This window comes from bacterium, from assembly GCA_035527515.1.
GTDB lineage: Bacteria > B130-G9 > B130-G9 > B130-G9 > B130-G9 > B130-G9.
The window spans coordinates 1-45,343 of sequence record DATLAJ010000071.1; the positions used below are offsets into that span (position 1 = coordinate 1).

The window sequence follows — 45,343 nt, forward strand, 5'->3', positions numbered from 1 at the left end:
AAGCAACGACGTTGGCGCAATGATCATCGACTATGACGGAAACGTGTGGCTCTCTGATAGAATTGGCGCTGGCCTGACCAGGATCTCTGATGGGGGCTGGCCACAGATGCGACTTGCCCTTAACAAGTTGGAGACACCTGAGGCCATTGCCATAGTGGCCAGTGTTTTCAACACACAGCCCGTTGTCGGGGTTGACGTTTACATCGCTTGCCAGATAGGGGCTTCACTTCTATTCTATCCGAACTGGATGCAGGAGCCCTCTCCCATCCAAATCAATCTCTACGCGGGCTTCAATCAATCCGCGACGATCATCGAGATGCCGAAGGCGAGCATCCCGCCCGGGAGCTACACGTTCTGGGGCTGCATGACCGGCCGAGGCACGCAGAAGCTCATCGGCCCCCTCGACCGCAAGTTCGAGACTCTCCGCATAGAGGTCAACGAGGGCAACTAACTCGCGGAAGGTGTCATGTTCGAGGACAATCGCTAGTTTGGGCAAGTTCGAGGCGCTCACAATCGAGATCGCCAACACGGAAACGAGATGAGAGGCCCGAGATGAAATGGCCTAGAATCGTGGTCATCAGGCTTGATCTTGTCCCGCTAGCTACCTGCGCCTCTCAAACAGTAGGTATTTGAAGAAGCCGAGGCCGGTCGAGACGTAGTATCTGAGCGCCTTGAGGCTTTTGATGTGACTCAGAGTCGATAGGATGAACCGAGGCGAGAGCGAGTAGCGAAGGTAGAACCAGCGCTGCAAGCGGACGAGGTCATCTGAGGAGAAGTGCTCGGTGTGCCACGACGGCTGGGTGTGTGTGCAGTCGAACTTCTCCCAGTCCAGCGTCTCAGGCATGTAGCCGCCCGCCTGCATAGTATCGTAGAGCTCAGTGCCCGGGAAGGGGGTAACGACGTTGACCACGATGAAGTCGGGCGCGACGCGTTTTGCAAGTTTTAAGGTCATCTGGACCTCATCGAGCGTCTCGCTTGGGTGGCTTCCGATGATGAAGAACGCCTCCGTGGCGAGGCCGGCCCTCTTGGCGGCGTCGAAAGCCGTGATTATCTGCTCCTCTGTTATGCGTTTTTTTATCAGATTCCTTATCCGGTCGCTGCCGGACTCGATGCCGAACGCCACTTTCTTGCAGCCTGCGGCCTTCATTTTGGCGAGCATGTCCTGATCGACGGCATTAACTCGGGTGTCGCAGTCCCAGCTGATACCGAGTGCCGCGAACCCATCGAGCATTTTCTTGAGGCGCTTCCTGTTGAGTGTGAAGGTGTCGTCGTCGATCGTGTAGTGATCGAAGCCGAACTTTTCGATGCACTGTTTGACCTCGGCGAGAACGTGCTCGGACGAGCGGAATCGAAGCCGGCGGGAGAACGTGATCTTCGAGGCGCAGAACGTGCAGTCCTCGGTGCAGCCGCGGGAGGTGAAGAGGACGGTTGAACGGCAGGCGGAGTCGGCGACTCCGGGCGTTGGGCCGGCTCGGTATAGGTCGAGATTGAGCAGGTGTCTTGCGGGGAAAGGCAGCTTGTCGAGGTCATTGATAAGTGGCCTGCTCTCTTCGGTGACGGTCTCCGAGCCGCTGCGGTATGCAACGCCTCGGACGCCGTGTAGGTTCGGCTTGGCGCCTTCGGAGGCTCGCTGGCAGAGCTCCAGCAGCGTCTCCTCGCCCTCACCGAAGGCCGCCACGTCGAACCCCTCGAACTCCTGAAGCGAGCGCTCTGGCATGGCGCTAATGTGTGGGCCGCCCGCGACTACGAGTGCGTCCGGACAGCAGCTTTTGACCACTTTGGCGAGGCGATTCGCGGCGACAACGGTTGCGGACAGACACGTGAAGCCGACGAGGTCAGGTCCATAATCGGAGACCCTTGCCGCAAACTCCTTGTCGGAGAGATGTTCAACCTCGAAGTCGACTATCCTCGTGTCGATTCCGTTCGCGAGCAGGAATGCAGCAAGCGAGGCGATGTTTATTGGATGTTGCACAGAGCTTTTTTCGAGGCCCCCCATGATTCTAGGCGGCCTGACGATCAGCGTTTTAATGGTTCACTCCAGGCATTTGAGTCTCCGTCGCACAGAGGCATTTGTAGGGGCGGGGCTTGTCTCCGCCCATCTATATATTCGGGCAGACACAAGGCCTGCCCCTACATGTGGCATACCCCGCTGCGCCATCCCCGTTGAAACCAACTTATTAGACGGCCTCCTTGCCCCGCCCGAAAGATAGATGGGTGCGGCAAGCGGCAGCCCTACCTGAATCGGCAACGGCGGTGGCAGGCTAGAAAGCCCGGCCCACGCTCGCGGGCTACATGGTGATGGCATCGACAGCGTCCGCACCGACAATCCTGACCACGACCCTGTTGGGGACGCACACGATGGTCTGGCCCTGGGTATGGATCTTGCCGGTCTTTACGCATAACTTGTTCGGGCAGCACGAGTCTTTGACCCAGACGTATCCATCCAGGCACATCACTGTTGTTATGCCGAGCGGCCCGAGCACCTTTTGGGTGAAGTTCTGACCCAACGAGGCGCGATGGACGACATCGCTGTTGACGGATACTTCAACTTCTGAAATAGATTTGGGCGCCCCCGCTCCCGCCCAGATCATGAACAGCGCAGAGGCGCCCAGCACGACAAAAACTACGATGTCGCCGGCCCTGATGATTTTTGTCTTGTCAGACACCGGCCGCATCGCTTTGATTGAATAAACTCGTGCCGGCATCGTCATAGGTCTGCGAGCGGATTTCTTCCGGTAAGGCCGGCAAGGATTTTTTTGGCAAGATGCGAAACACAGCGCGTCCTAACTCGCCGACTAGCTCGGAGTGTTCGGGTCGATTGCCCCTGCGACGACCTCGTATTTCCCAAGCGGGAGCAACGAGGCTTCAACGGACAGAAGCGGCGCGTGAATTGAGAAACCGTAAGGGATAGTGCAAGTGAACGGACGTGGCTCACTAGACCAGTAATGCGGCCGAATGAGTGGGGCGGCGCCAATGAAACCCGCGTAAGGACCACCGTAGGCGCCCATGTCGTTGATTGAACCGTCTCTGTCGTTCATGCTGCTCTCTGGCAAGCCAGCATCGATGCAGGGCGAGCCTGCCTGTAGGTGAAAGTTGTAGTTCTGGGGGTCTGCAAACAGTGGGTCCGCTGAGATCAGGCCGGTGCCGGGAGAGGGCATAAAAGCCACCGACCCGTCGTCATAGACATACGGGGGGGCTTCCATGGCCCAGGCATCGTCATAGGCTATCTCAAGGCCAACCGGCAGAAGTTGAACAGCCGCCCAGACGGCGTGTTGGGCGTTTGCGAAGATGTTGTTCACAATGATGTGAGGGCCAAAGTCCTGACAGAGAATACAGGTGAGCGGGATAGAGAAGAAAGCGTTGTTAGAGATGTTTAAGGAAGACCCATCCGAGAAAATCCCATTGTAGAAGGGGCCGGCCACAACGGAGTTGCTCATTTCGACATCCGCATCGATCGCCCCGATGCCTAGCAAGTGGCTTCTTAGGAACATACAGCGTCTTACAGTAACATGGTTTGCTTGCTCGCAGTGGAGAGCGTTGAATCTATCCTCGAGGCTCGTTTCGTTGACGATCTGGGCGGTTGCAGAGGACAGGACCGATATCCCGTTTGTGTAATTCTTATGGTAATAATTGTTCGTGAGGGCAGCGTTGGAGCCTTCCTCTACAAGAACGCCTCCTTCGAAGTTGCGCTCGAGCACGTTGCCAGAAATGGTAACGTCCGAGCCTTCCGCGAGGTGTATCCCCGCAAGGCGATTGCACTGAATAGTGCAGCCGAGTACCTGGCCGGAAGAATTCATAAACTGCACGCCGTGGTCGAAGTTTTCGGTTACTGAATTGAAGCTGAACGTAACATCGGTTGAGTCAACGGCCCGAAGGCCCATTTGTGCGTTGCGGCTTGAATCGTTTCCTAACACACTTCCAGTTGATCGGATGAAGAATATGCCGGTGTGATGATTGCTCTGGGCAATGTTGCCTTCTATGTAAGCAACCGTGCCGTCTCTGCAGTTTATTCCCGCATGCACGTTTCCGAAGCAGAAATTGCCCGTGACCTCAATAGTTGATTGGAAGGAGAGAATGCCGTCAAGATCGTTGAAGTAGGCGAGATTCTGGTCAATCTGCGCGTCGCAGCCATCGACCTTAATTCCCGAGGCATAGTTGTCATGCAGCTCGTTGCCTACGGCGACGATCGTCCCACCAGTGCATAAGATGCCGTAGCCACCCCCTGAGATCTCATTTGACCAAAGTGTAACCGAGACGTCCCGCGAGTAGAGCGTTGCCACGGTTGAGCCGGAGATGAGCCTCAGTTGGCCTACGCTGCAGTCCTCGGCGCATACGATTGCAGGCTTCAAACCACCGTCAACAAGCGTGTTATCAGGACCCGCGCCGACAAGCGAGACACCCGGGCTCATCAACACGTTCTCGTTGTATTCGCCGGGGCCAACCAGAACCTCGTCGCCCGGCGACGCCGCGTTCATCGCGGCAGAGATCGTCGGGAACTCCTCGGGGACACGGAGAGTCTCGGCAGAAAGCCGAGCAGGAATGAGCAAGAGTAGTTCGAGCAGAATCAGCGTGGTGACCAAAGCCCGAATACGCAGAGCGTAGAACTTCAAGATGACCTCCCCATTATCCGTAAACTGACTAGCCCAAAGAAACACAACCCCGAGAGCTGTAAGTTCCCGAGTCTGCATTCATGTCGTTCCCCTGGCCAAAGTAAGGTTACTCTCGTATCTTGGATACAAGAAAGTCTCCAATCGCAAGAAAGTCAAGCGCCGTGTTCATGAACGATGCCAAGGCGTGCTTGGGGGCGCAGACGATCGGTGCGCCTCGCTCATTGAACGAGGTGTTCAGAAGCATCGGGACGCCAGTTAGTTTCTCAAATTCCTGAATTAGCCTTCTGTATCGCTTTGCGCGTGAGTTCTTTGGCACGGACTGGACCCTCGCACTGCCGTCAACGTGAACTACCGACGGGACTCTTTGCTTGACCCCATCCTTGAAATGGAAGTTCAGCGTCATGAACGGGCTCGGATAAGGGTTATGGAACCAATCCGGCATTCGCTCCTCGAGAATGGCAGGGGCGAGGGGACGCCACCGCTCGCGGCCCTTGATGTCGTTGACTAGGTCTTTCATATAAGGTTCTATTGGGCTGGCAAGGATGCTCCTTGAGCCAAGCGCTCGCGGCCCGAACTCCATCCGACCCTGGAACCACCCTACGGCCTTGTTCTCGGCCAGGAGCTTCGCCACTGGCTTTTCGATCTGCTTGTAATGCTTGTACGAGATACCCGGCGTCGCATCTAGCACAGTTCTAATCTCGTCGTTGGAATACTCAGGGCCCAGAAACACGTCCTCCATTGCGTCAGGCATCGGTTCGCCTCTCAGATGGGCAATCCAGACCGCAGCACCAAGCGCCGCGCCCATGTCCATCGCAGCCGGCTGAATGAAGATGTCGTCAACGAACTCAGAATCAAGCAGCGCCGAGTTCATCACGCAATTGAGAGAGACGCCGCCGCCGAGGCAGAGATTGCGGCAGCCCGTCTTGGCGTGCAGCAGTTTGGTCATCTCCATCCCGGCCAGCTCCAGCCGCTCCTGAAGCGTCGCTGCTATGTCCTTGTGAATGTCGGCTATTGGCTGGCCGTCATCTCGCGCGAATCTCCAGAGCTTGCGCAAGGCCTTGAAGTCGATGCAGTACGAATATGGATATACGGACAGGTATTCGCCGAGCTCCGGCCGCGGCGTGCCGTATGCAGAGAGCCCCATCGTCTTGCCCGCGTCGAAATAGACGAAGCCACAGACCTGCGAGACCGTTCGATAGAGTGTGCCGAGGGACTGATGCGGATGAAACTGCTTGATCGGGATCAGCTCGCCGTCCCGACCGTAGTAGAGCGAGGTGGGCGATTCGTCGCCAACGCCATCGGTAACGAAGATGTTGGCCCGGTCGAAACCTGAGCAGTAATAGGCACTTGCCGCGTGTGCGAGGTGGTGCTTCACGAATATGACCTCTTTGAAGCGCCGCCTGAGCTCCGAGAAGTAGGCCCTTCGCCTGACGAGAAAGCCGAACGTTGCGCCTGGGATGATGTTCATGCCCGGATCGTTCTTTGACTTCTGCTTGAAGGCGCTCCTAATCGACATCTTCTGAAGCGCCTCGGAGAAGATATTGTAGAGCATTTTCATCATCGTGAGAGCGTTGACATCGAAGCTGATGGCCACGGCATCGATCTGGCTCTCGTCAAGCCCGAAGTACTCGAGGCACCAATCCACTGAGTAGGAGGGCGGTTTGCCCATGAGGCAGAGCCCGAGCGCGTGCTTATCCCCGGAGAGCCGCTCCTCCTCAATCGCGCCGACAATCTTCCCGTCCTTGAGCAGAACGGCCGACGTATCGTGCAGCAGCTCATTTATACCAAGAATGTAGCCCATTTCATTCCTTAACTAGCGGCAAATCGCATAAGCCAGTGTAACGTTGAGGTGAAACAGCAAGATTCTCTTCTCCTTGCGCGCCCGACCTTCGTCAGGCCCTTGGCCGCCGCGACAGTTCATCAAACTTGCCATCAATATAATGCATTATTTGCTTGTGAAGCAAGCTGCTGCGCGCCGCGATGCAGGACAGCCTCGTGTCCGGCCCCGAGCCGAGCAAGCGCCTCGGCTCAAGCGCCTGACCGTAGGCGTCCGTCATGACGATTCCCGCTTCCTTTGCGATGAGGAAAGTCGCAGCGATGTCGTAAGGGAAGAGGCCCAGCACCTGTCGCTGGCCAGCCCGGAACATCTCATCAACCGAGTCGGGGAGCTCCTCCACAATGCGCACGCCGACATCGACATAGGCATCGAGCCTGCCCAGGGCTATGCGAGAGATGCCGAAAGTAGTGCTGTTGAAGAGGAAACACCCGCCGCGGACGGCCGACATGTTCACAAGGTCCCCGATCACCCAGAAAAGCTCCCTTGCCGGACGGCCACACACCTCGAACGCCCAGGCCATCTCCGAAAGCCCCGGAGCCACGGCTGAAAGCGGCGCAAGCGACTCACCCTCCCGCGTTATTGAGACGCCTTGGCCGGCGCTCGCCTCGAACACGGTGTCGGTTTTTATCTCCCAAAGATAGCCGAGCAAGATGTCCCTAAAGCGTGTCTCCTCCTTGCCACGAAACCGCGCCACAGCGATGGAGACGCAGGCAGTTTCAAGTCCAGCCCTGAAGGCGCGCGAGCCGTCGAGCGCATCAACCACGAGAACGTATTGGGGATTGCCTCGCCCCGGTATGAAACCCATCTCCTCAGTATAGGCTGCGAGTGGGACCGGGCTTGTATCAAGCCAGTCCTTGACGACCCTCTCAGCCAAGAGATCGACCTTGAACGACGCGTCTCCGCTGTCCGTCAATCCTGATGTGGACCGCATCTCGCCCTCTGATGCGACTGAGCGAATCGCCGCAAGAATGCTGGCTCCGAGCTCCTTGATCCTCGGCGCAAGCTCAGCTACCTGCAATACTTGGCGACCTCCTCCGCAACCTCCGTTGTCGAGGCGCTGCCACCCATGTCGTAGGTCCTGACTCTGCCCTCGGCGATGACTCTTGCGACGGCGTTCTCGAGAACCTGCGCCTTTTCTAGCTCGGTCAGGTACTCAAGCATCAGCTTTGCACTAAGGATTGCCGCCATGGGGTTCACCTTGTTCATGCCGGTGTATTTGGGCGCCGAGCCATGAGTTGGCTCGAACAGAGCGTAGTCGTCGCCTATGTTGGCGCTCGAGGCGAAGCCCAGCCCGCCGACCAGCTGCGCCGAGAGGTCCGAGATTATATCCCCGAACATATTGCCTGCGCAGAGCACGCTGTAAATCTGTGGGTTCTTGACCAGCCACATGCACATTGCATCCACATTTGTCTCCCAGAGCTGGATGCCGGGATAGCTCTTTGCCGCCTTTCTAGCCTCGCTAAGCAGCAGCCCGCCGGTCTCGCGCAGGACGTTCGGCTTCTCGACGACGGTCACACTTGCGCGATTGTGTTTCTTGGCGTATTCAAAGGCCTGCATAACGATCGAGCGGCAGGCTTTCCGCGTGTAAACCCGCACCGTGATCGCGAGGTCATCCGGGCTTTCGTGAATGAAGCGCCTCGCCTTCGGCTGGTAATCCGCCAGAAATCTCATCACCTCACGTGGGACAGGATGTAATTCCACCCCGCTGTAAAGGCCCTCGGTGTTCTCCCGGAAGACCACTATGTCTATGTCGTCCCGGTAGTTGAGCGGATTGCCCTTGAACGCCTTGCATGGCCGCATGTTGGTGTGCAGATTAAGCAGCTGCCTCAGCTTTACTATTGGGCTGAAATAGACGAAGCCCTGCTGCCAGAGGTGCGGGGCTAGCTCCCTTGCCGCCTCCTCCGACGGCTTAGACGTTATCGCGCCGAAGAGGCAGCAGTCGGTCATCTTGAGCATATCGACCGTCCTTTGGGGAAGCGGGTTGCCCTCGTTGCACCAGAACTCCCAGCCAACGTCGCCTGGGATATACTCCGCATCAAACTCAAGCGCCTCCAAAACGAGTCTCGCGGCATCAAGAACGTCAGTCCCGATACCATCACCCGGCAGATAGGCGACCCTGTGCTTTGCCATGATAGTCCTCCAAACAAAAAATACTATCGCCTCTTTACTTTCTACGCATAAATCGCCCCGCAGATTACGAGACGAGAGGTAAGTCTTGCACCAAAGTGCCCAAGGATCAACACACATGAACACTCGTTCCCCCATTCTGTCGTGGACTGGTTCATGGCACCGCTTTCGTTTCATGGGGCCCTCAGGCACGGCGTCCGGTCAGGTCCAATGTCATGCAGCCGGCTGTCTCGGACGTCTGTTGCCGGCGCGCGTCAATTATGAGAGCCTAGAGACGATATGTTCGAGAGGGTTCTCGGTTGGACAGCAAATCTCTGCTTCAGACGGTCTGGCACCATCATCATTGTGGCCTTGGCGCTGCTTTTGATCGCGGTCGTGCTAGCGCTTAGGCTTGAGTTCTCGGCTGATATCCGCCAGTTGCTTCCCCAGTCTCATCCCCGCGTCAATCAGTACTTCGAGGCGCTCTCGAGATTCGCCGGGTCCGAGACGTTAATCGGTGTTGTGAGACCATCTGGGACGCAGGACGTCCACCTCGTGCAGGAGTTTGTGAAACACTTCGGGGAGTCCGTTTCCGGGAGCCGAATGGTTGGCGACGTCGATTTCAACGCCAACCAGCTGGCGCTCAGGTTCTTCAGGAAGTTCTTCCTTAAGCATATCTTTCTATTCCTTGACGAGCAGGACTTTAACAACGTCATCGATGCCCTGTCAAAGGAGGGCATGAGCCGGGCACTCAAACAAGCGCGGGCAACGCTGATCTCTCAGGCCGGCATCGTCCAGAAGGAGTTCATCGAACACGATCCGCTCAACCTTCGGCGGTTCATGTTCAAATACAGCCCAAAACTCAAACAGGGCCTGAAACTTGACCTAATTGACGGCTACTACTTCTCAGCCGACCACAAAATGGGTTTCGTGCTTATCTATCCGACCAAGAACCCCCAGGACTTGGATTTCGACCGGGCGCTGCTCGCAAGCTTGCGCGAGAGCGCGGATGAGGCTTTCGCGTGGCAGGACAACCTTCACGGGTGGGCGATGGGCGAGGCTGCCCAACGGCTCTCGATCTCGTTCACTGGCCCCCACGCGATCCTGCTTGAGGAGAGTGGACTCATCAAAGACGACACGCTCACAACGCTCATCAGCTCCTTCGCGCTCGTTGTTGTGCTCTTCGTCGTAGCTTTTCGCAGCACAGGAAGTCTGCTGTTTGTGGGCGGGCCGCTACTCTCCTCCCTAGTTTTCACACTTGCCCTATGCTACGTAACGCTTGGCTACATCAACATCTTGACCATCGTGCTCGTGGTCTCGGTAGTCGGCCTGGGGATCGACTTCGCCGTGCATCTATACAGCAGGTTCGTCGATGAGCGCGCCTCGGGCAGGATGGCCGCGGAGGCGTTGAGAATCTCATATACCCGCACCGGGTCCGGAACCCTTGCCTGCGCAGCGACTACTTCCCTAGCCTTTCTCAGCTGCGCCCTATCCCGCTTTCAAGGCGTAAAACATATAGGGCTGTTGGCGGCGGCAGGAATCGTCATCTGTCTCTCTACTACGTTCTTTTTCATGGGAGCAGTTCTGAAACAGCAGGAACGACTCGGACGACACAAAGTCAATACTCCAAGGGCCGCTATTCTCGGCCTGACCAAACTTGCGAGACTTGTAACAAACCACCCAGGCCCAATCATCGCGGTATGGACGATACTGACGCTCCTGGCTGCCATCAGGGTCTCTCAGGTCAAGTTCTCCGAGGACATTACCAAACTGAGAGCGAAGACCTCCCAGGCAGCGCGACTTCAGACCCAGATAAGCCGCGACATCGGAGGAAGCTTCAAGGATTGGATCATCTTCAAGACTGTCCCGGACAGTGAAGCCGCTCTGAAGTTCGCAGAACACGTGAAGACCGAGTCAGCCGCTATGATCGCTGATGGAACGCTTGCCGCCGCATCATCGCTGCTCGATTTCGTGCCCTCGCTCGCGAGGCAACTGGAGAACATAAGGCGCCTTGAGCGGCTCTCCGGCAAGCTGTCGCCTCGGGCAATTGCTCCGGCCTTCGAGGCTGCTGTCGAGGGCAGCGGGCTGAGAATGACTGACCTATATCGAGAGTATATCAACCAGCTGGCGGCTTCTCTCTCGGTCAAAGAGCCAATCGACCTGAACGCACTTGCGGCCGACAAGTCCGTTAAGAGGCTGCTGAGGCGCTTCCTTGAGGCAGACAGCAGCGGCCTGAGCATCGCCTGCTACGTCTCCCCCGCCAAACTGCTTTCCGCCAAGCGCGACGCCGTGGCATTTGAGCATAAGCTCCGAAAGCGACTCGGCAACACTCCGTCCATAGTCAGCACCACGTACCTCACTGCCGTGCTGAAGGACCTGATCGTGCAGGATATATGGCTCATAGCGATCGTGGCTGCGGTCCTCGTGCTCGCGATTCTTCTGATGCAGTTCAGAAACCTCTGGGTCGCTCTCATCGCAATCGTGCCACTTGGCTCCGGCGCCCTGATGATGCTTGCCACGGCCTCAATGCTCGGCATCGACCTCAACCCAGTCAACCTGTTCGTCGTGCCGATGATACTCGGCATCGGGATCGACGACGGAATACATCTCGTCCATCGCTTCCTCGAAAAAAAGGCTCACGCTCAAGACGCCATTGTTGGGACAGGTAAGGCCCTGATATTGACCTCACTAACGACGATTCTCGCTTTCGGCACGCTCGTCTTTGCTGGGTTCGAGGGCCTTGTTCAAATAGGCATCATCACAATACTGGGCGTGGGATTCTCGCTACTTGCGTCGATAACGTTTCTCCCCGCACTTCTCGTTCGGCTACCGAGTGTGGGTCGCAGGCTGAACGTTGGATAGGCGACCGAGGTTGGCCAAGTGTAACGACGAGATGACAGTCATGCCGGCAGATGGGTTCGAGCAGATTGACTATGAGCGCTTCGTCTATTTCCGCTCTTCACGGCTGCACGAGCTCGGTGTCAAACATCTTTTCTCAACTCGCATCAGCACCCGAGGCGGCGTTCGCGCGGATTTCAACATCGGCTTTCGTAACTGCGCCGCCCAAGAGATGCCCTTGGAGGCGAGGCGCGCTGCTTGTGACATACTAGCCGCCGACCTCTCCGGACTGACAGTGGCCAGGCAGGTGCACTCCGGCCGTGCGGTCGTGGTGGACAGCCGCGATGTCGGACGAGGCGCACGGTCCGCCGAGGACGGGATACCTGATGCGGATGGGATGGTTACGGAGGCGCCGGGCGCCTCGCTTCTGATCCTCACCGCCGACTGCCTGCCCGTTCTCATTTACGATCCCGCAGGCCGGGTTGGGGCGTTTCACGCAGGCTGGAGGGGTGCTCTAGCGGGCATCGCCCGGAATACTATCGACCTGATGGTGAACCGCCTGTGCTCCAGGCGGGCCGACCTGATCGCGGTCCTCGGCCCCGCCATTCAGAAGTGCTGTTTCCAGGTGGGACGGGACGTCGCAAGGAGGTTCATGGCCGCCTCGAGGCGCTGCGGCCAAGAGGTGGTCCACAGCGACAATGGGCGGTTTTTCGTTGACCTGCCAGCGTTCGTCAAATGCGAGCTCATTGCCCAAGGGCTGGCCCAGAAAAACGTCATGGACATCGGGCTGTGCACGTCTTGTCTGCCCGAGCTGTTCTATTCTTTTCGCCGCGATGGGCGCCTCGTCGGCTCAATGGGTGCGATAATAGCCCTGGGCAGATGAGGGCGAATGTCGGCAAGCCGCGGCAGTCCGGCCTTCGCAGCCACAGCTGCTATGGCGGAGTAGGCTTGCGGCCGGCCGTCATCGCAAGGAACGCGTCCTGCGGCAGGCTTATCTTTCGCTTGGGATCTCGCCCCTTCCTCAGTATAATACCTTTTGTTATGGCTTTTTATCGTTCTGTTCGTCTTGTTCATAAGCAGTGAATAAACGCTGCATCGGCTATCAGAAGGAGATAGATATGAAAAGAGCTATTCTGGCCTGCGTCGTAATTGCGGCCTCTGCCTTACTGCCGATCGTGGTGACCGCGGAGCCAACCATTACAATCTACACGGATGCTCAGACGTACCAATACGGCGACACTATCGAGGTGAGCCTGGCCGCACTGAACCTCGGATCGGGAGTGTCCGTTGACTTATACGTCGGTCTTCTGACGCCAGACGGCGGTCTCTATACGCTTAGCCCCTATGGACAGAGCGGCTGGTCGGGGAACCTCGAGGCGTGGATTCCCGACATCTACGTGCCACCTGGCTTTGCTATGGACCGGACGCCCTTCTGGTGGTTCGATGTGCCCTGCTCGATGCCGCCAATCGGCGGGGCGGGTCACTACGACTTCGCGGCGGTCCTGACGCGAGCGGGCAGCTTCGACGAGTGGGTCTGCAACGCGAGCTTTGCGCCATTCGCAGTTCGTCTCTGGCCTGCATCTCATTACTACGTTGACGGGGAAACAGGGGACGATTCAAACGACGGGTCTGAAAGCTCGCCCTGGAAAACGATAACACATGCGCTCGCATCCGCGCTCAACACCCCTGCCACCATCCACGTGGCCGCCGGAACGTACTCTGCCTCGACCAACGGCGAGCGGTTTCCACTCAGAATGAAGAGCTGGGTGTCTCTTACAGGTGATGGCCCTAACACGACGACTCTGGACGCGGAGGACTCGGCCTACCATGTTATCTTCTGCTACAACGCGAACGAGCTGACTATCGAGGATTTCACCATCACTGGTGGCAACGCTAATGGGGATTCATCCGCGCACTCGTCCGGCGGCGGGATATACTGCTACGAAAGTTTGCCGACTATTGTGAGCAACACGATCACGGCCAACACTGCCTACTCGGGCGGCGGCATATACTGCTGGGACAGTTCCCCAATCATCACAAACAACGCGATCACGGACAACACTTCCGAGTACTACTGCGGCGGAGGGATATTCTGCTACTACTATAGTTCGCCTGCAATCGAGAACAATGCGATCGAGGCCAACGCTGCCGTCGCCTACGGCGGCGGGATCTACTGCGACTGTTACAGTTCGCCAACGGTCCGAAACAACACGATCACGGACAACACTGCCGAGGCGTGCGGTGGCGGGATATACTGCTACTACACTTCACCGATGATCCAGAACAACGCGATCGAGGACAACACTGCCGGCTACGGTGCCGGGGTCTTCTGGTATGGAGGCTCACCAACGGTTAGGAACAATGCGATCCTGTACAATAGCGCCGGGGGGTGCGGCGGCGGGATCTACTGCTACTACAGTTCACCGACCATCGAGAACAACACAATCTTGGACAACACTGCCAACACCAACGACGGCGGCGGGATATACTGCTACAAGAGTTCGCCGACGATCATCAACTGTATCATGTGGGGCAACAGCGGTGATCTTTATCACTGCTACGCGACATATTGTTGCATAGAGGAGAACGATCCGGGCGAGGGCAACATCCACTACGATCCGATGTTCGTCGAGGGGCCATTCGGCGACCACTACTTGCACCCCGATAGCCTGTGCATAGACGCAGGAAGCCAATCTACTGAAGAGGCAGGCCTCTCTGATCGGACAACGCAGGCCGACAGCACGCCGGACACCGGCACGGTCGATATGGGCTTCCATTATCCGATTCCGTAAGCAGTTAGCAGTTAGCGGTTGGCGGTTGGCAGTTGGCAGTTGGCGGTCGTCCCTGAGACAGGTCGATGGTGCAATAGGGGAAAGGAGGGAGGCGTTGGCCGCCCCAAATCCCCCGAATGAATTCGGGGGCTAGGATCCATGGTAGCCCAGAAGCATCGCCTCGGCTAAAGCCGGGCGATGAGCCTTGCCGGGTGCCGCTTGCGCCGGGCGATGAGGTGGCCCAGGCTGGGGAGCTTTTTCCTCCGAATCACCGTATTTTAATGCGGTGATATAGACGGCTCTCATTATACTAACACCCGAATTCATTCGGGTGGCCTGGAGATGGCTCGGCGTCCTCCACCTCCTCCCCGGAATCCCGATCTGAAGAGGAAAGGAAGAGATGTTGGCTGCCACGGATCCCCGAATTCATTCGGGTGGCCTGGAGATGGCTCGCCGTCCGACACCATTTCTCACAACAAGAGCGCCTCCTGCTTCTTGTCCGCGCGCTGCTTGGACCATCTTCTGTAGTCGCGCAGGTTGAAGTCCTTCCGCGAGTTAGGGGTGCCGCCCATGGCGAGGTCCTCAACGCCACACAGGGGGAAGCTGCATGTCAGGCACGCACCGGTGCAGGCGGCGGCCGGGCCGAACCTTGGCCGTTTACTGCCGTCGTGGTCGATGTAATAGCCGTATCTGCCGGAAAGGTCGCGCACATAGATAGGGATGTCGATGCCCTCGCAATTCTGGCAGCCGGCCATGAACTCAGCGTTCATGCCGCGGCTTTTCACTCGCTTGAGCTTGCCCGAAGCCGTTTTGACCATCGTCTCAGTGCTCACGTTCTCAAACTCCATGCACAGCGCGAAGGAGAGCTCGTTTTGCATACAAAGGTCCCTCAGGTAGGAGAATAGCTCCCGGCGGTAGTCAATGTGAGCGTGCAGGAACCCGTCGATCCGGTCTGTAAATAGCTTCTCGTAACCAAGCCTCGGCGCTGGGTTGAGCGAGTAGAGCGTCTTCAACATCTCGCTCTTGCTGTGGATAGGGATATCGACGCAGCTTGCGATGATATGGTCTGCGCCGCAGAGCTTCGCCCGCTCGATGAGGTGCTTTAGCTCGCGCCTGTCGTCAGTTATGAACGGCAGGATGGGGTCGATGCGGCAGACGGTGTGGATTTTCTGCCGGCCCTCACAAGGCCACGACGAGAGCCGCCTGAGGCTGTAGAAAAGGTCATCGGTCGAGGCGCTCGAGCCTGGGGAGAGCCGCCTCCTGAGCTCGTCGTTCACCGTTGTGATGGAGACCTGGGCGAATGAGTGCCGATTCTGCGCCAGAAGACGTATCACCTCGTCGGGGATAATGCCCTTGGTTACCACGTCGATCGGGACGCCTCGTTCAGTGAAGACGCGGACTATCCTCTCGGAGAGCCTGTATCGAGAGTTGATCGGCTGGAAGGGGTCCGTCACGGGCGACAGGTAGCCGCACGCCGCCACATCGAGCGAATCGAGCTGCCTCGCCACGTTGGCGTCCATATCCTTGAAGACCGTGACCAGCCCCATCCGCCGATACAGTTTGAAATAGCCCCAGTTCATGGAGTTGGCGTAGCAGTAGAGGCACCCGAAATCGCAGCCGTTGTATGGGTTTATCAGCATCCGCTCGGCGGTGCACTCTCGTTTGCCAGGCCACCAACCGTGCAGTTCCTTCTTTGACGAGACTACGATGTGCGGCGCCGGCTGCCGAAGGACAGGAATCTGCGTCATAGCGCCGGCCATCCTTGGATTAACGCTCATCATCTTGCGCAGCGAGCCGACGCGCAAGCGCTAGCTCCGCCTCCTTGCCGTCCACGTGCCCGTCGAGCTTCGCCATCAACACACTCCTGAGAATCTCGCCCACGCTCGGGCCCTCGGGGACGCCCATACCCTTAATGTCGTCGCCGTTGATCTCAAGTCGCACCTTTTGCAGGAGCGACCAATATCGCTCGAACGCCATACCGCTGGCCTTGGCGCGCCGTGAGGCAACGATCACTACTGCCGCCTCGGCCGAAATGCCGGAAAACAGCTGCCAAAGCTCGCTGTCCCGCGCATCCCGAAGCCCGTCAAGCTTGGACAGAATCTCGCTCTGGCGTGTTACGAACTCCTCAACTATTGCGGCCTCATTTCTGTCCAGATCGAAAATCGCGAGCGTGCTGGGCAGCTTATGCTCGGGCACGTTTCCCATGAACAGGAGCAGCCTCACCAGCCATTTCCGGTAGTCATCGGGCAGGCCGTCTTTCGTGGCCTCCTCGAGCCTCTCGAGCCGCTGGAGGATGGGAAGCGCATTGTGGAACAGGGACAAGTATGGCGAGATGGAGCTCAGAACCGATAGCTGAGCCAGGTCCCAGACCGCGCCCCACGGCACCTCCTCGACAAAAAGCGATCTCAACTCGTCCGTCAGCCTGTGAGGTGAAATGGTGCTGAAGCAGCCGTCGCAAATGGCATCTTCGGCGAGCTCGAGCGTTGCGTAGTCAATAACGAACTTGAACCGGTTGGCATACTTGATCGCCCTGATGATTCTGGTCGGGTCGTCCACGAAACTTCTCTCGTGCAGAACTCTGATCAGACCGATCTCAATGTCCTTGAGCCCGCTGTGGGGGTCGAAAACATCCCCAACCCCCTCCGGCGCAAGTGAGGCGCAGACGCAATTGATGGTGAAATCTCTCCGCCTCAGGTCCTCCTCGACAGTGCCCGGCTGCACCTTGGGAAGAGCACCTGGGCTGTCGTAGGTCTCGGTCCTCGCCGTGGCGATGTCGATATGGAAGCCGCCCTCAAAGGGAAGCGTTGCCGTTGCGAAATCTCGGTTGAAAACAGGTCGCTTGATGGCATGAACAGCCAACTCCTCGGCAATCTGCATCGCATCGCCCTCGATCACGACGTCTATGTCAAGACTCTGCCAGCCCAGCACGATGTCGCGCACAAGGCCGCCCACGACGAAGGCACGCGCCGAGCGCTCGCTGGCGGTCTTGCCGAGCAGCTCAAGCAGATTTAGGACAGCGCCGGGCAACGACGAGTTCATCAGCGGCAGAACATTATTGATCTTGGAGATGCCAGGCCTACTCCGCCGAAGCGGCTGCGAAGGCCGGGCCCGTGTATTCCTTGACTGTTGTTTGGTCATCGCTTTTACTTTCATGGGAAGTTGCAGTGAACATCACTATATTTTGAACAAAGTATTTGTGCGACCACAATATGTCAAGGAGCGCGGCGTGCTGATTGTAGATGCAAACCTCGAGCTGGCAGGCTTTGGTGAGGGACTCTGCTCGATCCGAATCAAAGGCCCACGAATTGAGAGCATCCAGCCTTTGCAGCCGCTTCGGCGGAGTAGGCTTGGCGCCTCGTCCGGCGTCGAGCTGGACGACGACGTGATCGACGCTCAGGGCAGGATCGTTCTCCCCGGCTTCATAGACGCCCACGCACACCTTCTCTCCGGGGAGTTTGACACTCTGACGGTCGATTTTGCCGCAACAGCCGACGTGGATGAGATGCTCTCGATGGTCCAACAGAAGGCAGCCGAACTGGAGCGGGAGAAGTTCGTGGTCGGCGTCAACTGGGATGACTCTAAGGTTCGAGGTATCGAGAGACTGAACCGCGATCTATTGGACGCAGTCGGCGTCCCGAATCCTATCTTCCTACAGCGAGTCTGCGGGCACATAGCTCTTGTCAACTCACGTGCGCTCGAGGTCCTGTATTCAGCGCCCAACTTTCGTGAAATCAGCTCGCACGTTGACCGTGAACGCGGTGAGATAAGTGAGGATGCCATTCATCTGATGCGGCGGTTAGTGCCGATCGAGCATTCTGACCGCGTCAAGGGAGTGAGGCGGGCAATTGACGAGGCGCTGTCGCTCGGGGTGACGAGCATCTGCGAGATGCACGCTTTGCCGAATCAGTTCGCCGCGCTTCGGGACGCTGCAAGTGATATCGAGATATTTGTCTATATGGACTACATCTCGGAGACAAGTTTCGCAGAGTTGGAGCGGCTCGAGCCATCGGAGCTCTGCCGGCCTGTCGGGCTCAAGCTAGTGGCGGATGGCTCTATCGGCGCCCGCACTGCGGCGGTTTCGAGGCCATACTGGGGCACAGACGAGCATGGCGAGCTGCTACTATCGAGGGAGAAGACCGCTGCCGTGGCAAGAGAGGCTTTGGCACGAGGCGTCCAGCTCGCCGTTCATGCGATCGGCGACAGGGCGATTGACGCTGTGGTTGGGGCGTTCGAGGATGCTGGGGTGAGTTCTTTCCCCGATCACAGACACCGAATCGAGCATCTGGAGATTCTGCCCGAGCCGCTTGATGAGCACTTGGAGCGGCTTTGCCGCAGTGGGCTTGTGGCGTCGATGCAGCCGGGCTTCATCACGACTTGGGGGCGGCATGAGGATGGCCTTTACGGTGAGCGATTTGGGCCTAGGTGGGCCGAAACGAACGCATTTGGCCCGTTGGCGAGGGCAGGCGTGCCTCTTTGTTTTGGCTCAGATTCAATGCCCATTGGCCCGATCTATGGCCTTCGGGGAGCAGTGAGGCATCCTTTCCCGGACTTTGCGATGCCGCTTGCCGACGCAATCAGTGCGCACACCGCCGGCGGGGCATTTGCCGTCCGACAGGAGGCTCGCCTGGGCCGCATTCAAGAGGGGATGGCCGCGGACCTCGTGGTCCTCACGTGCAGGGATGCGAGCGAGCTGCTCGAGTCGCACGTGGCGGCGACAATCAAGGGTGGGCGAGTGGTTTGTGCAGCTGAGGGTGTGGCTTCTTAGGCAGTGGGGCTGAATGAACGAGCAGGTTGAGCAAAGGCAGCGGGCGACCGAGAAGTTGATCGCCAGCATGAGCATGGAGCAGCTGGTCGGGCAGCTCCTGGTTACAGGTTTCGAGGGCGTTGAGGCGCCTCAACTCCTGAAGGACCATATCCGAAATCACCTGGTCGGAGGCGTCATACTCTTCCGGCGAAATATCTTTGACGCCGATCAGACGCAATACCTCACTAGAAGCCTTCAGGAGACTGCCAGCGGGGCCGGGGAAGAGCTGCCGATGTTAATCATGATAGACCAAGAGGGGGGGAGGGTTACACGTTTTGATTTCGCGGGCAGGCTTCCGTCTGCGATGGCCCTGGGCGCTGCTGGCTCACGCTCTTACACCTATATTGCGGGCCAAAGCTGCGGGAAGGTTCTCTGCGCCCTCGGGATAAACGTGAACTGTGCGCCGGTTCTTGATGTGCTGACGAACTCGAAGAACACGTGCATCGGCACGAGGTCTTTCGGGAGCGATCCCGAACGTGTCGCGGAGCTAGGGGCTCAATACATAAACGGCCTTCAGTCGGCGGATGTCATGGCAGTAGCCAAGCATTTTCCCGGATTGGGCGCCGCCTCATTCGATACGCATCTTGGGCCTGCCCGAGTTGACAAGACGGTTGATGAGCTCCTCGAGTGCGACCTCAAGCCCTTTGAGGAGGCCTTCCGATATGGCGTTGCGATGGTGATGGCGACCCACGCGGAGTATCCCAAGCTTCCACGGGACGGCGAGCTTCCCGCGTCGCTATCACCCTATATTCTCACGGACCTCTTGCGGGGCAGGCTGGATTTCCGCGGGCCGGCCGTCACGGACGACCTTTCGATGGGCGCGGTCGCGGGAAGATATGGCCTCGCCGAGGCTGCGGTTCAGGCGATTACGGCTGGGGCTGACCTCCTGCTGTTCTGCCACAACCTCGACGAGATCGAAGCCGTCCACAGTGCCATCATGTCTGCGATCATAGGTGGGGAGTTGCCGTCCGAGCGCGTGCTGGAGGCGGCCATTAGAGTGCTGTGGCTGAGGGCCGAACTCAAGGACAGGAGTGCACGAGCTGCAAAGGCCCCCTCGCTCTCGCTCGACGACCTCGGCCCTGATATGCAAGAGCTTATGTTCCACGAAATCGCCGAGAATGCTATCTGCGTCGTCAAGGATGAGAAGGGGCTCCTGCCGGTCGATGCCGATTCGAGCGTCTTAGTCGTCCTTCCGGGGCTCGAGCGCTTGTTCAACCTTCAGTCCTCACAGAAGTTACGCTCGCTTCGGGATGCTATGCTGGACTATTTCGAGACCGTGTCCGAGGCGATATACGACCTGGACTCACCCTCGAGTGGGCAGGTGAACGATGTGCTCAGGAAGGCCAACGCCGCTGACGTAGTGGTATTCTGCACGTTCTCGGCAGGCTCCCACCCCAGGCAGCTTGCACTTGGCAAAAAAGTATCGTTGCTGGACAAGCCCCGCATTCTCGTCGCGCTCGACGAGCCGTTCGACTTGAGCCTTCTGAAAGGCTTCGGGACCACGATCGCGGCCTTCGGATTCGCCGAGCCCACGTTCAGAGCGCTTGCCTCGATCATCGCTGGCGAATCATCGCCCGGCGGAAGAATGCCGGTAGAGATATGATAGAGATCGAGAACGGCATGAACGAGAGCCCGGTGACTCCTCGTCGCATCGATTCAGTCCCGTCCGCAGATATGGTGTCAGACGATGTTCTCTAGCATTTTTGGGCAGGACCGGGTGCTTCAGTCGCTGGATCGCAGCATCGCAGAAGGACGCGTCGCAAACACGTATCTCTTCGCTGGGCCGGCCGGGGTGGGGAAGCGGACGACTGCCTTCGACATGGCCCGCGTTCTGCTGTGTGAAAGCCCTGGGAACGGCATCGCTTGCGGCTCGTGTCCCTCGTGCAAGAGGACCGCCCATTTCCCAGAGATACACCCGTCTCTGTTGGTGTTTCGGGACGTCTTGGTGCCGAGCGCTGTTGTCAGAGGCGAGATAATGCACGTCGCCGGCTACGAGGAGGGGCAGCAAGCCCAATACCTTGACGCGATGGCTGCTCTGTCGGAGTTGGGCCTCATTCAGTTTAGCCCCTCAGCAGGACAGGGCCTGGGTCAGGTCGATTGCTATGAGAGAACACAGGCGGCGGTGTTCGAGAGGGCCGACTCAAAGGTGGTCTCCATCGCCGCAATTGACCGCACCATCGACTTAATCCAAAAGGAAACTCGAAGGGGCGTCGATCCACACGTTATCAGGCTCGCTGAGCACATCTTCAGAAACACCACCGAGGGGCTGTATCAGGGAACGATTAAGATATGGGCGATACGCAATGTCCTCCAGCAGCGCCTCGCCACCGGGCCGCTTTTGGGGCCGCGACACATCTGCATCATCGATGACGCCCACAAGATGCAGGAGCCTGCCCAAAACTGCCTCCTGAAAACGCTTGAGGAGCCGCCGCTTGGAACGGTGATCATACTCGTCTCGGAGAACCCGTCGGCCCTCTTGCCTACCATACTTTCTCGCTGCCAGCTCGCCAACTTCGAGCGACTTCCCACCGATTCGATCGAGCGTTTTCTGACCGAAAGGCGGGGGCTCGCCCGGGACATTGCGCCGATCATCGCCTCGTTTGCGGCGGGCAGCCTGGGCCGGGCGATCTTGGTTGATCCGGATGAGTTCTTGAGGCGCCGCACGGCCGCGTCCAGCATAGTCGATTGCGTAATTGGCAGGAAGATCGAGGCCCTGTTCTCCGTGCTTGACGGTGCTCTCGGTGATGCCGCGAGCTCCAGGGCCAAGCAGAGGCAATCGGCTCTCGAGCTGCTGGACATGCTCTCGGTCTTGGTTCGTGATGCGATGGTTCGCAAGGAGGGCGGTGAGAACGCAAAGGGCATATCCCCCAGCGACGCCGGTGTCATCTCGCTGTCGGACGCCTACGGTGTTTCGATGCTTCTCAGGCTTGACCAGGCGGTTCGACAGGCCCGGGAAAAGATCGCCGGCAACGCCAACATCCGGCTTGCGCTTGAGGCGATGGTTTTGGGCTATTGGCTTAAAACTGCCAAATCCAGGGCGTGAATACCAGATGCGGCGGCGCTTGGAGCGCCAGTCATCGGTGTCGATTTTTGGTTCAGACCTCATTCTGTTCCGGCTATTGCGGTGCCGATCTCATAGTGGTCTTATAGATACATAGTCTCGACGCTGCTAGTTTATCAACGACCACAATTGATGGAAGTAACGATCAACGATGGAAAATCTCATCATAAAAGGAGGTAAGCGGCTTTCGGGAACGGTCCTGACCTCGGGCGCTAAGAACGCCGCTCTTCCGATACTTGCGGCCACTATACTGACGGAGGGCAAGACTCGTCTTCTCAACGTTCCAGACGTTGTTGACATAGATTCGATGTGCAAGCTCCTATCGAACCTGGGGGTCGCTGTCTCGAGTCCCGACTCAGACCGCCACACCATTGAGCTTAACATAGGCCACCTCTCGCGGCTTGAGGCGCCGTACGATCTTGTCCGGAAGATGCGCGCGTCCGTGATAGTTCTGGGCCCAATGCTGGCCAAGTATGGACATGCTCGCGTGTCAATGCCGGGGGGATGTGCGATCGGAGAACGGCCTATTAACATGCACCTTGCGGCGCTAGCAAAGATGGGAGCGAGTATCGAGATCGACCACGGCTACGTCGAGGCGACGGCCAAGCGACTCGTGGGCACGAGCATAAACCTGGACTACCCCACTGTCGGCGGCACTGAGAACATAATATGTGCCGCGGCGCTCGCTAGGGGCACCACCGTCATCGACAATGCGGCGAGGGAGCCAGAGATCGTTGATCTGGCCGATTTTTTGAACAAGGCGGGCGCGAAGGTGTCCGGCGCTGGGACGCATCAGGTCATCGTCGATGGCGTCGATACGCTTAGCGGTGTTGAGCACAGCATCATACCCGACCGGATCGAGGCGGGGACATACGCGCTTGCGGCGGCCATAACTGGAGGCGAAGTTACGGTCTCGGGCTGTAACCCGAACCATCTCGGCGCCCCTCTGGAGAAGCTTCTTGAGGCAGGCTGCGAAATCGCGACGTCGCGGGACTCACTTACGGTCAAAGCCACCGGTCGAGCTAGGCCGGTCAGTATCACGACGCAGCCTTATCCGGGCTATCCGACCGACCTTCAGGCGCAGTGGTTGGCGTTCATGACGCTGGCCGACGGGTCAAGCATCATCAAGGAGACGGTGTTTGAGCGGCGGTTCACGCATGTGCAGGAGCTGAGGCGCATGGGTGCAAAGATCACAGTCGATGGGGACACGGCGGTCGTAACCGGAGTCGAGAGGCTTCAGGGTGCGCCGGTTATGTGCACCGACATACGGGCCAGCGCCTCGTTGATTCTTGCTGGCCTTGCGGCCGAGAACTCGACTGTCATCTCGCGGGTCTATCACCTCGACCGCGGCTACGAGCGGATAGAGGAGAAGCTCCGACCGTTGGGCGCAGAGATCAGCCGAGAGCAAGTTTGAGCTGGCCGTGAACTATTGATGGTCAAGGGCAGTGCTGGCGGTGGGCTTGGCGAATGCTCTGGTTCAGATAACGAGAATGGCAACGGTCAGCCCTGTGACGACGAGGAAGAGTGCTAGCTGGCCTGCGCTTGGCGGCCTGCGCTCGTTCAGCCATTTCTCGGGGCCACGATAGCCCCTGGTGGCGAGCCAGCCCGACACCTCGTCCGAACTTACCCAGAGCCTCTTCAGGGCAAAGCCCACGACCCTCGCCATGTTCCGGCGCGCCTTACCGTGCGAGCCGAGACCAAACCGTCCGGCCCTCGCCCTAGCGGCTATCCTCGCAGCTATTAGCTCATTCTTGCAGACGGGCAGAACCAAAAGTCCACTCGAGACAACTGAAACGAGGCTATGAGAGAAGGAGCCACGCCTTCTTGCAGCCGGCAGGACGGCGCCAATTGCGCGGGCCAAGTCGCGCGGCCTGGCTGAGCTGAACAGAAGCTTAGCGCCAGCCCACAAGGAGAGCACGGTCAGTGCAAGCCTTGCGCCTCGCTGACATCCCTGTGGCGAGAACTGGCCGTAATCCGCTTCGCCGATAGCGAAGAACGAGTGCAGCACAAAGATTGTGGATGCAACGATGAGGACCGCGATGAGCGAATGTGGTCTCCGCGAAGACTCTTTTCTGAGAAGCGCAAAGAGCGATAGAAGCAACACGGCCAGGATGGCGAGCCTAATAACGTTCTTGGCGAAGACCAAGGATGCCGCAAGCGCTATGTAGTATAGGAGATTCAGCCTGGCGTCCTTGCCAAGTGCAAGACTGGCCCTCATGGCTGACGGCACTCATCGGGCACGTCAGAGGCCGGGGTTGAACTCGGTAGCTCGGTCGAGCATCCAGACCGCTTGGCCGCCGGCTGGTGCTTCTGTGCGAGGTCGCTTGCTGAGGTGCAGTGTGGCTCTTGCGGCCTTCAACGGCTCGCCCAGGATGAAGCCCCGCTTCCCCACGAACTGATCCATCCTGCCAACGTAGGCGCCAAGTAACCTGAAACGCAGTGTAATTGTTGCGCTCTCGCCCTCGACGTCGATCTCGAGCTGCGAGATGGTAACTTTCAGGTCGTCCGCTCGAGCGAAAATCTGCTGCACGTGGGCCGCAAGCCGCGCCTTATTCACATGCTTTGGCTGATACACGAAATCATCGCTCACATGCCGCATGCAGCCGGCGAGGTCCTCATTCGCTATCGCCTGAGAGACCTCCTTGACGATAGCCTCGATGCGCTCCTCGTCGGTAACGATCAACCGGGAAACTCCCAAAAACAGGCCCACCGCGGCCAATATCACAGCCAGCACGATCAGAGACCGCTTCATTTCTCGTCCACCCACCAACTCGATATGTCCTCAAGCCGCCTCTTCATCTCCATCTCCGACAGAAGCAGCGACTGCGCCTCTTTGAAGACATCTTCCTCTGCCTTGAGCTGCTCGCACTTCTTGAGCATTTTCGTGGCCTCCGCGCTCTTGCCCTGCTGGACTTTGAGATCCGCCAGAAAGCAGCAGGCTTGATATACAAGCGGAGACTGCTGGCACTCATCAACTACCTGTTCGAGCAAAGAGATGGCGTCATCCTTCTGACCAAGTGAGGCGCTGCACCTGGCTTTCTGCAAGTAAGCGGCCGTCGCAAGGTAGGACCGGCAGTCGAGGGGTTTGATCTCTTCGGCGGGTTCGCCCGCCGCCGCCGACTCGCCCGTTCCGCCCAGCGCGGCCCGGAGAAGCTCGCGACTGTGCACATTGAACCGAAGGTAACGGTCAAAAGCCTCCTTAGCTGCGGCATATTGCTTGTTGCTGAACAGCATAAGGCCCGCGCGAAAGTCGAGGCAAAGCACAAACCGTGTATCAGAATACTTCGGCGAGAGCTTCTGATAGCGCTCGAGCGCTTCAGTCACCTTGTTCTCCCTGAGCAAAATGTCAATCAGACGGTACCGTGCAGTGAAGGATATGTCATCCACCTTGCCCACGGCTAGCTTCTCAAGCTCAGATACCGCCTTCTCTTTCGAGCCCTCGAAGTACGATTCAAGCGCAAGCAACAGCCGCGTCATTCTGCGATCATCAGGACTGAGATACCTGTCCTCAGTCGCATTGAGGAGCGAAGCGCTCCGGCGATAGCCCATGAGGCCGAAGTAGACCTGCCCGGCCAAGAACCTCGCCCGCACGACCGACGACTGCCTGCGAATCTGCTCCTTGCGCCGCTCAAACAGCATTGCGCCGGCGAAGTATTCCTTCTCGTTAAGGTGCGATTGCAGAAGCCCCAAAATGGCCTCGTCCCTCACGTCAAGCATCTCGTTCGTGAACTTGTTCTGGTCAAAGGTCGCAAAGAACCAGTCCACGTACCTCAGGCAGCTTCTGAGATCGCCATCCTTCAGAAACTCCTTCGAGATGTGCAGCGAGGCGACGATCGCCTGATCCGAATAGGGCGTCTCGTCCACGATCTTCTTGTAGAGAGCCATGAAGCCCTCCTCGGAGAGCTTCTTGCCCGTCCTCTGCTCCAGTTCCGCGAGCCTAAGCTGCGCCTCCGCCCTCTTCTCAGGCCGGCTCGAGCCAAACACACCGGCCAAAACAACCGCCGCTCCCTTCAGGTCGTCGAGCGCTGAGAGGCTGCTGGCGAGCATGAGCATCGCATCGTCGTAGCGAGGATCGGAAGGAAAGATATTCACAAAGCGCCACATCTGCTTTGCAGCCTCACCGGGCTGTCCAAGCGCGTAGTAAGCGTTCCCGCAGTAGAACAAAACGTCACTGTCCATTAGGCAGCGCGTCCGGTTGCGCTTGCAGGCCAGCAAATACCACTTGACCGCCAAATCGTGCTTGCCGATGAGCTCGCTGATCCTCGCTATCCTGAATGTCGAATCCTCAACATCCTTCGCCGGACGGCGATAATACTCAATCACTTTATAGTACCTCTTCTGCGCCTCTAAGTACTTCTGCGCCTTCTCCATTATCCGGCCCAAATGATACTCGGAGTCGGGAGCAAACTGGCTCTCCGGGAAGCGATTCAAAAGCTCTAAAAACCTCGGCTCCGCCTCAAACCAGTCGCCCAAGTCGAAGAGCGCAAGTCCCCAGAAATAACTCACCTGCTCCATGAGCGGGGAATCGGGAAATGACTTCTCAAAGACCTTGAACCTCTCGATAGCTTCATTACGAAGCTTGTCCGAATCGATCGCTATCGCCGCCTTGAGGTAGGACTTGCCCGCAAGGAGCGTTGCCTCAGGCCACAGGTGCTTTGCGTCCTTGTATGTTAGGACCGTTTCGAAAAGGTCTGCCGCCTCGAGATAGAGCCCGCTGGCGAGGAACTTTTTTGCCTCTCTCAGAAAATCTTCGGCGCTCTGGAAGGTCGCAGCTTCCCCCCCTACGGTAGCAACCGACGAGGCTGTAGCTTGAGCAGCCTCTATCCGGCTCTCCTCGGCGGCTATGCCAGATTGGGAATAGCAAGGGACGGCCAGAACAAGCGCAATACACACGAGGCGTGCGAGGCGGACGCCGTCTCGCGGGATGGGACTAGACTGGGCGCAGCCGGACCTCATCGTGTTTCCTCCGACCTCCCTCGCTGACGGATTGAGCGCTTCGCTCCGATCGCCCTGATCACGGAAGGGGCAGCCGAGAGCGTCATGACCTTTTCCAACAGCGATTCCGTCGGTTCAGGCGGCTTTGAAAGCGCTGAATAGGAGAAAGCTTTTCGGGAGAGTGCGCTGACGTTGAACGAGGCCATCCTTTGCCCAGACGACATGTTCACCACAGATATCGAACAGGCGATCTCTGTCGGGTTGAGACCGCCATAAACGTAACGTGTTGCTGTGCCCAGGATGGCCACGCTCGCACCAAGCATCCTGCCGAGAGCTTTGAACGCCTCTGTCCCTCGCGGGGACCCCCACGGCGAGTGAGTCGCCTCCTTCCATTTTGAGATGACCTCGCGCGGGCCAATTGCGGCTGGCCATTGGGAGTCAAGAGCGTCATACAGCCGTTCGCCAGCGAGCCATGCGAAATCCTCGGGAACATCCTCTGTATAGCAAAACGGCAGGACCGCAATCGTCGCCGGCGAGGCGCTCGGGACTGGCGAGCGCTCTCCGTAGTAACTGGGCTCGCAAAAGATGCTCGAGCTCGGAGCACATCCCGCCAGCACTACTGCTAGAAGCAGAAGAAGCAGCGGCGGTGCGCTAGTGCTTTTCTCCTTTGCCATTGCTACCCGCCTCTGGGCGCCTCCTTGGGCGTATGCGCTTCTCGATCTCCTGAACAAAAGTGTCCCACTTCCGACACTGCGGGCAGCGCCAGTGAATCTGAGTGTCCTTGAACCCGCACTTGCCGCAGTAATAATAGACCGATTGCAGTTCGGGCAGCGAGCTGAGCTTCTGAAGCACTCCCAACGCTTCCTCAGGTTTCCCCTCCTTCAAATAGACCTTCGAGAGCCTTTGATAGCCGACTGTCGATGTGCTAGAAAGCTCAAGTATCCTCTCGTATTCTTCCTTGGCCTTGCTCAACTGCCCGGTGTCAAAGTAATAATCGCCGAGCGAAAGACGCGTGTTGATGTCGTCAGGGGTCTTGGCGAGAACTTTCTCGTAAATGCTCTTGATGTTTCGGACTGTGTCCTGCTTGAGATATACCTGCCGGAGCCGGTCAAACAGAAGAAACGCTAGGTGGGGGAAGTTATCAACGGCCTCCTCCCAAACGTGCTCAGCCTTCTTGAAATCGCCCTGAGCAAGGTAAACATCCCCCAAATACATCGGCACCGAGACACACGTAGGGTCTGTCTGTTTAGCCTTGTGCAACAGCGAAATGGCCTCCTTGGGCCGCTTGTTTCGCATCGCCTCCTCAAGCGCCACCTCGGTCAACAGATAGGCCAGCAGTCGCGAGCTTTTCTTCTTGGTCCTCTTGTCAAGCTCCAGCTGGCACTCATAGGCCGCCTTCCAGTCGCGCATCTCCTCGTGAACCCGCTCGAGACTCTCGTAGCTCTGGATGTGGTTCGGGTCCTCCTTGATCGCCTTCTTGAAAGCCGCCTCGGCTCTCTCCAAGAGCCCGCCTCGAACGTAATCCAGCCCCAGACTGTAAAGCGCACGGACACGCGATTGCAGGGGCAGATTAGGCCGTATCGAAACGCTCTCGTGGATCCGGATCGACCGGTCAATGTTGCCCTGCTCACGGTGAAGATTGCCCAGACTGATATAAGCAGCAACATCGTCCGTGTTCCTCGCGGTAGCGTCGGCAAGCTCCTTGATGGCCTTGTCTCGCTGATCATAAATCAGAAAGTCCAAGCCCCTAAGATAAGAGACCTCGGACGAAGGCTCCGTCACCGCCTGCCGACGCCGACGCCTGACGATGAATACGACAATTGCAATCGCCGCCAGCGCCGCGACCGCGTAGGAAAACACTGCCCATCCAGAGCTCATTTGCCCAAACTCCTAACAAAAGATCTCATGGCATCATTCGGTAACGCTGAACAACTGCTTCCCACTTGTTCTGAGCCTTCAGTATCATCTCGCACACCTCCCGAACTGCCCCATCCCCACCGCAATTCTGCGTAACGTAGTCGGCGGCCTCTTTCACCTCAGGCACCGCGTCCGCTACCGCAACTGACATGCCGACTTGGGCCATGATCGATAGGTCCAAAAGGTCATCTCCAATGAAAACAGCCTCATCCGGCAGAAGGTTCTGCTGTCTCAGTATCTCGTTCAGAGTGGCGACTTTGTTCTTAATATTTCGGTGGACAATAGAGATGTGCAGGTCCCGAGCACGGTGCGATACAGCATTGTTCTTCTTGCCGGTGATTATCCCTGTCTGAATGCCTCCGAACGAAAGGTACCTGATCCCGCTCCCGTCCCGAACGTCAAACCGCATAGTTATCTCACCGCTGTTGCTGAAATAGAGCTTGCCATTCGTCAAAACGCCGTCAGCATCCAACAGCAGAATCTTGACCCTCCGCAGCTTCTCGGTCAGCTCCTCAGAGATCATATCACCCAGATCGTAAGCCCCTGCTAATAACTTTCTGACTACCTAGACCGCAAACCATACTCCCACGAATGATATGGACTCGGCCCTTCTCTGTCAACAGCCCCCTCTGCCAGGCGTGCCCCCGGATTGCTGCCAACGCGCCCCCCTTTCGTGGTGTTTCAGACCCGGACCCGATCTTGTAGCGGTGCCGCTTGCCGTCCCCTCCGCCATCAAGGCGGGCCAAAATCACCGGCCGCCCTACGACATAAGCGTCTAAAGCCTCTCCTTGAACGCCCTTGTCGTTCCCTCGGGGTCCAGCGTCTTGAAAATCGCCGAGCCCGCGACGATGATCGAGGCGCCAGCCCGGACGACCTCAGCGACATTCTGAAGGCAGATGCCTCCGTCAACCTCTATCGGGCAATTCGGGTTTCTGGCGTCAAGAATAGCCCTGAGTCGCCTGATTTTGTCCAGGACAGACGGTATGAACTTCTGCGCCGCAAACCCCGGATTCACCGACATCAAGAGGATGAAATCCACGACAGGAACGATCTCTTCCGCTGTGTTGAGCGGCGTCGCCGGGTTCAGGACCACGCCGGCCTCAGCGCCGAGAGCCTTGATCGCCGCGATGGTCCGTTCAAGATGCGTAGCTGCCTCAATCTGCACACTGATCATGTCGGCCCCGGCCTTCGCAAAGCTCTCGATGTAGCGGTCAGGATGTTCGATCATCAGGTGAACGTCGAGCGGCAGGTTGGTTGAGGCGCGAGCCGCCTCGACAACGAGAGGACCGACAGTGATATTTGGCACGAAATGGCCGTCCATCACGTCGATGTGAATGATGTCAGCGCCGCCCCTCTCGACGGAGGCGATCTCCTCGCCCAGCTTGGCAAAATCGGCAGATAGTATCGATGGGGCGAGCTTAAGTGTCTTCAACTCTGTCCCTCAATTCAGAGAGCATTCTGCGGACTAGCCGCACCGGCAAGCCAATTACATTGTCCAGAGGCCCTTGCAGACCGGCTATGAATGAAGACGCACCACCCTGTATGCCATAAGCGCCTGCCTTGTCGAGCGGCTCGCCCGATGCGACGTAGGCCTCGATCTCATCTGGCTCAAGCCTCACGAAACGGACTCTTGTCTCCTCACAATCGAGAAGCTCCCTCCCCGATCCCGCGTCCAGAACGCAGACACCGGTGATGACCCGGTGCCAGCGATCGGAGAGGAGCCTGAGCATCCGCCGCGCGTCGTTCGGGGAGTTCGGCTTGCCCAGAATAGTATCATCAACCGCCACCAAAGTATCACAAGCCAGAAAAACGCGGTCTGAACCAGTCGTCACGCTCTTGGCCTTGGCACAAGCTAGCGCCTTGGCAAGCTCCTTCGGGTCACTAGGCCCGTCCACCTCTCGCTCAACCTGACCGGGCTGGACAATCTCGAACGGTATCCCAGCGCTCCTTAATAAGGAGGCCCGTCGCGGAGAAGCTGAGGCCAGCACGATTGCCAATGTCATCGCTATAAGGGCTGCTGCTCCCCGCCGACGTATTCTATCTTCAGCTCGCTCTTCTTCTTGCTCATAAACTCGCCCATTGCCTTGAACTTCCTCAGCCCCGGCAGCCAGTTCTTGACCTGGTCCTTCGCCTCTTCGTATGTCTTGACCTTGGCCGGCTGCTTCTCTGTTGCCTCAAGCAGACAAAATCCCGCCGTTGTCCTTACCGGGCCGGTCAGCTTGCCCACTTCGGCTGAGAACGCGGCCTCGTCGAACTTGTCACCCAGCCTCGCCTGGCCCCTACGAATCAAGCCCATCTCGCCGCCTTTCGGCGCCCATCTATCAGCAGAAGCCTCCTTGGCCACTGCATCAAAGGCCTCGCCCTTCTTGATCCGCTTCGCCAGGCTCAAAATCCGCTCCTGGGCTTTCGCAACGTCCGCCTCCGATGCCCCCTCGGCGACGTTCACCGTGATAGTCTTAACCTTGACCGTCTCCGGAGTGCTGAACTTGCTCTTGTTCTCGTCATACCACTTCTGCATCTCATCCTCTGTCGGCTCCGGGATATGTGAATAGACATCCTTCTCTATGTATTTCTCCCTTAGTATCGTGTCGGCCATTTGCTCGTGAAGGCTCTCATCGCTGGTTCCCGAAAGACCCGAGGACTGAAGGAACTTCTCTTTGCTGCCATACATCTTGTAAATCTGTTCGAGCTTCTCATCAATCTCCTTGTCCGTAACAGTCAAACCGCTTGCCTTCGCCTCATTCAATAGGAGCTTCGAGACCATGAGGTTCCTTATCGTGTTCCTTCTCTGCTGCTCCTTCTGCTGTGCCGTTAGCTCTGGCATCTTGCCACCGGACATCATCATGCTGTATTTAAGGTTTCTGGCGAGCAGCTCATCCACCTCGCCCTCGGTTACAGCCAAATCGCCGCTCTTGGCAACTACCTTGTTGGCATCCGTGGCCACTGTGCCCTCTGAAGCCCCCGCTGGTGCCTGCATCGCGGCCGGCGCTGGCGCCTTCGGTGCGCTTGTCTGTTCTCCCTCACCGCAGCCAACACAGGCAACTATCAACATCACAGAAGCCATCAAGGCCAAAATCCTGACAAATCTCATACATCATCCTCCTAATAGGAGCCCAATCACTCGAGCTAGTCGCGTCCGGTAGCCCCGGACCAAAGCAGGGCTCGATTCTTGCCTCACCCTAATAATTAGTCATTATGTCAAGGCAAACCGATGCGGTCAAGGCTTCGGGCAAGGTTGGTTTGGCAGACCTCTCAGGGAAGCCGAGCTATACGGCTCGTGTATCTTAAGAGGAATGGTGCGGGAGAATCTCAGCTAAAGACCGCCTCAAGAGGCCGAAAACCTGCTTGCACGATTCAGAGCTTGCTTGACGAGGCCGTGCCCCAACCCTACAATCGGTCTCAATCAATGTGAGGCGACGGTTGGCTAGTTTTTGGGGGGGAGAGTTGTGGTGGGATTTTTGGGTTCAAGCTGCGTGGGAGTCCTTATGAACAGATTTGGCCTATGGGCAATTTTTGTCGCTACTATGTTGGCCGCATCTCCTTTGCTGGGCAAGACAGAGTCACAGCCTGCGGCCTTCGAGCCCGAGCCCCGGATGTTAAAGCCGTCCGCCGTGATCGACGCGAACAGGAGAGTCGTCGTGATCAAGTCCAGGCTCCTAAACTGGATGAATGAGGAGTTGGAGGAGTTCTTCACCTCCGGGCTCCCGCTCAAGCTCTCTTTCAAGGCGGCTGTGTTTGAGGAGCGCGACTTCTGGTTTGACGGGCAGCTCCGTTCTATGACTGTCAAGAAAGAGGCATCATACGACCCGGTCAAGAAATCCTATACGGTGGTTCAGCTACAAGGCGACAAGCAGGTCAGCAAGACGTTTATGGACGAGAAAGACGCGAGGGCGAACCTGTTGAACCTGGAGACTGAGATACCCATACCCCTGCTGATGGAGAAATACCCCTTGCGCATCTATTCCGCTGGGGTGTTCTGCGACGTGGCTGCGAGCGAGGTGGATTTCCCCTTCGGTAAACTTTTGTGGTTTCTTAGGACGGGTTACACGACGAGCTGGTTTTACTCAGAGAGAATCTCTACTAGCTCGCTTCAAAGCGGTCGCTCTGGCTGGCAGCAAGGCTTCGGCACATCGCCGTCCACGGAGCCAAGTCCGGAGGTATATAAGTGACGAGGCAATCCGGGCCCGCGCCATCAGACGATCTTTCTTCCGAAGGCCGTTTAGCTCCGCATGAGGCGGTGAGAGAGGGAGAGCGGCCACCCAAGCTCGTAATGCGCCGCAAGAGGCTAATCGTCGCCCTCGCTGTCGTGCTGTTTTTGGTCATTGCCTCGTCGGTTGTCGTTTATATGGAAAGCGGCAGCCTTATGGACAACGAGGGCCACAGCGGCTCGAGTTTTGAGCGGGGCATTTGGCAGTTCACGCTCATGCTCAACACATTGATAACGATGCTGTTGGTGGTCCTGATCTTCCGCAACTTGATCAAGCTGTATTTCGAGCGGAAGCACAAGAAGGTTGGCGCCAAGCTCAGAACTAAGCTGGTGATTGCCTTTGTGGGCTTCTCGCTCATACCATCGATCTTACTTTACATGCTGGCGTCGGGCCTTGTGCGTGAGACTTTCGGCAAGCTACTGATTCCGGACGTCGAGAGGGTCTATCAGCAGGCGGTTGATATCGCGAGTTTCTATCACGCTCAGGACGTCAAGCGGGCGGAGCGCTGGGCGAGAATGATCGCAGAGCTGGTGCAGAAGAGGGGGCTGCTTTCGGCAAGCAGGCACGACGAGCTTGTCAAGCTGGTCTCAGATAAAGTGCGCGAGTATGGCCTTGGTGGTGCTCAGGTTCTGGAGGGCGACAAGGAGATTACAAGAGTTAGCGAAGCTAAGGCGTTGCTCACAGATGCGACTTTCAAGTTCGACCGAGACCGCATTGGCCTGCTGCTCAAGAGTGAGAAGAGCAGGATCGTTGAGAATCTCTCTGCGAATAAGGCCGACATTATTAGCTGTGCAGTGCCAGTCAAATCTCCTGAAGGAAAAGTGCTCGGTGCGGTCATTGTCAAGTATGTCGTCCCGCCGCAGATATCGTTGTCAAAGAAACAGGTCTCCTCCTCGATCACGCGTTATAGGCTATTCTCCACAAAAGAGGTCTGGAAGCAGAAGGTCTATGTCGCTCTGGTTCTGATCATTACCCTGCTCATAATTTTTGCGGCGACCTGGTTTGGGTTCTACGTGGCTAAGGTAATGACGGGTCCGATCGAGCGGCTCCTCAAGGGGCTTCAGTCGGTTGCCAGGGGCGATTTCGGCGTTCATCTTAGCGGCGAGACAGACGACGAGATGGGCCTTTTAGTAAATGCCTTCAACAAGATGGCGGCGGACTTAAAGGCGAGCAAGACCGCTGTGAACAAGGCCGAGAACCAGCTGTCGAGGTCGAGCCGGGACTACGACAGGAGGCGCCGGCACATGGAGTCTATCCTGTCGAACATCGCGACCGGGGTGGTGTCGTTCAACATCAAGGGCAAGATAACGATCATCAACGAATCGGCGCTGTCGATACTTCACCTTCAGGAGGAAGCATGTGTCCAGCGCGACTTTAAGGAGGTGTTCTTCGCTCCGGACCTGCGGGAGTTTGGGGACCTGATTCAGACGATCGTCAAGACGAATCGCAGCGTTCGCGAGCACGAATGCCAGATTACTATAAGAGGCCAAGTTCGAACGCTCTTGGTTACGCTGGCGGTTCTTCGGGACCGATCAGAGAACGAGATGGGCTTCGTGATGGTGTTCGAGGACCTCTCGCAGCTGCTGAAGGCCAAGAAATCGGCCGCGTGGAGGCAGGTGGCACGAAGGATAGCACACGAGATCAAGAATCCACTGACGCCCATACAGCTCTACGCTCAGCGACTTCAGAAACATTCCCGCAACCTAGGCCCCGAGGACCAGGCTCTGTTCAAGGAATGCATCGACACGATCATTCAAGAGATCAACGGCCTGAAGCTCTTGGTCAACGAGTTCTCGCGCTTCGCTAGAATGCCCGAAGTTCAGGCCCGACCCGACGACATTCATAAGGTCATCCAGGATGTTCTCAGCCTCTACGACGGCAACCTCTCAAACGCGAAGGTTAATCTTACGCTCGACGAGTCGGTCCCGCGAACCAAGATAGACGCCGAGCAGATGAAGCAGGTCTTCAAGAACCTTATCAACAACGCTCTGGAGGCTGCCAGCAAATTCGTCACTATCGACATTTCGACCCACTATGAGAATGTCCTGAAGATCGTCCGCATCGAGCTGGCTGACGACGGAGATGGCATCGATCAGGAGAGTAAGGAGAAGCTTTTCCTGCCGTATTTCTCGACCAAAAAGCGTGGGACCGGGCTGGGCCTTGCGATTGTGCAGAGGATAATCGAAGACCACAATGGTTACATCCGTGTAGAGGACAACGTGCCCAGGGGGACTAAGTTCATCATTGAGCTCCCCGGATAGCATGTTTTCGCATGAGGGATTCGTGTGACGAGACAGGACAGAAAACGGTGAGCAAGGCAAACGAGCAGATACTTGTCGTGGACGACAATCCCACGATTCGGTCTTCATTGATTGCTGTCCTGCAGGATGAGGGGTATGACGTGTCGGCGGTATCGGACGCTGGTGAGACGCTAGCCTTTCTGGAGAAGATGGTTCCGGCCGTCATTCTTCTCGATATATGGTTGCCCGGTGTGAGCGGGATGGAGGTGCTAAAGAAAGTCAAACAGGACCATCCCGAGGTTACTGTGATAGTTATCTCGGGCCATGGGACAATAGACTTGGCGGTTCAGTCGATGAAGCTCGGTGCCTATGGGTTCATAGAAAAGCCGCTCTCTTTGGAGAACATCCTCCAGCATATCCAGCATGCGCTCGAGTCTAGGCGGCAGAGCCTTCAGATTAGGGCTCTTAAGCAGAGGGTCAGGGGCAAATATGAGCTCATCGGCAAGAGCGAGGCGATTGAGAGGATTCGCGAGCAGGCGAAACAGGCCGCCCCGTCAAACGCAAGGGTCCTGATAATGGGGGAGAACGGGACAGGCAAGGAGCTTGTGGCGGGGATGATCCACGAGATGAGCCTTCGCAAGGACGGTCCCTTCATAGAGGTCAACTGCGCTGCTATCCCCGAGGAACTGATAGAGAGCGAGCTTTTCGGCCACGAGAAGGGCGCCTTCACCGGCGCTACCAGGCAGCGCATTGGGAAGTTCGAGCTTGCTCACGGTGGGACGCTCTTTCTCGATGAGGTGGGGGACATGAGCCTCAAGACACAGGCCAAGGTCCTAAGGTCTCTTGAGGAGCAGCGCTTCGCGCGCGTCGGCGGTGGGAGGCAGGTCAGTGTAGATGTCAGGGTGATCTCCGCCTCAAACAAGGACCTGGTGGCGCTCATCGAGAGAGATGAGTTCCGAGAGGACCTGTTCTACAGGCTGAACGTGATACCGATCGTCGTGTCACCGCTGAAGGAACGTCTTGAGGATATACCGCTCTTGGCGGATTATTTCGCCAAGCAGTTCTGCAACGAGTATGGCAAGAAAACCAAGCAATTCAGCAAGGCCGCAATGGAGCTTTTGCAGTCGTATCCTTGGCCTGGCAACGTGCGTGAGCTCAGGAACATAGTGGAACGAACGATGATAATGACGACCAATGCGGAGATTTCCGCACACCAGATACCCGACCTGGTGCCTAAAGCGACAGGCCCCATTGCGATTGCGAGGGACGTGCCACTGAAGAAGGCGAGACAACAGTTCGAGAAGGAGTATATTGTATATCATCTTCAACAGAATGACTGGGGCGTGAGCAGCACGGCAAAAAAGCTTGGGATTGATAGAACGAGCCTCTACAAGAAAATACATGCCTATGGTATAGCGGTTCCCTCAGCAGACCAAACTTGACATTCTGGACATCAACATGCAAACGATCGACTTGAGAGCGGAAACTGACGAATTGGTGGTAGCTGGCGCTGCCCAATTCAAGGAAATGCTCGAGGAACTCCTGAACGAGATTTTGGCGGCAGTGACAGACGACGACGAGATCGCTTTCATCGGGATAAGGTCCCGAGGAAACCACTTGGCGGAGCGACTCGCTGCCGGCTTCATGGAGCGCACTGGTCGGCGAGTGGATGTGGGTGCGCTGGACATAGGTTTTTATCGGGACGATTTCGCCACTGCGGGACTTCAGCAGCCGAAGATAAATGACAGCAAGATCGATTTCTCGATAGATGGCAAGACTGTCTTCCTTGTCGATGATGTGCTCTATACAGGAAGGACGATAAGGGCAGCTCTGATATGTTTTGCCGACCTGGGCCGGACCGGGTGCGTCAGGTTAGTGGAGCTCATCGACCGCGGTCTGAGGGAGATTCCCATCCAGGCCGACTTTCTGGCCATGCGGCTCATAACACTTCCCTCGCAGTGGGTTCGCGTCAGGGTCAAGGAGAAAGACGGGCAGGACATGGCCATTGTATCCCCATCGAGACCCCAAAGGGGACATAAGTGAGAAGAAAGGACCTCCTGGGAATCGCCGACCTGTCCCCGTTTGAGATATCGATGATCCTTGACCTTGCAGAATCGACAAAGACCATTAACGAGCGAACCGTCAAGAAGGTCCCGACGCTGCGAGGCAGAACCGTCGTCAACCTCTTTTTCGAGCCGAGCACGAGAACGCGGGTATCGTTTGAGATCGCTCAGAAGCGGCTATCGGCCGATAGCGTGAACTTCTCTGTTTCGGACAGCAGCATTTCAAAAGGCGAGACGCTCGTCGATACCGCCAAGAACCTCTCCGCAATGAACCCCAGCGTGGTTGTCATCCGGCACAGCGTGGCTGGTTTCCCTCACAGGCTCGCCAAACTCATGGATGCCTCGGTCATAAACGCCGGGGACGGTTTCCACGAGCACCCCACGCAAGCCCTCTTGGACCTCATGACGATCCGCGAGAGAAAGAAAGAGATTAAAGGCCTTAAGGTCGCCATCATCGGCGACATAGCCCGCAGCCGCGTCGCTGGCTCCAACATTCCGTGCTTAACCAAGATGGGGGCGGAGGTTACGGTCATGGCCCCCAAGACCATGCTCCCGTTCGATGTGACCAGGCTCGGGGTCAAGGTCGCACCTAGCCTCAAAGATGCCATCAAGGACAAGGATGTCGTCATGCTTCTCCGCATACAGACCGAGCGCGATGCTGCCACGAGGTTCCCATCACTCAGGGAATACAACCGTTACTTCGGGCTCAAGCTAGAACACCTGAAATACCTTAAAAAAGACTGCATCATTATGCACCCCGGCCCGATAAACCGCGGCGTTGAGATCGACCCCGAAGTCGCCGATGGCCCATTCTCGGTGATACTTGACCAGGTGGCCAACGGCGTCTCGATCAGAATGGCTGTTCTTCTCTTGCTGCTTGGCGGAAGGAGCATCTATGAAGTTAGTGATTAGCGGCGGCAGGATAATCTCCCCGGGCGATAATATCGATTACGTGGGAAGCATTCTTGTCGAGGACGGGCTCATCAAGAAAATCTCAAAAAAGCCCATCCCACTCAGAGACGCCTTGCTCATCCGCCCAGGCAAAAAAGGCCCAAGGGCGCTCAAAAAAAGCGACAGGATCGTCATCGACGCGCACGGACTCATCATAACTCCGGGCCTCATCGACATCCACGTCCACTTCCGCGAGCCGGGACGCGAGGATGCCGAGACCATCAAGACGGGCATGATGGCGGCCGCCGCGGGCGGCTTCACGTCTGTCATAACTATGCCGAACACCTTCCCCGCCAATGACAACCAATCAACGACGCTGTTCATCCTTCAGCAAGCCGCCAGAAGCGGCCTTGTCCACATCTTCCCGGCGGGAGCAATCACCCGCGATAGAAAGGGAGAGTCGCTCGCAGAAATTGGCGAAATGGCCGAGGCGGGGATCGTGGCCGTAACGGATGACGGGAATTGCGTCTCAAACAGCATGATGATGCGCCATGCGCTCGAGTATGCGAGCGATTTCAAGGTCCGCGTGCTCTCGCACAGCGAGGACACGACGTTGTCTGCCGGCGGCGTTATGCACGAGGGCTTCGTGTCAACCAGGCTCGGCCTCCCCCCAATACCGCCTCAGGCGGAGACCAGCATGGTCTATCGAGACATCTCACTCTCCGCACTGACCGGCGTGCCAGTCCACATAATGCACGTCTCAACGAAGGAGTCAGTTGAGCTGATTAGACAGGCCAAGAAGGCCGGAATAAAGGTCACCGCGGAGACCACGCCGCATCACCTCGCCCTCACGGACGAGGCGGTGGAGAAGTCCGATTACGACACTAGCACGAAGGTCAATCCGCCGCTCAGGACGCAGGATGACGTAGATGCACTGATAGAAGGCCTTTTGGACGGCACGATAGACGCCATTGCGACCGACCATGCGCCTCACACGACAACCGACAAGGAGCAAGATTACATCGCGGCACCATTCGGGATAATCGGTCTGGAGAGCGCCATACCTGTTTGTCTGGACCGGCTTGTCGCCACGAAACGTGTCCCGCTCGCGCTGCTCATCCAAAAACTAACGACCGGTCCGGCGGATGCGATCGGCCTGAAAAAGGGGAGGTTATTGAGAGGGTCTGATGCTGACATCACTATCATTGACACCGCAAAAAAAGTCACTATCGACCCTGCCAAGTTCTACTCAAAGGGGCGCAACTGCCCATTCGCCGGCTGGTCGCTCCAAGGTGCGCCGGTGTGCACGATAACCTCCGGCCAAATCAGGATGATCGACGGCAGAGTTGTCTGAGGAGAGCACCCAGGGCATTCTTGCGGGCGAATGCACTGTGCAACGCATCAAACCTCGCGGCAGCTTCAACCGACTGGTCCTTAGGATGCCGTCTGATTTCCCCGACCCCATACCTGGCCAGTTCATTCTCGTCTCTTCCCAGCCCAACTCCGACGATTTCCTCCCGCCACACGAACGCCTGCACGGCGGCCATCTCGCACGTTTCCTGATCGAGCCGGTTGGCGACAGGACAATGCTACCCCGGCCGATGAGCATCTTCGACTACGCTCCCCGGTCAAAGAACGAGCCTGCGCATGTAACGCTTCTTTTCAAGACTGTCGGACGGGGCACGTTGCACTTGTCGATGGTTCGACCGGGTGACCGTCTGCGGTTCCTGGGGCCGCTCGGCAATGGCTTCAACGCCGACGGCTGGAAACGCACGCTGCTCGTCGCAGGAGGGATCGGCCTCGCCGGCGTCAACTTCCTCGCCAAGGCACTCAGCACAAGCCCTCTGCGCCCGCTGACAGTGCTCGGCGTGAATAACCGCGGCCAAAGCCCTGTGCGCCTTTCATTGACCGAGGTTCCCCCAGTCTATCGCTGGGCGCTACCCAAGACCACGGAACCACTTAGGCTCGTCGTCTCACGGCTCTTTGACAACTTCATGCCCTCCATTGTCGCCTCGATGTACCCAGGCGATCAGGGCGCCTTCTGTGGGACCGCGTGCGACCTGGTCGAGCGACTCTTCCAGGCTAACCCGACGTATCCTGCCGAGACCACCCTCGTCGGCTGCGGACCCCGCCCGATGCTTGAAGCGCTTACTACCATCGCAAGGCACAACCACGTCCAACGCCTACTTGTGCTTCTTGAAGAACGGATGGCGTGCGGCGTTGGGACTTGCCTGGGATGTGCGGTTAAGGTCCGAGAGGGAGCGCTCCCTTCCGAGGATGATGGCCCTCAGGAAGGCCCCACTACATACAAGAGGGTCTGCACCGATGGACCGGTCTTCAACGGCTATCAGATCGTTTGGGAACATCCGTGCGAGGGCCAGAATGGTTGATCTGGCTCAGCTCGAGAGAATAAGCCCCTTCAAATGGCGCCTGCCCAGAAGCTACAAGCCTTGTATGAGGGTTGACGGCATAGTCTTCGCCAGCAAGCGGCTGCTTCAGGGACGGGCCGAGGGAGCGGACCCGCTCGACCAAATCGCAAACGCGGCCTCACTGCCGGGAATCGTCGTTGCATCCTACGCGATGCCCGACATTCACTATGGCTACGGCCTGCCAATTGGCGGGGTCGTGGCGACGCTGGAGGAAACGGGCGTTGTGACCCCGGGCGGGGTCGGCTACGACATCAACTGCGGCGTGCGTCTTCTGGCAAGCAAGCTCACGGTGTCGGACGTGAGGCCCCACTTGCAGAGGATCGCCAACGCACTGTTTGAGCGCATCCCCTGCGGGGTCGGCTGCCGAGGCAAGATCAAGCTCTCCCCTACCAAGCTCGCCGACGTTCTCCGCAACGGGGCTGGATGGGCTGTCGCCCAGGGCTATGGGGCCGCTTCCGACCTCGAGCGCACCGAGGCAAGTGGCCGACTGGAGAGCGCCAATCCCGACGTCATCAGCACGAAAGCCTACCAGCGGGGGCTTCAGCAAATTGGCACCCTGGGCGCGGGCAACCATTTCGTCGAGGTGCAGTTCGTTGAGGAGGTCTTCGATCAAACCACGGCCGAGGCGTTCGGGCTCTTCAGGGACCAGGTTACGGTGATGGTCCATTCAGGCTCACGCGGCTTCGGCCATCAGGTCTGCACGGACGCTCTCGCCTCGCTGGCAAACGCTTTCCCGAAGTTCGGAATCGACATCCCCGACCGACAGCTCGTCTGCGCCCCAACCGACTCGCCCGAGGGGAAGGAATACATCGAGGCGATGAGCTGCGCCGCGAACTACGCCTGGGCCAATCGGCAGTGCTTGGGCTGCTGGGCGATTGAGGCCTTTGAGCATGCGCTGGGCATCGGCCCCGCCCAACACGGGCTCTCGCTGGTCTATGACGTGGCGCACAATATCCTAAAACGCGAGAGCCACGAGATCGACGGCCAGGTAACCACGCTCATGGTCCACCGCAAGGGCGCCACACGGGCCTTCCCACCCGGCCATCCCGAGCTTCCCGAACCCTACCGCCCCGTCGGGCAGCCGGTCCTCATCCCTGGCGACATGGGCACGGCCTCCTACGTCCTTGTCGGAACTGACACAGCAATGCGAGAGACCTTCGGCAGCACCTGCCACGGGGCCGGGCGGGTCATGAGCAGGCACCAGGCGATCAAGCATGCGAGGGGCAGACAGATCGACCACGAGCTAGCAGAGCTGGGCATCATTGTTCGCGCCGCATCCCGCAGAACGCTCGCTGAGGAGATGCCCGCCGCCTACAAGGACATCGACGAGGTCGTCCGCGTGGTTCACGAGACAGGCATCTCGCGCAAGGTGGCCAGATTGAGGCCACTCGCCGTTGTGAAGGGGTAGCACACATAAGGATGAAGGCGGAAGGATGAAGGCGGAAGGATGAAGGATGAAGGCGGAAGGATGAAGAGAAGAATTGGAGGAAAGGAGAGTTGATGAACACCGCTCATCTCGCTCGAATCAAAGCGCCGACAGATGCCTCACCAGCTCCTCGGGGGCAACGGGCCAGAGGTCAGCAGAGCCAATGCCGGTGCATACGACGAGGCGGATTTTGTCCGCCACAAGCTTCTTATCGGCGTATAGATGATCGATTAGCCTCGGTATTGCCGCCTTATCGAGCCTTGTGGGAAGGCCGATAGCCCTCAAGAGCCGCTCCTGGCGCCGAACGTCCTCATCCGAGCATCTCCCGACCGCACGAGACACCTTCGCGGCAGCCACCACCCCTATGCTGACCGCCTCACCGTGCAAAAACACCCTGAAGCCTGTCGATGCCTCGAGCGCATGGGCTATCGTGTGCCCGTAGTTCAACACGTGCCTCGGCCCCTCATCGAACTCATCCTGCTCAACGAGCCCGGCCTTGAGCTCGCAGCAGCGGCCGATAACATGAAGAAGCGGCCCCGGTTTCAGGCGAAGTACCTTCTGATAGCTGCTCTCAAGAAACGAAAAGAGCTCCCCATCCAGGGCAACCGCGTACTTGACGACCTCAGCCATCCCCGCAAGTAGCTCACGAGTGGGTAACGTCCTCAGGGTATCAATGTCGATGAGGACCAGCCGAGGCTGATAGAACGTCCCGATGACATTCTTCTCACCGCCATGATGAATCCCCGTCTTGCCACCAACGCTCGAATCAACGTGTGCGAGCAGCGAAGTCGGAACCGCAACGTAGGGCACACCACGCTTGTATGTGGAAGCGACGAACGATGCTACGTCGCCGACAACCCCCCCTCCTAGAGCAACTATTATGCCCGCGCGCGGGGTCTTGTGCTTTATGAGGAAGTCGTATATGCGAGACACGGTCTCGAGTCGCTTGGACGTCTCCCCCGGCTCAATAACATGAATTAAAACATCAAAGCCCGCATCCGCGATTGCGCACTCGACGCTGTCTGTGTAGATGCGGCCAACGTTCTCATCGGTGATAACAACGACAGGAGCGTCCGCCTCAAAGCGCTCGCGCAGAAAATCCCCGATCTGGCCAAGAGAGCCTGAGTCGAGAATTATCGGATAGGCCCTGTCAGCTAGGTTGACGTCGATTGTTCTCACAGATCACCCACACATACAACGGGCGTATCGCGAGCCGCCTCTACAATGTATTTCGCCCATCATGCCCGCCGCCACACCCCTCCCTACACGTCCACCATCAAAAGCCTGATGTCCATCACGTTCGTGCCAGTCCGCCCAGTTATTATCGTATCACCAATGGCGTCAAGATACGAGAACGAGTCGCTCCGGGCAAGATAATCGGCGGCATCCATCCCCTCGTAGGCCCCGCGCGCAGTTGTTTTGCCGTCTATGATCGCGCCCGCCGCCTCGCTCGACCCGTCAATCCCATCAGTCCCGGCGCTCAGTATCACGATGCTGTCTGTCCCGCGCAGGTGAAGCGCGGCCGCAAGTGCGAACTCCTGATTCCGACCGCCGAGCCCGTCACCCGTAAGGGTAACGGTCAACTCACCTCCGGAGATGATGCAGCACGGGGGACTCGCCGGATACGCGCGCGCCTGGGCCGACTGGGCTATGCCCACCATCACCTTTGCCACCTCCCGCGCCTCGCCAAAGACCCTCGCGCCGAGGTTGACCGTCGAGTACCCAAGCGACTGTGCGGCCCCTTGGCAAGCCGCGAGCGCAACATCGTTGTTGGAGACGACAACGTTATCACACCTCTCAAAGACCGCATCTTCAATGTCCTCCGGCCCTGAGAACTTCCCGTGCGCCCCGTCCCTCAGCCGTTTCAAGACCGATGCTGGCAGCTTTCTTGAAAGCCGGTAGCGGCGCACTATCTCGACACAATCGGCGAACGTCGTCGTGTTCTTTACCGTTGGCCCCGACCCCACCGACTCGAGCCGGTCGCCGATCACGTCAGAGATGATGAGCGAGATGACCCGCGCGGGGTTCGCCGCCCTCAAGAACTGTCCGCCCTTGATCGCCGAGATGTGCTTCCTTATCGCGTTGACCTCATCTATCGTGGCGCCCGACGCGAGAAGCTGCTTCGTCGCCTCAACCTTGTCCGCAAGCGTTATATCTCCTGCCGGAAGCGGCAGCATCGCAGAGCCACCGCCAGATAGCAGAAAGAAAATGAGGTCCCTCTCGATCGCCCCCTCTGCAAGCTCGACCATACGACGCACCGCCTCGACCGCAGAATCGCTCGGCAGCGGATGCGTTGCCTCGAAAACCTCGATGCGCTCAGGAATGTCGGGCTGTTTGCTTCCAAGCGGGACAGTGATCGCACCCGCCGAGATCGCCGCCTCGCCAAGCGCGTCAACCAAGGCCTCCGCCATAGACGCCCCTGCCTTGCCGCCTCCGACCAGGAGAACCCGCTCATACTCATCGAGGTTGACCCGGACCTGGGCATCCAAGGCCGAAATCAGGACCTCTCCTCCCTTGCGAGAAATCGCTCGTCTCACAGACTCACCCCCGTCCACTGCGGCGAGTCCCGCCTCGAAAATCTCAAGCGCGTCAGCCCTTAGCTCCTTCACGGCTTGCGTCCCCTCTCGTTCGGCTTCTCCGTCCAACAGCCCACCACGTCAAATGCCGATAAAGATGCCGCCTACGAAATGGTCTCCGCGGCATTGATGTATAATCTACCGATAATGCCTCAACTTGCAACTGAAGGCGCCCTCAATATGAGAGGCTGTCCAAGAAGTCGTTGTGGAGTCGTAGGGGCGGTGCTTGCCCCGTCCTATCTGCATTTGGCAAATCATAAGGAGGGTGCAGCAGGCAGCACCCCTAAAGGATGCGGGCGTAATGTGCATGGAGGGTGCGGCCAATCATAGCGCCGGAAACCGTTGTAGGGGCGATTCACGAATCGCCCGATGTTATTGACGCAACCCGATTTACCCCAAACTTGTTTGGCAGACATCATAAGAAGGGCGGTTCGTGAACCGCCCCTACCATGAGAGCTCATCTCAGCCGGTCTGATTGTGCCCAACTTCTCGACAATCAGATTGGAGCGCGGAACGTTGCGGCTGCCTCGCGGATGGAGGGCAGAAGCTCTTGCCCGAAGGGCAGACCATGGGTAGCCGCAGGCGTAGCCTGACGGTGCGAATACCGCCACAATCCCCCTCCCCGTTGCGT

35 protein-coding genes are annotated in these 45,343 nt (G+C 57.9%); 16 read left to right on the forward strand and 19 right to left on the reverse strand.

Translation table 11 applies throughout. The features are described from left to right. Positions 1-451, forward strand: a 451-nt coding sequence (locus VM163_05455; protein ID HUT03319.1) for a hypothetical protein, incomplete at its 5' end; no start/stop codon positions are given. A 150-nt stretch (positions 452-601) separates the two neighbouring features. Here VM163_05455 and VM163_05460 read toward each other — a convergent pair. From VM163_05460 to VM163_05485, 6 genes are all read right to left on the reverse strand, one after another. Continuing rightward, positions 602-1,972 (reverse strand): radical SAM protein, encoded by a 1,371-nt coding sequence (locus VM163_05460; GenBank protein HUT03320.1) that lies wholly within the window; start codon positions 1,970-1,972, stop codon positions 602-604. Positions 1,973-2,288: 316 nt separating this feature from the next. After that, entirely contained in the window at positions 2,289-2,666 is a 378-nt protein-coding gene (locus tag VM163_05465; protein HUT03321.1) for a NusG domain II-containing protein, read from the reverse strand. Between the two features lie 129 nt (positions 2,667-2,795). After that, positions 2,796-4,610, reverse strand: coding sequence for a right-handed parallel beta-helix repeat-containing protein (locus tag VM163_05470; protein HUT03322.1), 1,815 nt, complete (start codon positions 4,608-4,610; stop codon positions 2,796-2,798). 106 nt (positions 4,611-4,716) lie between these two features. Next, the gene (locus VM163_05475) at positions 4,717-6,411 is read right to left on the reverse strand and encodes a carbamoyltransferase C-terminal domain-containing protein (GenBank protein ID HUT03323.1); all 1,695 of its coding nucleotides are present in this window, start codon (positions 6,409-6,411) and stop codon (positions 4,717-4,719) included. Between the two features lie 91 nt (positions 6,412-6,502). Then, a complete protein-coding gene (locus VM163_05480; protein HUT03324.1) occupies positions 6,503-7,465 on the reverse strand; it encodes an inositol monophosphatase family protein in 963 nt (320 codons plus the stop codon). Next, entirely contained in the window at positions 7,456-8,577 is a 1,122-nt protein-coding gene (locus VM163_05485; protein HUT03325.1) for an isocitrate/isopropylmalate dehydrogenase family protein, read from the reverse strand. The genes VM163_05480 and VM163_05485 overlap by 10 nt, the downstream gene beginning before the upstream one ends. 276 nt (positions 8,578-8,853) lie before the next feature. Between VM163_05485 and VM163_05490 the strand changes: the two genes are divergently transcribed. The 3 genes from VM163_05490 to VM163_05500 all read left to right on the forward strand — a co-directional run bounded on the left by VM163_05490 (position 8,854) and on the right by VM163_05500 (position 14,183). Continuing rightward, positions 8,854-11,415, forward strand: a complete 2,562-nt coding sequence (locus VM163_05490; protein HUT03326.1) for an MMPL family transporter — start codon at positions 8,854-8,856, stop codon at positions 11,413-11,415. After that, a complete protein-coding gene (gene pgeF / locus VM163_05495) occupies positions 11,408-12,274 on the forward strand; it encodes a peptidoglycan editing factor PgeF (GenBank protein HUT03327.1) in 867 nt (288 codons plus the stop codon). The genes VM163_05490 and pgeF overlap by 8 nt, the downstream gene beginning before the upstream one ends. A 235-nt stretch (positions 12,275-12,509) precedes the next feature. Next, positions 12,510-14,183 carry a right-handed parallel beta-helix repeat-containing protein gene (locus VM163_05500; protein ID HUT03328.1) on the forward strand — a complete coding sequence of 558 codons (1,674 nt, stop codon included), beginning with the start codon at positions 12,510-12,512 and terminating at the stop codon, positions 14,181-14,183. 449 nt (positions 14,184-14,632) lie between these two features. Here the strand turns inward: VM163_05500 and VM163_05505 are convergent, their stop codons facing one another. After that, complete coding sequence (locus VM163_05505) at positions 14,633-15,910, reverse strand: radical SAM protein (GenBank protein HUT03329.1); 1,278 nt, start codon at positions 15,908-15,910, stop codon at positions 14,633-14,635. Positions 15,911-15,929: 19 nt separating this feature from the next. Beyond that, on the reverse strand, positions 15,930-17,300 hold the full coding sequence (locus tag VM163_05510; protein ID HUT03330.1) for a hypothetical protein: 1,371 nt from the start codon (positions 17,298-17,300) through the stop codon (positions 15,930-15,932). Positions 17,301-17,388: 88 nt separating this feature from the next. Between VM163_05510 and VM163_05515 the strand changes: the two genes are divergently transcribed. The 4 genes from VM163_05515 (at position 17,389) to murA (ending at position 23,441) form a co-directional block, all read left to right on the forward strand. Further along, positions 17,389-18,927, forward strand: coding sequence for an amidohydrolase family protein (locus VM163_05515; protein HUT03331.1), 1,539 nt, complete (start codon positions 17,389-17,391; stop codon positions 18,925-18,927). A 13-nt stretch (positions 18,928-18,940) separates the two neighbouring features. Then, entirely contained in the window at positions 18,941-20,569 is a 1,629-nt protein-coding gene (locus VM163_05520; protein HUT03332.1) for a glycoside hydrolase family 3 N-terminal domain-containing protein, read from the forward strand. An 84-nt stretch (positions 20,570-20,653) separates the two neighbouring features. Then, positions 20,654-22,009: a hypothetical protein gene (locus VM163_05525; GenBank protein HUT03333.1), complete on the forward strand. Its 1,356-nt coding sequence runs from the start codon at positions 20,654-20,656 to the stop codon at positions 22,007-22,009. Positions 22,010-22,178: 169 nt separating this feature from the next. Beyond that, on the forward strand, positions 22,179-23,441 hold the full coding sequence (gene murA / locus VM163_05530; protein HUT03334.1) for a UDP-N-acetylglucosamine 1-carboxyvinyltransferase: 1,263 nt from the start codon (positions 22,179-22,181) through the stop codon (positions 23,439-23,441). Between the two features lie 63 nt (positions 23,442-23,504). Here the strand turns inward: murA and VM163_05535 are convergent, their stop codons facing one another. From VM163_05535 to VM163_05575, 9 genes are all read right to left on the reverse strand, one after another. Continuing rightward, a complete protein-coding gene (locus VM163_05535) occupies positions 23,505-24,245 on the reverse strand; it encodes a CbiQ family ECF transporter T component (GenBank protein ID HUT03335.1) in 741 nt (246 codons plus the stop codon). 24 nt (positions 24,246-24,269) lie between these two features. Further along, entirely contained in the window at positions 24,270-24,779 is a 510-nt protein-coding gene (locus VM163_05540) for a nuclear transport factor 2 family protein (protein ID HUT03336.1), read from the reverse strand. Beyond that, entirely contained in the window at positions 24,776-26,983 is a 2,208-nt protein-coding gene (locus VM163_05545) for a tetratricopeptide repeat protein (protein HUT03337.1), read from the reverse strand. The genes VM163_05540 and VM163_05545 overlap by 4 nt, the downstream gene beginning before the upstream one ends. Beyond that, entirely contained in the window at positions 26,980-27,636 is a 657-nt protein-coding gene (locus tag VM163_05550; GenBank protein HUT03338.1) for a hypothetical protein, read from the reverse strand. The genes VM163_05545 and VM163_05550 overlap by 4 nt, the downstream gene beginning before the upstream one ends. Continuing rightward, positions 27,614-28,840, reverse strand: a complete 1,227-nt coding sequence (locus VM163_05555) for a tetratricopeptide repeat protein (GenBank protein ID HUT03339.1) — start codon at positions 28,838-28,840, stop codon at positions 27,614-27,616. The genes VM163_05550 and VM163_05555 overlap by 23 nt, the downstream gene beginning before the upstream one ends. Before the next feature lie 25 nt (positions 28,841-28,865). After that, on the reverse strand, positions 28,866-29,402 hold the full coding sequence (locus tag VM163_05560) for an HAD-IIIA family hydrolase (protein ID HUT03340.1): 537 nt from the start codon (positions 29,400-29,402) through the stop codon (positions 28,866-28,868). Positions 29,403-29,654: 252 nt separating this feature from the next. After that, positions 29,655-30,311 (reverse strand): ribulose-phosphate 3-epimerase, encoded by a 657-nt coding sequence (gene rpe, locus VM163_05565; protein ID HUT03341.1) that lies wholly within the window; start codon positions 30,309-30,311, stop codon positions 29,655-29,657. Beyond that, positions 30,298-30,882 carry a Maf family protein gene (locus VM163_05570; GenBank protein HUT03342.1) on the reverse strand — a complete coding sequence of 195 codons (585 nt, stop codon included), beginning with the start codon at positions 30,880-30,882 and terminating at the stop codon, positions 30,298-30,300. Before VM163_05570 ends, rpe begins: the two co-directional genes overlap by 14 nt. Before the next feature lie 2 nt (positions 30,883-30,884). Next, entirely contained in the window at positions 30,885-31,970 is a 1,086-nt protein-coding gene (locus VM163_05575; protein HUT03343.1) for a peptidyl-prolyl cis-trans isomerase, read from the reverse strand. Between the two features lie 394 nt (positions 31,971-32,364). Here VM163_05575 and VM163_05580 point away from each other — a divergent pair, with 394 nt between their 5' ends. The 8 genes from VM163_05580 (at position 32,365) to VM163_05615 (ending at position 42,118) form a co-directional block, all read left to right on the forward strand. Next, positions 32,365-33,048: a DUF4390 domain-containing protein gene (locus VM163_05580; protein HUT03344.1), complete on the forward strand. Its 684-nt coding sequence runs from the start codon at positions 32,365-32,367 to the stop codon at positions 33,046-33,048. A gap of 68 nt (positions 33,049-33,116) precedes the next feature. Then, complete coding sequence (locus tag VM163_05585) at positions 33,117-35,348, forward strand: ATP-binding protein (GenBank protein HUT03345.1); 2,232 nt, start codon at positions 33,117-33,119, stop codon at positions 35,346-35,348. A gap of 11 nt (positions 35,349-35,359) precedes the next feature. Continuing rightward, positions 35,360-36,769 (forward strand): sigma-54 dependent transcriptional regulator, encoded by a 1,410-nt coding sequence (locus VM163_05590; protein ID HUT03346.1) that lies wholly within the window; start codon positions 35,360-35,362, stop codon positions 36,767-36,769. Between the two features lie 16 nt (positions 36,770-36,785). Then, a complete protein-coding gene (gene pyrR / locus VM163_05595; GenBank protein HUT03347.1) occupies positions 36,786-37,370 on the forward strand; it encodes a bifunctional pyr operon transcriptional regulator/uracil phosphoribosyltransferase PyrR in 585 nt (194 codons plus the stop codon). Continuing rightward, positions 37,367-38,302, forward strand: coding sequence for an aspartate carbamoyltransferase catalytic subunit (locus tag VM163_05600; GenBank protein ID HUT03348.1), 936 nt, complete (start codon positions 37,367-37,369; stop codon positions 38,300-38,302). Before pyrR ends, VM163_05600 begins: the two co-directional genes overlap by 4 nt. Next, positions 38,286-39,635, forward strand: a complete 1,350-nt coding sequence (locus VM163_05605) for a dihydroorotase (protein HUT03349.1) — start codon at positions 38,286-38,288, stop codon at positions 39,633-39,635. The genes VM163_05600 and VM163_05605 overlap by 17 nt, the downstream gene beginning before the upstream one ends. After that, complete coding sequence (locus tag VM163_05610) at positions 39,628-40,671, forward strand: hypothetical protein (protein HUT03350.1); 1,044 nt, start codon at positions 39,628-39,630, stop codon at positions 40,669-40,671. Before VM163_05605 ends, VM163_05610 begins: the two co-directional genes overlap by 8 nt. Next, on the forward strand, positions 40,664-42,118 hold the full coding sequence (locus tag VM163_05615; protein HUT03351.1) for an RtcB family protein: 1,455 nt from the start codon (positions 40,664-40,666) through the stop codon (positions 42,116-42,118). The genes VM163_05610 and VM163_05615 overlap by 8 nt, the downstream gene beginning before the upstream one ends. A gap of 117 nt (positions 42,119-42,235) precedes the next feature. Here the strand turns inward: VM163_05615 and aroB are convergent, their stop codons facing one another. Beyond that, entirely contained in the window at positions 42,236-43,315 is a 1,080-nt protein-coding gene (aroB, locus tag VM163_05620) for a 3-dehydroquinate synthase (GenBank protein HUT03352.1), read from the reverse strand. An 83-nt stretch (positions 43,316-43,398) separates the two neighbouring features. Continuing rightward, complete coding sequence (locus VM163_05625) at positions 43,399-44,781, reverse strand: DUF4147 domain-containing protein (protein ID HUT03353.1); 1,383 nt, start codon at positions 44,779-44,781, stop codon at positions 43,399-43,401. Between the last annotated feature and the right edge of the window lie 562 nt (positions 44,782-45,343).

Excerpts from the sequence above, each read along its gene's own strand:
- VM163_05475 (HUT03323.1), bottom strand. The coding sequence starts at position 6,411 with ATGGGCTACATTCTTGGTATAAATGAGCTGCTGCACGATACGTCGGCC.
- VM163_05485 (HUT03325.1), bottom strand. The coding sequence starts at position 8,577 with ATGGCAAAGCACAGGGTCGCCTATCTGCCGGGTGATGGTATCGGGACT.
- VM163_05490 (HUT03326.1), top strand. The coding sequence starts at position 8,854 with ATGTTCGAGAGGGTTCTCGGTTGGACAGCAAATCTCTGCTTCAGACGG.
- VM163_05500 (HUT03328.1), top strand. The coding sequence starts at position 12,510 with ATGAAAAGAGCTATTCTGGCCTGCGTCGTAATTGCGGCCTCTGCCTTA.
- VM163_05505 (HUT03329.1), bottom strand. The coding sequence starts at position 15,910 with ATGACGCAGATTCCTGTCCTTCGGCAGCCGGCGCCGCACATCGTAGTC.
- VM163_05510 (HUT03330.1), bottom strand. The coding sequence starts at position 17,300 with ATGACCAAACAACAGTCAAGGAATACACGGGCCCGGCCTTCGCAGCCG.
- VM163_05520 (HUT03332.1), top strand. The coding sequence starts at position 18,941 with ATGAACGAGCAGGTTGAGCAAAGGCAGCGGGCGACCGAGAAGTTGATC.
- VM163_05525 (HUT03333.1), top strand. The coding sequence starts at position 20,654 with ATGTTCTCTAGCATTTTTGGGCAGGACCGGGTGCTTCAGTCGCTGGAT.
- murA (HUT03334.1), top strand. The coding sequence starts at position 22,179 with ATGGAAAATCTCATCATAAAAGGAGGTAAGCGGCTTTCGGGAACGGTC.
- VM163_05535 (HUT03335.1), bottom strand. The coding sequence starts at position 24,245 with ATGAGGGCCAGTCTTGCACTTGGCAAGGACGCCAGGCTGAATCTCCTA.
- VM163_05540 (HUT03336.1), bottom strand. The coding sequence starts at position 24,779 with ATGAAGCGGTCTCTGATCGTGCTGGCTGTGATATTGGCCGCGGTGGGC.
- VM163_05545 (HUT03337.1), bottom strand. The coding sequence starts at position 26,983 with ATGAGGTCCGGCTGCGCCCAGTCTAGTCCCATCCCGCGAGACGGCGTC.
- VM163_05550 (HUT03338.1), bottom strand. The coding sequence starts at position 27,636 with ATGGCAAAGGAGAAAAGCACTAGCGCACCGCCGCTGCTTCTTCTGCTT.
- VM163_05555 (HUT03339.1), bottom strand. The coding sequence starts at position 28,840 with ATGAGCTCTGGATGGGCAGTGTTTTCCTACGCGGTCGCGGCGCTGGCG.
- VM163_05560 (HUT03340.1), bottom strand. The coding sequence starts at position 29,402 with ATGATCTCTGAGGAGCTGACCGAGAAGCTGCGGAGGGTCAAGATTCTG.
- VM163_05570 (HUT03342.1), bottom strand. The coding sequence starts at position 30,882 with ATGACATTGGCAATCGTGCTGGCCTCAGCTTCTCCGCGACGGGCCTCC.
- VM163_05575 (HUT03343.1), bottom strand. The coding sequence starts at position 31,970 with ATGAGATTTGTCAGGATTTTGGCCTTGATGGCTTCTGTGATGTTGATA.
- VM163_05580 (HUT03344.1), top strand. The coding sequence starts at position 32,365 with ATGAACAGATTTGGCCTATGGGCAATTTTTGTCGCTACTATGTTGGCC.
- VM163_05590 (HUT03346.1), top strand. The coding sequence starts at position 35,360 with ATGAGGGATTCGTGTGACGAGACAGGACAGAAAACGGTGAGCAAGGCA.
- pyrR (HUT03347.1), top strand. The coding sequence starts at position 36,786 with ATGCAAACGATCGACTTGAGAGCGGAAACTGACGAATTGGTGGTAGCT.
- VM163_05605 (HUT03349.1), top strand. The coding sequence starts at position 38,286 with ATGAAGTTAGTGATTAGCGGCGGCAGGATAATCTCCCCGGGCGATAAT.
- VM163_05615 (HUT03351.1), top strand. The coding sequence starts at position 40,664 with ATGGTTGATCTGGCTCAGCTCGAGAGAATAAGCCCCTTCAAATGGCGC.